Below are 57,671 nucleotides of genomic sequence, written 5' to 3'. Positions count from 1 at the left end.
CGGTGACCAACTGCAGTAATTTCATCATAGGTTTTCACAATTTTCAACGAGATTAGTTGATCAAGAAGGTATTGAACTGCTTCCCCGTGGTCTGCAAATTTACGATCATCTTCATGGACGTTTCCATCACCAAACTTAATCTTTGCGTGACCAGCATCCATTCCAATTCGCTCAATTAATCCTTCAGCAACCACATCCTCACTTGGCATATCAAACAGCTTAAACTTAACCGTTGAGCTTCCGGCATTGACTGCAATTGTTTTTGACATTTTATTATCTCCTTATCTGTTCAAACTACTCTTAACCCACTGATTAATTTCCATCATAAAGTTACGGAAAGCACGTTGCTCCTTTAGTGAAGGAAATGATCCTAACAATACCTGTTCAGCTTGACTCGCACTACCACCATGGTTTTGCAAAATCAAAATTGATTTTCGCCCCTCCTGACTGTTAAACATATCAGCAGGAAGATTAACAAAGCCTTGCAAAAAAGCAACCGAATGGATCCAATTAACAAAAGTTTGTGATTCTTTAGTTTGAAATAAATCACTTGGTACTACAAAGAAGGCAAAGCCTCCTGGTAGCAAATAATTCATTGTCTGTTCAATCAACAAATGATGGACATATGAATGACCCTTCTCTGCTCTCGTTTGGTAATTTTTAGCGTTCTCATCCAGCGGATAGTATCCAACTGGTAAGTCAGCAACTGCCAAATCAACTTGGGGAATATCTAAATTAGAGATTGCATCTTGATGAAAAAGCTGAATTGGTAACCTTTGTAATTGTGATCCAACACTAGCTACAGCTAACATCGATTCATCATTATCAATTCCATAAGCTTGGACTGGCTGATTAATACTTTCAGCCAAGCGATTGATAACGGTGTCGATTAGGTTTCCTGTCCCCACTACCGGATCCAAAATCGAGTAAGAGTGATCAAGCTTAACCACTCGTTCAATTAAGTACGCAATCAACATACCAATCGTGTCTGGAGTCATCTGATAGTTAGGCTGAATTGTATCCTTTTGAATAACCTTTAGCAAGCTTAACTGGAGAAGACGACGAATTGTTTCAGGCTTTTGATCATATAAATTAAGTGCAGAATATATCTTTTCTAACTCAATCACTGTCTGTGACTTTGGTAGATCATCTTCTACTCGGACCTTACCACCGTCAACAATATTTTCCGCATTCTCTAAAAAAGCATCCAGGTACGAACAATTTAAATCAGCTTGTATTAATTCTGTAGCACGATCAAATTGTTTGAACAGTTGCTCTGGTGTCTTTAACATTCCGACCCAACGCTCCTTTCTCTGGATCAATTCACAATGTTAAGTTTACCTACTACTAATCAGAAATTCAAGCTCACTCAAATAATAACTTTGATCTTCTCACCAGACTTTAAAGTTACGAGCCATTCACTTTGTGAAATTTGTTTTGTCCGTCCACAATTAAATTTGCTCCCTTGAGAGTCAGACAATCTAGCCATGCTTTCTGCCATTAGTCGATCCATTAACCGCTGATTGATGATTGCTTGGCGCTGATAATAATGATTATAGTAAGTCATCGTCCCACAAATCATCACTAGAACGATTATTACCATTAGCATTGCACTACCGCTTCTCTTTAAAGCTAACTTTGGCATGTTGTACTTCCCCGTTTTTTAGTTTGCATGTTACTGCGACCGAATTGGCACCATCCGTTTCAAAATGTAAACTATTAGGTTGATAATTGACTAAAATGGGTAAATAGCCACCTTGCTCAGCCTTGAAGTACACGGCCTTTTTACCTCCTTGTACTATATAGTGATCATTACGGAATGGGCTGGTGAGAATCAAAGATTGATCAGTCACTTCTAACAACTGAAAGCTATAGTCTGGGTCTTCTAGTCTTTCTAAAAACAGATACCAATCTGTTTTATCTTTCAATGAGTTACTATGCAACTTTCCTAAAAAAGGAATAGTCATCTGAACTAGCCCAAAAATCATCACCAAAACCAATAAGCTAATGATGCATTCTATGATTGTAAAGCCACGTTTTCTTAACATTTACAGATCTCCAAAATTACTCGACCGTGTTTAACTACACGAAGATCACCACGCCTTCTTTTTATTTGGTAACCTGCTTGATGAATACATTTCCCTGTTGATAACGTTTCCTTACAAAGTCTGGCAGCTACTAATCGTTCTTCCATCATCGACTTTTGGGTAACTATTGACCGAGTCGTAGTGATAAGAAAAGTTACCCCGATAATCAAAATACCAAACGCTAACAAATTTTCACCCAACAGAAAACCGTTTCTTTTCAATTCGATAACCTCCTCCCGCCATTTGAATTCGTATTAAAACCTCTTGATGATTTAATAAATCAATAAACTCCCACGTTCCTGGCTGAATATAACCACTGCTCTTCATTACCCGTGAAGGTGCGTTTTGGACACGTAATTGCTCAGGAACTTTAATCGTGCGTTCATGATTAGTAGAAATGAAAATAACCTCGCGCGTTTTTGGATCATAAAAAATATCTGTTGGTTGATGACTAGTCATTGAAGTAGTCTGACTAAATTGCCATTCTTGTCGCAACTCACGCCAAAATTGCTCATGTTGCCACTTCTGAAATCCATTCATCAATGGTGGTGTTGTGGTTAACAATATCATTCCGATAATTCCTAATACAATCACCATTTCAACAAGAGTAAATCCGGCTCGTTTCACTCTTTAACCACCTGGCCATTCCTAAATTTTAAATGGTTCTGTTGGGCAGCTTTTACCTGTGTAACTGTAAGGTAATGTTTTCCGTAGAGTTGCTGCAAACTAGTTGGTAACTGACCCGTTTCGTTTGCATATAGATCAGCCTGAGTTTGAATTACGTTCATCATCGCTCGTTGATGAACTTTGGAAGCGTTTTGACGTTGCTTCGTCAGATTAGGAATCATAATTAATATTAGTAAGCTAATAATAAACAATACAATTGACATCTCTAAAAGGGTAAAACCTGAGCGTTGTTTTTTCATTGGACCACCTGAATATTTTGATAGATTGGTAACATGACTTGCAAATAAAGAATCAAAATCACCAGTGCAATTAGTAGATATAAGATCGGTTGTAATAACGTTAACCGTTGCTCACAGCGATAAATCAGTTTTTTAAATAATTGATCAGCTAAAGCATTGACCCGTCGTCCAAGTTGCTGGCTTGACAACTCCTGTTGAATTAAGACCGCAAGTTGATCGGGTATAAATACGTTTTGACGAATAAGTATTATCGCAGATTCGCCTTGGCTAATCAGTTGTTCTAGTTGAAGACTTAAATGATATAGTAACGAATTACGATTAAACAGTTGACAAGTTTGAATTATCCCTTGAATAGAAATACCTTCTTCTAAAAAAAGCGCCAAATTTCTGCAAATATAAAAAGCATAGTAATTACGAAATAATGATCCAATTATTGGTAGACAGCATTGTTGTTTTACTTGCTCCAGTCGATTACTCCGGTGATAATGCCAAAATCGTAGTCCAAGCATTACTCCGCTACCACTAATTATGCTTACTAACGGTGGTATACAGATATTCCACAGTTGATGGCTATTTTCGTTTTGCAGTTGATTCAACTGTGGAAAAACAAACAGATATAACCCAACAACCATTACAGTTAACATCATAAGTAATACTAACGGGTATTCTAATAAGTGTCTTAATTTTTTAGCTTGTTCATTTCGCATTTTAAGGAAACGATAGTAATGTTCAATGGTTTTAGTCATTTTGCCATGACGCTCCGCCAATAAAAAAAGGTAATACGTATCAGTTGAGACTAATTTAACAATCGCTTGTGCGAACAATTCGCCACTAGCTAGTTGCTTCTGGATCGGTTGCAAAGTTTGTTGCCACTGTGGATATAAAACCATTGAAAACTCAATCGCATCACGTAAGGAAAATCCTGTCTTTAATAATTCCATTAGTACTGCAAACCATTGTTGCAATTGGTAAGGACTAAGCTTATCCTTGCCAAAACGCTTGAGCAGTTGTTGATGTGATCTTCCCTTCTTTAACTGCCGTCTGTAATATTTTCTTCCATTGTTCACCAATATCACTTCCTTGATTTTTTTGTAATTCGATTAAAGTTTTTAAATCGAACAACACCCCTTTCTCCTGGTGATTACTTAATGGAATCAATCGCTGGTAACATGCACCGCGTAATGCTTGATCGATATAATATTGCTCAATTCCTAATTGTTTTAATCTGGGAATTACTCCACCAGCACTTTTGGCGTGAATTGTGGCTAATACAAGGTGTCCACTAAGTGACGCTTCAATCACCGTTTGGGCAGTGATTGGATCACGAATTTCACCAATTATTAAAACCTGCGGTCGATGTCGTAAGGCCAGACGAAGTAATTCTTGATATCCCATACCCGCGATGTTATTCACTTGCAATTGGATAAACGTATCTTCAACAACTTCTACTGGATCTTCAATCGTTAAAACAACGGATTGCTGATACTGGTCTTTTGCTAATCGATACATTGTGGTCGTTTTTCCGGATCCCATTGGACCGGCAAATAGTACCAAGCCAGCTCTTGACGCCATTTGCTTTAGTTCATTCCATTGCGCTTCTTTTAACATTTGATATTTCAATTGTTTTAATGGATAAATAAAGCGCAACACTAATGATTCAGTTCCGCGAAAATCACCAACCGTTGATAGTCGAATATTAATTAACTCTTTTCCAAATTTCCACTGCCATGCACCACTTTGTGGGCGTCGGTGTTCGCTAACCGTCATATTTGCCTGATACTTCAAGTAGGCAATTATCTTTCGTCCATCCTCACAGGATAGTTGATTAATTTTGATAATTCCTTGATTGCTTTGCCCAAGAATTTGCATGTTAGCGCCAACTAACAACAAGTAAACATCTGTACAAGTTCTTTGATAAACAACCTTAAATAATTGTTGGACATATTTTTCTGGATTCATGTTCCCCCTCCTCAATATATAAAGACGGTAAAATGCGCTAAAAATATTTAAAAAGCCTGGCAATTTTAAAAATTTGCCAGGCTTTAACGATTATAATGTAATAATTCTTGTAAAAAATCCTCCTTGGTAAATGTACCAGGAGGATAATCGATCAATTATTATTGAATTAGTTTTCTTCGTCTTCGGCAATGAAACCTGCTTCATAAATATCCGCAACATCATCGTTGTTTTGAAGTTCTTCAATTAAATGACGATATTGGCCAACCTTATCACTTGGCACTTCCGTCTTATTTTCAGGAATCATCGTTACTTCAGCTGTATCCAAATCATAGCCCTTTTCTTGGAGAGCATCACGAACACTCGTCATTGCACTTGGATCTGTAAAAATTTGGAACTTTTCATCAGTTGCCTTCATGTCATCAGCACCTGCATCTAACGCATCCATTAACATGTCGTCTTCACTCTTGTCCAAGCCATCACGCAGAATTTCAATTAAACCTTGACGGTTAAACATATATGAAACTGATCCACTTGCACCTAAAGACCCGCCAGAGTGAGTAAACGCGGACCGCACGGCAGCGGCAGTCCGATTCTTGTTATCAGTAAGGCAAAAGACCATCACAGCAACACCACCAGGACCATATCCTTCATAAGTGGTCTCCTCAAAGTTAGCGCCACCAGCGCCAGTCGCCTTGTCGATGGCCCGTTGAATGTTTTGCTTAGGCATGTTTGCAGCCCGCGCTTTATCCATCACCAGACGTAATTGAGGGTTGTTGTCGGGATCAGGGTCACCTGCTTTAGCGGCTTGGTATAAGTCACGAGAAATTTTTTGAAAGATTTTACCACGCTTAGCATCTTGGGCGTTCTTCCGTCCTTGAATGTTATGCCATTTTGAATGTCCTGACATGAACTAACTCCTCTTTTCTATTTATAATACGTAAACATTAAAATTTTACCAAAAGCATTTTGATAATTCAAGCTCTTCCCCGTTTGAAAAATAAACCGATTATAAAAAGTAATACTGCAATAATGATATCGATACATACCATTTGCCAGCCAATTTTCAAAATCGAGCGACTGACTTGCATAATGGACGATGAAAACGAAGCGTAACTACTTGCATAATTAGCTGGTTTAATTAAAGAAAGTACCCCGACACTAACAATACCACTAATTAACGTCATCCAACGAAAGTCGGCCACAATTGACTTTGTAACCATGCCACGAACTGCAAGCAAGACTAGGATAATAATGCTAGTTACTAATCCGATAATGGTGATAGTTCGTGCTACATGAATGTCATTTTCTAACTTAGCCACATCTTTAGTATTTAATCGGTTATTTAAAATCGACGCTAACTGATTACTAATCGAAGAAGTCGGTACACTGTTAACCAAAGATGATGAAATTCCATACTTTGATAAAGTATTGCCAGCCCGATTTTGGATTGAATTAACCACATCACTGGTATTCAATTGAATTGGTTCATCTTGATATACTTGATGGATTGCCTGTTTCAGTAACTTATTTGTCTGATCAGTTGTTACAATCCTCCCTTGAATTCCATAACTTGAAAGATTAGCATTAATATCATTTTGCACTTCGTTAGCCAGACTAGAGTTTACCAGCTCCTTAGTCATAAAGCGCTCATTTAAAACTGTCGTCTGGGCAAGCGAGCAAAATAATAAAATGATCAACGCAATGGTGCCCACCAACCTAGTTACCCAATGATGACTTTGCACTGGCATTCCTGATTGTTTAGCATCACGCAACTGTTTCCTAGACGGCACATTTATCACCTTACTTAGTGGATTGTCGGTGTACAAATCCATGTTGCAGAATTACGTTACTGTTTTCATCCTGTTCTGCATCAGCTTCAGCAGTTTCTTTGTCTTCTGACATCAGCTTCGTTAGCAAACGCATTGAAACAGCGCCAATATCATAAAGCGGTAACGTCACACTACTCATCATCGGTCGAGTTACTGTTGCTAACTTAGTATCGTTTCCAGTAATAATCTCAAAATCATTTGGAACAACTACGCCATGGTCACTTAAGCCATTTAGCAATCCTGCTGCAATGCTATCATCACTGGAGAATGCCGCTGTCGCACCGGACTTGATAATTTTTTCTGCCAAAGCATACCCTTCATCATAAGAATCATGGGCTTCAAAAATTAACTGATCATCATATTTCTGACCAGCGCTACTCAATGCATTGCGGTAGCCTGGAATTCGCTGTTGATTGTTAATGGTACTATTCTTGCTTCCAATAACAAGTGCTACCCTTTGATTATTTTTAAGTAATTTGGCTACTGCTTCCGCTGTTGCCTTTTGATAATCAATCCTTACTGCGGGTAATTCTTCATCATTGGTAACTGAACCAGCAACTACGACTGGAACTGTTGAATTTTTAAATTCCTGTCGTAATTCTTCACTAATATCATGACCCATGAAGATAATACCATCCACTTGTTTAGCAAACATGCTTCGTACAACTTGCAATGCTCTCTTATCATCAGCATCCGAATTAGTCAAAATCATATTATACTTATACATCGTTGCAATATCATCGATGCCAAGTGCTAATTCAGCAAAATAATCATTGGTAATGTCTGGAATTACTACCCCAACTGTCGTCGTCTTTTTACTTGCTAAGCCACGCGCAACAGCGTTTGGTCGATAGTTAAGTTTTTTAATCACTTCTAAGACTTTTTTCCTCGTGTCAGGTTTGACATTTGGATTACCGTTCACTACCCGAGAAACTGTTGCCATAGAAACATGTGCTTCATTGGCAACTGTATAAATGGTAATTGTTTGTTTTTCCATAATATAAGCCCTTTCTTCTTTGATATGACTTGTTTTCATACCTTTTCATTAATGCAATATACCAAAAATTTACCCAAACTTCAAACTTTCTCCATTACTAAAAAAGGTGGCAAATCGCCACCCTTTTTGAAACTTTTATTTATTAGTTGTTTGATCAATGATGATATCATCATTATCATCATTTTTGGAATTTTCCAACGCTTCTCGAATATCAGCGGTTTGTTCATCAAAATCATCACTAACAAAATGACTAGTAAATTTTTCCTTTTGGTCATTCACTACATCTTTAAAGTCATTAACCTTGTTGGCTGCACTATCACCATAGTCATGTAGCATAGCATCTGCGATATCAAGGGCATTTAACGTATAATCGGTGACCACATCCATTGCGGTGTAGACACTATCAGATACCTTTGTTTTAATTTGTTGTTGCTGTTTTTCATCCAAGGATGCCCAGGCAGCTAGACCTGCAATACTACCAAATGCAATCCCGGTTAAAAATTTTTTACCCATTGTAAAGTCCTCCTGGAATTAATTAGTGATTGCCCCGTTTGTGACGGTTACGAAAACGATGAAATAATCCTAATGCTGCAGCTTGACTGAGACTGGAAACTACTTTGGCAACCGTCCGACGTTGATCTCGACGAGCATTAATTTTGTCAATAAGATTATGCGAAGCATCATTTACATCTGACACGCTTTGCCCAACATCTGCAATTGCCTGGACAGCAGGAGTCAACATTTCAGATTTATCATTCACGTCCGTTAATAATTCATTAGTATTTGTTAAAACATCATCTAATTCATGAGTCAGATCATTAACATTATTTGTTAGGGATATTAAAGTTCTTACCACTTTAGTTAAAAACCACCCAATCCAAACAACTAAAATTAAAAATGCAAGTGCTGCAATTAAAGCAGCAATTTGTCCAACTGTCATTTTGTTCCTCCTTACTTTTCCTGTTCAAAGAATATCACGAATACAAAATTCCAGCAAACCGTTGATTTTTTCCCATTTTCTGATATTATACTTACCAATACAAACACTTTTCTAAAAGTGACAAAAATAGTTTGATGAGGATGACTTAATGTAATGAATTCACAACTAACTACCTATTCAAAGCACTTTCAAAAAACAATCACTGATATTAACTGGTTTCACGTTGGCGACAACATTATTCATAAATTCAGTACATTGGTGTTTGCAACAGTGATCTTTGCAATCATTTTATGGTTAGGCAAGTGGATTATTAATTCAGTCTTTCGCCAAACCCGACGAATTGAAATTCTTGGTGGGTTTAAACGAGCAGCAACTTTTCGGGTTCTTTCACTGAATATTTTTCGCTACACGACTTATTTCTGTTATTTGTATGCTGTTCTTTCAATTATTGGCGTTCCAGTCGGTACCCTGATTGCTGGTGCAGGGATTTTCAGTATTGCTCTTGGTTTAGGAGCTCAAGGATTTGTCAGTGACGTTGTTAATGGGTTCTTCATCCTATTAGAGGAACAACTTGATGTTGGCGACCTTGTTGAAATTAATCAAATTAAGGGAACCGTTACTGCCATTGGACTACGAACAACCAAAATTCTCAGCCCTGACGGAACCTTAAATTTTATCCCTAACCGTTCAATTAATATCATTAAAAACTATTCACGTCACACTCACCTGGTTAACATAGATTTAAAAATTCCGGTGAATGTTGATTTAGAAAAGGTTAAAGAAATCATAACAAAGGAGAATCAAGAAATAATGCAGACCGAGCAAGCCGAGCTAGTGGCAACGCCAGAAATTATTGGACCTGTCGATGTCAATGGTAAAGTAGTTTTTCGCGTTGCCGTAAATATGTCAACTAATAATCAAGCAAAAGTAACCGCAGAATTATTGAGTGCCTACCTGAAAGCACTTGCTCGGGGAGGCATTCATCTTACTGAATAGGAGATGAATACCATGACCGTGAAAATGATTGTTACGGATATGGATGGAACTTTTTTAAATGACCGTCATTCTTATAACCATAATTTATTTGCTTATGCGTTCGCACTAATGCGTGCTCGTGGAATTAAATTTGTGCTTGCCAGCGGGTCTGGTTACCCAAGACTACGCAGGGACTTTTATGAATTTAAAGATCACCTAGGATTTATCTCACAAAATGGCTCCGTCACACATATTGGTAACCAGCTGGTTGATTACATTCCGCTAACTCCTCATGATCTTAATAGTCTTTTATTTGTTCTCCACCGTACTTCGTTAACCGACTACATTGACCAATTGGTAGTCTCCGGAGTCCATAGTTCATATGTTGATGCCTCGATGAGTAATGATGATTATAACCGAATGAAAATTTACTACGAAAAGATTACCAGAGTTCCTTCGTTACTGAACGTTTTCCAAACATTTCCTGATGAAATCTTTACCAAAATTACCATTTGTTTTTCTCATGATCTCGCTTTAGATGATATTCACGCGAAACTTGATAATCATCTTCCCGCTAATCTCCTCATGGAAAACTCTGGATATAATTGCGAACTAATTGGTAACGCCCTGGCAACTAAGCGAAATGCCATTCAAACCCTTCAAACAATCTACGGTATCGATGACGCTAATGACATTGTCACTTTCGGTGATAATGAAAACGATCTTGGAATGCTAGCAATGACTCGTAATAGTTTTGCCATGAAAAATGCCGCTAACTATATAAAAATGCAAGCACACCATACAACTGCAGTTTCAAATAATGATGATGGTGTCTTAGCAACGATTATGAATATTCTAGATATGAAACTTCCATTACAAGTTGCTCAATAGTTTAAAGTAACATAAAAAATCCCCGCTCGTTGGAAACCAATTCAACAAACGGGGATTTTTTATGACGAAATATTCAGTTGCGATGAAAGATAAATTTAAGCTTTGGTATCGGTTTTAGATTACGGTCATAATATTGAACATTAAATTGATCAGTTGTTGCTTCCACGATTGCAAAAGTTCCACCAATGTTAGCATATTGACCACGTGGCAAACTAATACTACCTGGATTGATAAATAATCGTTGATCACGTTGCGTGACTGCCAATTGGTGGGTATGTCCATAAGCAACAACATCAGCATTCGTTTCTTGTGCCAATAAAAGTAACGGTGTCAGCGTTCTATTAACCTGGTAAAGATGCCCATGTGTAACCGTAATGACTTGACCCTTAATGTGGCGTGTAACTACCTCGGGATAATCTAGCCCCCAATCAGTATTTCCAATCACAGTCGAATATCGTTTCATTAGCTGACGCGAAGCATCGATATTAGAATCACCGCAATGAAACATTTCATCAACTTGACCAGCAAAATGATCAGCAATCGTTTCTAGAATCTTTTTATCACCATGATTATCGCTCACTAACAGGATCTTCATCTTTGTCGCCACCAATCACCAAAATGCTCCATAAATGCGCTTAACGCCCGACCGCGGTGGCTAATTGAATTTTTCTGTTCATCAGTCAATGTGGCCATGGCACAGCCTAATTCATCAACATAGAAAAGCGGATCATACCCAAAGCCATTCTTGCCCTGTGGGTTTCGCAAAATCCGCCCATCAACGTGTCCATTAGCAACTAACTTCGCCCCATTCGGCTTCAAACCAACGATCGTTGTGTGAAAATGAGCAGTTCGATATAAATCATCCACGCCTGCTAATTCTCGTAAAAGTTTTTGGTTATTAGCCTGATCATCGTGATCACCAGCATAGCGTGCTGAATGCACACCTGGTGCCCCGTTTAACGCATCAACCATTAGTCCAGAATCGTCAGCCATCACTGGTAAGTTCAATTTTTCCACTGCAGTTTTTGCCTTAATGAAAGCATTTTCTTCAAATGTTGCACCATTTTCATTAATCATAAAAGATGGGAAGTCTGCTAGAGTCTTTATCTGAATGCCTTGTGGCGCCAACATTTCGGCATATTCCCGTGCTTTCCCATGATTTTTAGTTGCAATCACAATTGTCTTCATTATTAATCCCCTGGAATATCAACATGCTCACACGTGAACTGGTCACCCGGTAACCACTTTTGTGCTCCAGCTTGTAGTTCTTTAAAGTCTCCAGTACTATAAAGTTTCATGTCACCAGGATGATCACGACCACTTAATTGATCAGCATCTGTTAACATTTGCTTAGCCGTCTTGACAGTTTCAAACGCTGGATCAACCAATTTAACATCAGGTAACAGCTTGCTAATTTCGTTCGACAAGAATGGGAAATGAGTACAGCCAAGTACTAACACATCGACTGGCTTTTCCTTAAAAATGGCTAGTTGTTCATTTACCACTTGTTGAGCTTTTGGCGTTCCAACTTCATTATGTTCAACAACACTAACCATTGGCTGGGCCGCCCTAGGAATGACCGTAACCTTTGGATCTAATTCGTGGATAGTCTTTGGATAAGCTCCTGCCTTAATCGTTCCCTCAGTGGCTGTTACTCCAATTCGATCATGCTTAGGTTGAGCTAAAGCTGCCTCTGCACCAGGCTTAATTACACCGATCACTGGAATCGGCAATTCCTTTTGTAAAGTTGGTAATGACGCAGCCGTTGCCGTGTTGCAAGCAATAATCATCATCTTAATATCATGGGTCATCAGATATTTACCAATATTGAGTGCTAATTGACATACGTTTTCTTGCGTTCGTACTCCATATGGAAAATGCCCCTGATCACCAACAAAAACAATTGATTCATTGGGAAGCTGTTCTCGTACAATGCGGATTACTGACAAACCACCTAGACCAGAATCCATTACACCAATTGGACGATTATCCATTTTATTACCTCCTAAATTAGACAGATATTGTTAAGTGACATATTTTACTCTATTATATCGTTATTTCAAAAGAATTACTAATTCTCCACCTTTTTGTTGATGAATTGGTTATAATGATAAATGATTTGAAATGGAAGGATTACGTTTAGAATGACTCAAAAACGTTATGATCAATTAATTAATAGTCAACGTGGTTTTATCAGCGCAACGCTTCGCGATGTGATTTTACCATCAATTTTAGGAAAGGAAACTGACGGCATTCTATATTGGATTGGGAAAGATTTAGCTCGTGAGTTTCCAGTAGCCTCAATTGATGATCTAGTCTTGTTAACAAAGCAACTCGGCTTAGGTAACTTACAGTTAACTAAAGAAGCCTCGCTGCAACGGACGTTCAAACTTAGCGGTCCACTAGTGGAAGAACGATTGGCGATTGATAAAGAACAGACCTCCTTTACTCTTGAAGCAGGGTTCATCGCTCAAGAACTGGAATTTCAGCTTGGCACCATTACCGAAGCTGAAGTCGAAAGCGTCAAGCATAAGGAAGTACGGATTTTTGCACAAAACGACCCGCAAAAACTTGATGAAACTGAAGATACCGAAATCGCTAGTTTTATCAAGTTAAAGAGACCAGTCACAGATGAAAATAACCAATAAGAAAAGAACGGACATCAGAGTTCATCACCACTCTGGTGTCCGTTCTTTAATAGTAACTCAACTATCCAACACAAAACCAATTACATGTATTGTTCCAATACCTTTTGTAATTGTTCCTTGGAATGGTAGCCAATTACCTTATCCACAACCTCACCATCTTTTTTGATCAACAAGGTTGGAATACTCATAATTTGAAACTTCTTAGCTGTATCTGGATTTTCATCAACATCTAACTTAAAGAAACTGGCTTGGTCAGCCATCGTTTCAGCTAGGTTTTCAACAACAGGTGATTGCATTCGGCACGGTCCACACCAAGTTGCCCAAAAATCAACTAAAACAAGTCCCTTTGCAGTATCTTGTTCAAAACTTTGATCCGTTGTCACCTTGACTGCCATTTTAAGATTCCTCCTTAAATTGAATTGTATCTCTATTTTACCAGAAGAAGTCAGAAAAACAATCGAAATTGCTTACTTATTCAAAGTAAACAATTGTTGCACCATCGCCACCATTGGAAGGAGACGCATATTCAAACGATTTAACTCGTGAATTACTGCGTAAGTATTCTTGGGTTCCCTTACGAATAGCACCGGTCCCTTTTCCATGAATAATTGTGACACTAGGCAAGTTATTAAGTAACGCATGATCAATAAAACTCGATAAGTTAGCCATTGCTGGTTCATATCGTTGCCCACGCAGATCGAGACGAGCAGACGTTCTCCGCGTTTGTACTGTCCGAATCCGCTTGGGTTTAACCACCTGCTTCTTTTCCGTTTGCTCAAGCGTTTTCTTGGAAACCTTTTCTAAGTCATGATCATCAATTGACATTTTAAGGATCCCTAATTGAACTTCCCACTGATGTTTACCTCGTTTTGCAACTAGTGTCCCAATCTGTCCGTATGACTTTACCTTAACTGCATCGCCAATCTTCAAATTATGCTTTTGTTTTGATCGACGAAGTACCTTGTTATGGTCCAAACGCGGGTCACGATGAAGTGCGTTTAACTGCCCCTGAGCATCAATTAATTCATTTTCCTTAATTTGGGATCCCCGTTGGACTTCCATTTGGCGCAAGTGGTGAATAATCCGGTCTGCTTTCCGTTTAGCATCTGCCACCTGATGATTAGCCTGCATCCGCGCCTTATTATAAAGATCATCGCGCTGTTCATTAAACCGAGTTAACTTTTGATCTAATTCCGTCGCTTTGACACGATTGCTAGTAACTAACCTTTCCAAATGCTCCCGGTGTTCACGGGCCTGTTTTCGTTGCTCAACCAGTTCACCAATCATTGCATTTAACTCTTGACTATCATCTTTTACTAATGACTGTGCATCATTAATTACATTTTGAGCAATTCCCAGGCGTTTTGCAATCTCAATCCCGTTTGACTGTCCTGGCACCCCAAGCATCAAACGATAGGTCGGTTGAAAAGTATGAGTATCAAATTCCATACTTGCATTAATGGTTTTTGGCCGTTCAAACCCATAAACTTTTAATTCTGGATAGTGAGTAGTAATTACAACTTCACTGCCAACCTGTTGAATTTGGTCTAAAATTGCCATTGCAAGAGCAGCCCCTTCTTTCGGATCGGTCCCGGCTCCCAATTCATCAAGGAGTACTAACGACTTTGGCGTAATTTGTTCTAAAATTCTTTTGACATTCTCCATATGGCCGGAGAAGGTTGACAAGTTTTGCTCTAAGGATTGTTCATCACCAATGTCAGCAAACACATCATCAAAAATAGTAATTTGACTACCTTCGTTAGCGGGAATAAAGAATCCAGATTGACCCATCAATTGAATTAAACCAAGTGTTTTTAGGGTAATAGTTTTCCCACCAGTATTTGGTCCAGTAATGACAATCGTGCGGTAATCTTTGCCTAATCGAATGTCATTAGCCACCACGCGATGAGGATCAATTAAAGGATGGCGAGCCTGGCGAAGATTGATGACCCCATCATCAGTTAGCAGTGGTAAACTGGCCTGCATGTGTTTAGCTAATTGCGCTTTAGCATTTACAAAATCAAGATGACCTAAAAGACGTTCATTATTGGCAATTTCTTTTCGGTAAGGAGCGATTAACGCTGATAATTCAGCAAGCACCCGTCGAACTTCCTGACGTTCTTCAATTTGTGCTTGTCGCAGGCGGTTATTAATTTCCACCACGTTTTGCGGTTCAATATACAAAGTCTGACCACTTGCGCTTTGATCATGGACCACACCACCAAACCGACTTCGGTAATGAGCTTCGACCGGAATCACATAACGATCATTACGCATTGTAATAATTGTATCGCTCAAATACTTAGCCTCGCGACCCCGGGTATACTTTTCAAGCGTTTGCCGAATCTCTGTTTCTGTTTCTGTAATCAGTTGGCGGAGTCCATGTAATTTGCTAGATGCTTCGTCCTTAATGCGCCCATCCTCATCGACTGATTTTAATAAGCGTTGTGTAATGTCCGGAATCGTCACTAATTGGTCAACAATTTGGTAAAGCCGTCGCAATTCAATTTGCTCTTCATGTAAGCGGTCAAAGAAATTATTAATAGCCATTGTTGCTTGTAAAACTTTGGCAATTTGCGCTAACTCGGTCCCATTTAGGCTCGCTTGAACCCGCAATCGTTTAAGTTGCGGGTTAATATTTGCTAATGCCGGAACTGGAATGTCACCAACGATTCGGTTAATGTCTGCGCCATCCGTTGTTTCTTCAATCATCCTTTGCACAATTGCCAAATCCGTTTGCGGACGCAATTGTTGGAGTTCAACTTTACCAGCAGCACTTGATATAAACGGTTCTGCTAATTTTTTGAGCCGTCCATATTCTAGGATTTTTAATATTTTTTCATTCATCGTTTATTTCTCCCTACATAAACCAGTGTAATGCATTTTCTGCCAAAATTGGGGTCCGCATAATCATCCATTGCGCTAGTCCAGAATTAGCTAGTTGATCCTGCCACCAGGACGCCGGCCACATTTGAAAAATCATTAATACCATAAAAATAATTAGGTAACCAAGTATAACATCGATCAAACCGCCAGCCCAGCCGTTAACAGTTCCTAATACTGGTACTTTCTTGATAAAATTAATCCGTTTCAATAACCAACGGCTTAAAAAAGTAATTCCATAGAAAATAATTATAAATGCAATTCCATTATAAAAGAATTGGTTACTATCAACTGCCACCATTTGAGAAAATACTGTTCTATTAGTAGTTACCGACCCTTGGTTACCAATTGATGGTAAAATACTACTAAGGATCATCCCAAGTGACTTCGCACCGAGGCGTGCGATAACCCATCCAATGAAATAAGTGATCGTTGAAATCACTAACGCAATCAGTCCACGTTTGTGACCATTCAACCAACAACCAAGTAATATTAATAAAATGATCATATTAATAATCATGTTTTCACATCCATTTCAATTTAAAGGAGTTATTTAGTATGACCGAAGTCTTGAAATTCACCCCAGTTCAATTAACTAAACTTGCTAATTATTACTCCCATAACGTCGCTAATTCTAATCTACCAAAAGGTACTAGATTCTTAGCTAAAATCCCAGGCGTGACAATTACGGGATACAATTCTGGTAAAGTTATGTTTCAAGGTCGACTTGCTACTCAAGAGGCTGCTCGTTGGCAAGACCAAACCATTACCACCACTCACCACCCAGCAACTAACCAAAGCCAATCCCCTAATGATCTTCCTGCTAACTTTAGTCAACTGGCAGTCCTTGGGTCTGATGAAGTCGGGACTGGCAGTTATTTTGGCCCATTAACCACTGCCGCTGTTTTTGTTGATCAAGCTCACTTAAATTCTCTTCGCCAATTAGGCGTTGAAGACTCCAAGAAGCTTTCAGATCCAGCTATTATTAAAATGGCTAAACACATCATTAAACAATGCCCTTACCACGTTGTTAATATCAAGCCCCAAGATTATAATCATCTTATCCAACAGTATAACCAAGCTCAACTCAAAGCCATTTGTCACAATTACGTTCTCGGCAAAGTCTTAAATCAAATTACCCCAGTGCATCCTGATGCCATCCTAGTAGATCAGTTTGTTAAATCAACAACCTACTTTCGTTACCTCAAAGGGCAATCGCCAATCATTAAAAACAACCTTTACTTTAAAGAAAAAGGTGAAACTTACCATTTAGCGGTAGCTGCTGCTTCCATTGTTGCCCGATATATCTCTTTACAAACCATGGATGAGCTCTCAGCACGTGCCGGTATGACATTGCCTATTGGTGCCGGACTAAAGGTAGACCAAGTGGCAGCCAAACTTTTACAGCAAGGAAAAGACTTAAGAGAATTTGCCAAACTTCACTTTGCTAATACCAAAAAAGCTCAACGATTAGCCCACACCTAACCAACTATCATAACATCATTAAAATAATACCATATACAAACGAACCCCAAAGTCAGATTAATCTAGACTCTGGAGTTCGTTTTCCTTTTAGAATTCATTAGTAGTAATGAATAAATTAAGCTGCTTTCAGTTAAATATTGAAGTTACCGTCGTCATCAATAAAAGTATTAATAACTTCTTGTACCATTTCCCATTCCTCATCACTTTCAATGGGTAACAGTTGAACATCATCATCTGCAGTTTCCGCTGGTTGCATTTCAAACGCTTGGATGTTTACTTCTTCCGCATTTTCTTGATCAACCGGATACAAACAAATATACCATTTATTAGAATGATCAGCTTGAAAACGTAACGCTTCCTTGTAAAGTTCTTCGTTACCTTTTTCGTCGACCAAAGTGAAAATTTCACCATGGTCTTCTGGTTGAATTTTTGCCATTTTACTTCCTCACAGTTTCTGAACTAGCTTGCCATGACGATCTAAATAATTTTGTAAAATCAGACTAGCCGCCAGTTCATCAATTACTTTTTTTTGTTTCCTTCGTGAAACATCTGCTTCTTCAACTAACATTCGGTGCGCTTGAACCGTTGTTAAACGTTCGTCTTGAAAATCAATTGGTAAATCTGGGAAACGCTCTTTAAGCAAGTCCCCATAATGACGTGATGCTTCAACTCGTGGTCCTTCAGTATTATTCATGTTTTTGGGTAACCCTAACACAAAGCCAGCGACTTGCCGATCCTTTACTAATTCCGCAACTCGCTCAATCCCGAAGACTTCATTTTCCTCATCAATTGGTATTATTTCAACAGCCTGAGCCGTCCAGCCCAATGGATCACTTTCTGCTACCCCCACTGTTTTTGAACCAACGTCAAGACCTAATAATCGCATTAGTTTTGTCCCTCATTATTTGTTAAATATGAACGAACTAATTCTTCAATAATTTCATCACGTTCATGTTCACGAATTAAATTTCGGGCATTATTTAACCGTGGAATATAAGCAGGATCGCCAGATAAAAGATATCCAACAATTTGGTTAATTGGGTTGTAACCTTTCTCTTCAAGGGCATTATAAACAGTTTTCAATGTTTCCTTAACATTCTTTTCGTGTTGTTCATCAAAGTTAAAGAACATTGTTTCATCATTTGCCATTCGGGTAACCTCCCCTTTTTGTTCTTAATGTTCAAATTATACCATATCTAAATCACGAAGGATGGTCACAAGCTAAATTCTAACTTTGCCACTTAATAATTACTGATTCAAGTATTCGGTTGCTTTTTGCAAAGCATTGTTAATTCCTGCCGGGTTTTTTCCACCTGCTTGAGCTAAAGTTGGACGACCACCACCGCCACCGTTGATTGCTGGTGCAATGGCCTTAATCAAGTCACCGGCCTTTACTTCCTGCGCTTTATCATCACTAACTGCAACCAGCAGGTTAGCTTTTTCGCCATTAGATGTTCCAAGAACCAGGAAGTCTGATTGACCTTTAGACCGCCACTGGTCCGCTAATTGACGTAATTCGTTCATTCCTGCAACATTTAATTCTGCTGCAATCAGTTGACCATGCTTGGTATCTTGAATGTTATCAAATACTTGGGAAGCCTGTTGACTAGCAATCTTCGCCTGTAAACTAGCATTATTCTTTTCTAAGTCTTTCAGCTGCGTTTGTAATTCTTGCACACGATGAGGAACTTCTTTTTGCTGACTAACTTTTAACTTTCCGGCAACGTCATTCAAGAGATCGACTTGTCTTTGCATTAATTTAAAAGCATCATTACCAGTTACCGCTTCAATTCGACGAATTCCTGCACCGACGCCAGCTTCAGAAACAATCTTAAACAGACCTAGCTCATTGGTATTTTGAACATGGTCACCACCACAAAATTCAGTATTGTAATCACCAATTTTCACAACCCGAACTTTATCACCGTACTTGTCAGAGAATAACGCAATTGCCCCCATCTCCTTAGCAGAGTCAATGTCGGTCTCGACAGTCGTTACTGGGATCTCCTTCCAAATTTGTTCATTCACCATCTTTTCAACTGCCTTTAAATCTTCAGCAGTCACTTGGCCAAAGTGGTTAAAGTCAAAGCGCAAGTAGTGTTCTTCTACTAATGATCCTGCCTGCTGCGTGTGACCACCTAAAACATTTCGTAATGCTTGGTCAAGTAAGTGGGTAGCTGTGTGGTTCTTTTCAATCTTGAGATGACGAATTCGATCCACAATTAAACGATACTTTGCCCCCAACTTAACCGGAGATGTCAATTTAACCCGATGGAGATTTTGTTGGTGAGGCGCATGTTGAACGTCAACTACTCGCCCAACCCGATGACCATAATTATCAATAATGTCACCAGTATCTGCTACTTGACCTCCCATTTCAGCATAAAATGGCGTAATGTCAAAGATTACTTCAATGTCTTTAGCACTTGGATCAGCTGATTCAACATGCTGACCATCTGCAGTTAGCCCAATCACCTTCGCGTTATCAACGTTTAATTGATGATAGCCAACATACTTGCTAGGTTCAGTAAAGTCTGTCCATACATCCGTCTGAACACCCATTCCGTTATCCATGTCACGAGCATTTCGCGCTCGGTTTTGTTGCTCGGTCATCGCCGTTTCAAAACCCTTTTGATCAACATTTAGGCCTTCATCACTAGCGTATTCCTTGGTTAGTTCAATTGGAAAACCGTAGGTATCGTACAACTTAAACGCAGTTTGTCCGTCAATCTCATTCGTACCATTTTGCTTTGCTTTAGTGATCACATTATTTAACAGATTAAGGCCACCATTTAAGGTCGTACTAAACCGTTCTTCTTCAGATTCAACCACCGAAGCAATATAATCAGCATTTTCCAATACATCAGGATAATAATCCTTCATTATTCTACCAACAGTTGGTACCATCTTGGCCAAAAATGATTCATTAATGCCTAACTTTTTACCAGCGACAACCGCTCGCCGCAATAATCGACGAATGACATAGCCACGTCCCATATTGGACGGTAAAGCACCATCGCCAATGGCAAAAGTAATGGTTCGTATATGGTCAGCAATAATTTTAAACTGAACATCATCTGCCGCATTTTCACCATACTGTTTACCCTGACTAAACTTTTCGGTTTGCTTTATTAATGGCATGAACAAGTCAGTTTCAAAATTGGTTGGTGCGTTTTCGAAGATCGAAACAACCCGTTCTAGCCCCATCCCCGTATCAATATTCTTATGTGGTAACGGTTCATAAGTATCTTCTGGTGTGTGATTGAACTGACTAAAGACAATGTTCCAAATTTCCAAGTAGCGCTCATTTTCCCCACCAGGATAATTTTCTGGATCATCTTCGTCGACATTGTTCATTTCCTGACCACGATCATAAAAGATTTCCGTATCAGGACCAGATGGTCCTTGACCAATGTCCCAAAAGTTATCTTTATTTTGAATCAGGTGACTTTCCGGAACTCCTGCTGCTCGCCAATAATTAAATGCATCATGATCTTTTGGGTAATAGGTTACATATAATTTTTCTGGATCAAATCCAAACCAGTCATCACTAGTGAGGAGTTCCCAAGCCCACGGAATAACTTCTTTCTTGAAGTAATCACCAACTGAGAAGTTCCCTAACATTTCAAACATTGTATGGTGACGAGCCGTTTTACCAACATTTTCAATGTCGTTTGTCCGAATACTCTTCTGTGAACTTGTCATTCGTGGGTTATCAGGAACCACTTTCCCATCAAAATATTTTTTCATCGTGGCCACTCCGGAATTAATCCAAAGTAAGGTTGGATCATCGACAGGCACCAATGAACGACTAGGCATTTCCTTATGACCATGTTGAATAAAGAAATCCAAGTACATGCGTCGAACTTGAGCACTATTTAGTTTCTTCAGTTTTTTCATGTCTCTTCCCTCCAAAAAAAGAAAATCCATCTCTGCCCACAGAGACGCCGATAGCGCGGTACCACTCTGTTTGCAACGATGGATCGTTAACCTCTTTAATTCCCATACAGGATTATTTAACTTAGCTTAACTGGGGAGCAATAAAAAGTAATCAGGATTCTTTGCACCAACCAGAATCTCTCTCAACATCCTACTATTTACCATGTCCCAGACGAAATTTATTATAACTTTGTCATCTTTTAAAATCAACGGCCAAATTCTTGCTTTTTTCTTTCAGCGCGGTGCTGGCGTTGCCGTGCTCGTTTTGCCTTACGCATTTTATGCCGTTGTTCCTGTTTTGCTTGTTGACGTGCTTCCTCTTTGATCTTATTACGAATCCGTTTCTTATAACCTGGTTTAACCTTCTTCTTGGTCTTTTTAACAAATCCCTTCATGGCCGGGTCTAGTGCTTGCTTACGTCGTCTGTGGCCTTGTCGACGATTACGATCATACGTCGTCTTTAACCGCCCGTGACTTAAAACCTTTGGAATAAATTTAATGCCACGTTCTTCAAGTTTAGCAATCAAACCATCTTCGTAAGGCTCATACAAGGTAATCGCTGTGCCTTGAAGATTTCCCCGACCAGTTCGACCAACCCGGTGAATAAAGTACTCGAGGTCCGTTGGAATATCGTCATTGATCACCAAAGAAACCCCTTCAATATCAATTCCTCGAGCAGCCAAATCGGTTGCGACCACATACTGAAATTCTAGATTTCGGACCTGACGCATCATCTTTTTTCGTTCACGTGGTTCTAACCCACCGTGAATTAACGCTACTCGTAACCCTTGCTGAGTTAAATAATGATAAATCTCATTAGCACGTTCACGAGTGTTTGCAAATACTAAAGCAAGGAACGGTTCACCCATGGTCAATAATTCAAAAATTAGCGCATTCTTATCGCGTCCTTTTGTTGACAACAACCAATTCTCAACATTGGGATTAATGACGGTTTCCGTTGGGATTTCTTCTATTATGGGATTTTCCAAATATTTCTTTAAAAATGGTTGTAACCCAACAGGAATTGTCGCCGAAAATACCATCATCTGCAGTTGTTGTGGAAAATGACTGGCAATTTGATCAATCTGTTCCAAAAATCCCATATCTAAAGTCATGTCAGCTTCATCAATGACAAACTGCGATGCTAAATGGATATCTAAAGCTCCCGAGTTAATTAAATCTAGAATTCTCCCGGGTGTCCCAATTACTAATTGAGGTTGCTTTCGTTTTAACTGTTCAACCTGTTGTTCTTTGTCAGTTCCCCCCACATAGTTATGAATCGTCAATGGTTTAGGAGCAAACTTATTAAGCTGTTTGGCTGCATTATAAGTCTGCGTTGCTAATTCACGACTTGGAGCAGTGATCACTGCTTGAACCCTTTGATCCGCTGAATCCACCATTGAAAAGATCGGTAGTAAAAATGCGTGAGTTTTACCAGAACCTGTTTGTGACTGTCCAACCACGTTTTTACCGTTGAGCACTTCTGGGATAACTCGTTCCTGTACCGGGGTTGGTCGAACAAAGTTAATTGCTTTTAAAGCGGGAGTCAGCCACGATTTTAATTTAAAATCAGCAAATGTAGTCTTCATAATTCCCTCACTATTTATTCTGACTTGTTAATTTCTCTAATTCTTCCACAATTTCGTTAATTTCCGTAAGGTCTTTTGCCTTAGCGCCACTGGCTAATTCGTGACCACCACCATGATGTTGTTTAGCCAGTTCGTTAATAGACGGTCCTTTGGAACGAAGTCGAACTCTAAAATGCCCGTCTTCTTGCTCCACAAAAATTGCCCAGGCCTTAACTTCATCAATTCGACCAGGCAATGAAACAACTGCTGATGTCCCCGCCTCTGTTAGACCATAGCGTTTAAGAACTTCAGAGCTTAAAACAACATAACCTGCTCCATTTTTTGAAATCGTTAAATTCTCATAAACATAAGCAGACAGACGCGCCAACGGAACCGTGATTTGATTTTCTCGCTGGCTAATTGCCGCCGCGTCAGCACCGTGTGCAATCAAAGCACCAGCAACTAACATTGTTCGGGCCGTTGTTGCTGGATAGAGGAAGCGACCAGTATCACCGATAATTCCAGCATACAAGGCATTTGCTGCCTTCTTCGTCAGCTTAAGATCATCCGCATACCGTTGATAAAAATCATAAATCATTTCCGAACAGCTAGAGGCTTCTGGACGAACCCACATTAAATCACCAAACGGCTCATCATTAGGATGATGATCTATTTTGATCAATTGATCGCCATTATTAAAACGCCGATCATCAATCCGTGGGGCATTTGCCGTATCAACTACAATGACCAGCGCATCGTTAAATTCATTCGACTGCAGATCATCCATTTGGCCAATCCAACTCAGGCTCGGAAAATTCTTACCCACAACATAAACTTCTTTATAAGGAAATGAAGCCTTAATGATTTCAGCGAGACCGACTTGAGAACCAAAAGCATCCGGGTCAGGACGTTGATGACGATGAATAATTATCTTTGGGTATTTTTTAATTGCTTGATAAATTTGGTCCAAAACTTCCATGTTTTTTCTCCTTACTGATAAAATCTGACATTAAATAAAAAAGCTGGGATTGCTCCCAACTTTTCTTACTATTTAGCTGAATCTTGATCAGCTTCAGCAGAATCTTCGGCATCATCTGCCGCATTGTCCTTAGGAGCAGCTTCTTTTTCCGGAGCCTTCATTTGTGCCTTTTCTGCTGGCTTATCTTCAACATTCTTAGCTGCCGGTTTTGCAGACAATACCCGTTGAACCGCAACCAGATCAAATGTCAAATAAATACCTTCACAGTCAAGCGTCACCGTTTGTTCTTTTTCGTTAACCTCACTAACCACACCATGAAGACGGCTAATGGTTACAACATGATCACCTGGACGCAACTTACTCATCATCGCTTGATGTTCTTTTCGTTGCTTTTGCTGAGGACGGATCATGAAGAAATACATGAAAACCACCATCAACACGATCAAAATGATGCTTGACATTCCTTGACTACCCAATATTATTCATCCCTTCTAAAAATAATTCATCTTTAAGAATACCAAAAATTCTAGTTAATTACCACTATCTTCTCACTGGTTTGTCATTAGTTAACGCCAGCTGAAAAAGTTTTTCAATAGTTTGTGGCTGTTCATTTTGAATGGCTCGGCGCAGTTCGCCCGTCAATTGATTAATCCACCACCAATTATTCAATCCAAGGTAGTGATCACCAAGCGGATTATGTTGAAGATGAAGATAATGCAAGTAAGCATAGGTCACGCGTTGCCCCACTCCCGTCGTCATTTTTTTTGAAGAAGAGCGAAATTGCTCATAACTAATTTTATCGAGGCCGGTCGCAGAATAGACTTCCCCACGATGAGCATCTTCAATAGGAGCAGCAGAAATTACAATATCAATTCCTAAACTTAACGCTTCCTGAATTTGCCAATAATCAACCGCAATTAGCATGCGCAGGCTCTGTGGTGGTAATAATGAACAAACTTCTTTTACAATCCGCCGCCATTCATCACGGTCATTCGGTAAATTCGCAATTAAATAACCATTTTTATGATCCAGCAGTTTGATACAGTCTTGTCGAAGGCTCTTTAGCCCAGCTCCAACAACTATTCCCCATTCACTATTTGCCTGCTTTTGCCATTGCAGATTAAGGTCTAGAGCCATTTTTAAATCATCAACTGGCGCATAATACGATGGCGTTTGATACATTGGCAGTTGAACATCTGCTTGGCCATTCGTCTGAATTGTCATGGCTTGTTCAGCTGTTAATCGCAAATGAGCACGAGTGTATGGTTCCTCATAACGAATTCCCAGTTCACCAGCGTTTTTCTTTACCTTTTTCATTTCGTCAAAATCAGCAATCGTTGATAGCAGCGGTCGCTCCCACTGGAGAAAATTATGAAAAGAGCCCAGCATCTTAATCACATTTTCACCCGGGTGCACCATCAATGGTAACGCCGATACCGCTAATCCTTGGCAACCAACTTTCATCAATTCTGCCATCGTTAATGGACTAACCATCCCCCGTTTAGCAAAGGGAATCACTGCCGGTGTTTGAATCACGCCGTGCGCGGTAGTCAGCTTCCCACGACGAAGGCTCTTCATCACCAAAGATTGTGGTTCAATTTTAAATTGATTTTCCATGTTTTTCCTCAATTAGTGAACTTCGTAGTTCAGTCCTAGATGCTCATATGCCGCAGGAGTAACCATTCGACCACGTGATGTTCGGGAAAGAAAACCGATTTGTAACAAGTATGGTTCATACATTTCCTCAATTGTATCAACTTCTTCACCAATATTAGCTGCAATTGTTTTCACTCCCACTGGTCCGCCATGATATAAATTAATCATCGTTAACAACATTTTCCGGTCAACCTCATCCAACCCTTTGTTGTCAACTTGCAATAATTGTAAAGCTTTAACCACAATTTCATGATCAATCGCTGGTTTCTGAGCTACCTGAGCAAAATCTCGTACTCGTTTCAATAAACGATTGGCAATTCGTGGAGTGCCACGCGAACGGAGTGCTAACTCATGAGCCCCCTCCTGCTCAATAGCTATCTGAAAAATTCCTGCACTGCGTAGAATAATTTGTTCCAATTCAGCTGAGTCATAATAAGCCATGTGGGCAACGATTCCAAAACGATCACGAAGTGGTCCTGATAGAGCACCAGCACGAGTGGTCGCCCCAATTAAAGTAAACGGGGGTAACGGGAAATGAACCGGATGAGCAGTTGGCCCTTCGCCAACAACAATATCAATGTAAAAATCTTCCATTGCCGAGTACAGCATTTCTTCAACAACCTTCGGCAACCGATGAATTTCATCAATAAAAAGCACATCTCCTGGTTGTAACTCATTTAATAGGGCAACCAAATCACCAGGTTTCTCAATTGCCGGACCACTAGTGGTTTTAATTTGAACACCCATTTCGTGCGCAATCACCATTGCTAACGTCGTCTTTCCTAGGCCAGGTGGTCCATATAACAAAACATGATCCAAGGCTTCAGATCGCGATTTAGCAGCTTCAATGTACACACGTAATTCTTTTTTGGTCTTCCGTTGACCAATATAATCGTCAAGTGTTTGTGGCCGCAAACTTTTTTCAATCGTGCTTTCATTTTGATCTACCGCATGATTCGACATAATATTTTCTTCATCGCTCACTAGTCCAGCCCCCTTCCATTAACTTAATAAAGTTAAGCCTTTTCGCAAGTATTGGTCCGTGGACAGCCCACTTTCTTTCTTTAATGTTGTCGCAGCTTTCTTAACATCCTTTGTTGAATAACCCAATGCCTTTAATGCCGCAACTGCGTCTGCTAGTTCTGCATTATCTTGTAAATTCGTTGATGAATCAACCATTTTTGGCTGTAAATCCAAAGTTGGTAGCAAAGAATCCACCTTATCTTGAAGTTCAACAATAATTCGTGACGCAGTTTTCTTACCAATTCCTGGAAACTTTGTAATGTAAGAAACATTATTATTAGCGATTGCTTCGACTAAGCCTTCATGATCAGGATTAGCTAAGATCGCTAAAGCGCTCTTTGGCCCGATTCCGGAAACCGCTAATAATTTAGTAAATAATTGTTTTTCGTCAGCGCTATGAAAACCAAAAAGGCTAATAGCATCATCACGAACGGCTTGATATACGTAAATTTTCGTAGCCTGCTCATTTAAGGGATAACTATATGGGTTCGCAACTTGAACCCGAAAACCGACCCCATTAACCTCTATCACTAGGTATTCAGGGTGCACTTCAGTAATCTCTCCAAGTAGATATTCGTACATTCTTGTCCTCGTTTCTAATATTCATGATCGTCAAATTCATTGGCAAACGGTTGGTGACTTTCCTGGATTCGTTTAAAAAGTTTTTCCAAATCAGTGTCCGTAAAATGAATCAACACCGGTCGTCCATGTGGACAGTTAAATGGATTTTCACAGTGGGGCAAAGTATTAAGCAACGCTTTTGCTTGAAGATCATTAAGATAATGATTGGCCTTGATTGCTCGTTTACAGCTCATCATAATTGCAGTTTTTGCACGAAATTCAGCAACCGTTAAACTACCATTTTGAATTACCCAATCAATCATTTCACGAGCAGTTGACTCTTCTTGACCATCAATAAACCAGGTTGGATGACTAGAAAGAATAAAACTATTTTGACCAAACTGTTCCAAGTGAATCCCAACTTGCTGCAGTGTTGACAAATGTTCATTAAGCTTTAAAGCATCTGACACCGAGTAGTTGAGCACTAACGGTTGTAAAAAATTTTGCTGGTCATTCGAAACTTCACCAATTGCTTGCCGATAATGTTCATAATTAACCCGCTCTTGAGCAGCATGCTGATCAACAATATACAGACCATCCGAGGCCTGAGCTAATAAAAATGTCCCCTGAAGCTGACCAATATATTGAAGATCTGGAAACCGTTGTTGCTCACTACTTCCTTGATCATCAATCGGTAAACTAACTTCTGCCGTTTGCTGTTGCCGATTTGTCTGCTCGCCACTATCAATTAAGTCATCCATAAACGGTGTTGCCACCTCATTTTGATACTTACGATCAAACTCTTTTAATTCTGGTTGATTTAATTCTTGTCGACTATGGATCACAATTGGGGCTTTAACCACACTATCTGTACTATCTGCTTGGGCAGGATTGGTTAACTTTGTCGACTGGGACTGCTTAGCATCTGAATTCCTGAGCTGGTTGTTTTGTACATAAGAATTAGCCTGTTCTTGAACCGTTGATGGGGAATCATCCATGAGTAGCTCTCCAGCTCGTTCACCAACATCAGGAATTAAATTCTGTTGAGCAATCCGCTGTCTGATAGTTTCGCTAATTAAAGTTGCTAATTGTGGTTCCTTACTTAACCGGACTTCTCGTTTGGCTGGGTGAACATTCACATCCACTAATAATGGGTCAAGATCAATATTCATCATTACCACTGGATATCGACCAACCATTAATTTAGATCCATAGCCGTCGATAATTGCCTTGGATATTTGATAGTTACGAACATAACGATGATTGATTGTGATCGTCATATACTGACGACTTGCACGGGTTAGTTCAGGGAGGGAAATTAACCCATCAACCACAAAATCCTGATCCTTACCATGAATTGGTAACATTTTGCGTCCCACTTTAACTCCATAAATTGCCGCAACCACTTGCTGCACATTTCCATTGCCAGCAGAGCGAAACATTTCACGACCATCGTGAGTAAATGAAATTGCCACGTTTGGATTAGCTAACGCTAGCCGATTGATGATGTCGACCATCCGGCTTAGTTCTGTATGTGGTGATTTAAGGTACTTTAATCTGGCAGGAGTATTAAAAAACAGCTCACTGACTTTAACGTCCGTTCCCCGCCGTGCTGATGCCGGTTGAAATGATTCAATCTTACCGCCATGAAGGTGGATCATCGTTCCAGCTACTCCACCTGTGGCAGTCGTCATCACAACATCCGCAACTGAAGCAATACTCGGTAACGCTTCACCACGAAACCCCATAGTTTGGACCCGAAACAAATCTTGCCGAGTACTAATCTTACTAGTAGCGTGCCGTTGAAAAGCCTCTTTGACATCTTCAGTCGCAATTCCCTCACCATCATCAATTACTCGTAATTCACCTAGACCCGCCTTGGTCACAACAATATCAATCCGTTTACTGTGGGCGTCCAAAGAGTTTTCCACAAGCTCTTTAATAATAGAGGCTGGTCGCTCAATCACTTCGCCTGCCGCAATTTGATCAGCAAGGACACTATTTAGTTCATGAATTTTTCCCAATTCACATCACCTTTACTTTAACTTTTGTTGCCATTGGTAAACTTTATTCATTACTTCCATTGGGGTCATACCCATTAAATTCAAGTTTTGAATTTGTTTTAAAAGTTCTTCATTTCTCCTCAATTTAGTTTTCTGTGGTGCTGGGGAGAAAAGTTCTAATTGACCATTTGGATCCTCAGAATACTGATGGCTAGTGGTATCCTCGCTCACTGTATTAATCGACTTCGGAGTTGGCTCGTTGTCCCCTTCAACATGGTCATTTTCGTGTTCAGTTTCTAACGATGTAAGGATTTGATTGGCCCGACTAAGCAATGATTCAGGCATACCAGCCAATTTAGCGACATGGATACCATATGATTTGTCAGCAGGACCCGCCGTTACTTTATGCAGGAAAATTAATTCACCATTTTCTTCAGTTGCCCCCACATGCACATTTTTAAGTTTATCCAACTGCTGGTCTAAACCGGTCAATTCATGATAGTGCGTTGAAAACAGCGTCTTCGCATGAACATTATTGTGTACATATTCAATAATGGCCTGGGCCAAAGCCATGCCATCGTAGGTTGCAGTTCCCCGACCAATTTCATCAAACAGGATTAAACTATTACTTGTTGCATGAATCAAGGCATTGTTGGCTTCCATCATTTCAACCATAAAAGTGCTCTCTCCGGATACTAGATCATCCGCAGCGCCAATTCGTGTAAAGATTTGGTCAAAAATCGGGATGTTAGCTTTTTCCGCTGGAATAAAACAGCCCATTTGAGCCATTACCGCAGATAAGGCTAACTGACGCATGTACGTACTCTTTCCCGACATATTAGGACCCGTAATCAAAAGAATATCGGTGTCTTGCCCCATTTGAACATCATTCGGAACATATTCTTGATGACCCATGAATTTTTCAACAACTGGGTGGCGACCGTTCTTAATCATCAATTGATGATCATGATTTAAAGTTGGCCGTACAAAATGATATTTTTCTGAAACTACTGCAAAACTTTGGAGAACATCTAATGTTGAAAGTGCAGCTGCTAATGATTGGAGACGATCAATGGCCTTTTTTACTTTTTCACGAACTTCTACAAATAGATCATACTCTAATGCAGTTGATTTTTCTTGTGCACCCAAAATCAATGCTTCCTTATCTTTTAATTCTGGTGTCGAAAATCGTTCAGCATTAGTTAAAGTTTGCTTCCGTTCATACCGATCCTTTGGTAATTTATTTAAGTTAACCTTGGTAACTTCAATATAATAGCCAAAAACATGATTATAACCAATCTTTAAATTATTAATCCCTGTTGCTTGACGCTCTTTTTGCTGTAACTCTGCAATCCACCGCTTACCATTATTCATGGCGTCACGGTACTGATCCAGCTGCTGATTATATTGGTCCTTAATTACACCACCATCAGTCACAGAAATTGGTGGGTCATCATTAATAGCTTGGTCAATTAGTCCTGCAATATCTTCAAGCGGATCTAACTGATTTACTAATTTATCAAATACTGGCGAGTCAATGGTCTCCAAAACATACTTAATTTTGGGAACCTGTTGTAATGAGGTCTTTAACTGAATCAAATCACGTCCATTAACGCTTCCATAGGCGACCCGCCCCGCCAAACGCTCCAAGTCATAAACCTTAATCAGTTCTTCTTGAAGATTTTGCCGCTCAAAATAATTGTCTAACAAAACTTGAACCTTGTCTTGACGTTCTTCAATTTTTTGCTGATCAATTAAGGGGCGGTCAAGCCACCGTTTTAGTAGTCGACTCCCCATTGCAGTTTTGGTTTCATCTAACAACCAAACCAACGTCCCCTGACGTTTACCACTTCGTAGATTCGTCATCAATTCCAAATTAGTTTTGGAATAATGATCAATTTTCATAAATGAACTTGGTTGATAAGACTGGGCTATCTGCAGATGAGCCAATGAACGCTTTTGCGTAGTCAAAAGGTAGGAAACCAAAATTGAGACCACATGCTGTTGCGGTTGAGTAGTCAGGTCTTGGGTTAAATAACTAACTTCAGATTTTTGGGATAATTTTGGCTGACTAGAAATTAAAATATTGCGTTTGTTCAATTCATTAATTATAGTTTGCGAAAGTGGTTCTAAATGAACAACCTCACGTGTTTGGAGATTAATCAGTTCATTGATTAACTCAGTTTCCTGATGAAAAGTGGTGGTTTTCAGTTCGCCAGTGGATAGATCTGCGTATGCTAAGCAATAATTATTTTCTTCCTGATAAATTGCGGTTAAATAATTATTGTTCTGTGCTTGATCCCCCTTGAGATCCATTTGGGTACCAGGAGTTACTAGCCGAGTTACCGCACGCTTCACCATTCCCTTAGCCTTTTTGGGATCCTCCATTTGCTCACAGATTGCAACTTTATAGCCCTTATCAATTAAAATATCAATATAATTTTCGACTGCGCGGTGGGGAACTCCGCACATTGGAATTGGATTCTTGGCACTATGGCTCCGACTAGTTAAAGTTAATTCAAGCAGTTGTGCTCCTTTAACGGCATCATCGTTGAATAATTCATAAAAATCGCCTAACCGATAGAACAAAAAGGCATCCGGATATTGATCCTTAACCTTTTGGTACTGTTCCATCATTGGTGTTAACTTTTTGGCCAACCTATTCACTCCTCGTTTCATAATTCAACTATCATTATTCATTCTAAACGAAAAAGGCCGGGTTTAACATCCCAGCCTCATCTTTATTTAGCGTAATCAACAGCGCGAACTTCCCGAATCACCGTTACTTTAATGTGACCAGGATACTCTAGCTGATCCTCAATTTCATGTTTGATATCGTGCGAAAGTGCCGCTGCTTGATTATCAGAGACTTTCTTCGGCTTAACAATAACACGAACTTCCCGACCAGCCTGAATGGCATAACTATGATCAACACCCTTGTGGTGATTGGCAATTGATTCAAGCTGCTTTAAGCGCTGAATGTATTCTTCCAGTGATTCGCTTCGAGCTCCTGGACGAGCACCCGAAATTGCGTCCGCTGCCTGAACTAAAACAGCAATTGTTGATGTTGCTGGGACATCGCCATGGTGGGAAGCAATCGTATTAATAACCACAGGATTTTCCTTATACTTACGCGTCAGTTCTACCCCTAGCTCAACGTGTGAACCGTCAACTTCATGGTCAATTGCTTTTCCAATATCATGCAATAATCCAGCTCGCTTTGCTAAAGTAGTATCTTCACCTAATTCTGCTGCCATAATTTCAGTCAACTTAGCAACCTCAATTGAGTGTTGAAGAACATTCTGACCATAACTTGTTCGATATTTCATCCGTCCAACTGTCTTGATTAGATCCGGATGCATACTATGAATCCCCAAGTCAAAAATGGTCTCTTCACCCACTTCTCGCAATTGGGCATCCATATCATTACGTGCCTTTTCAACTGCTTCTTCAATCCGTGCAGGATGAATTCGTCCATCTTGGATTAATCGTTCTAGAGCCATTTTAGCAATTTCTCGACGGACTGGATCAAAACCACTTAGCACAACAGCTTCAGGTGTATCATCAATAATTAAATCAATCCCAGTTAATGTTTCAAGGGTTCGAATATTCCGGCCTTCTCGACCAATAATTCTACCCTTCATATCATCATTTGGTAAATTAACTACAGAAACTGTTGCTTCTGAAACCATGTCAGCACTACTCCGTTGAATAGCACTTACAATTAAATCTTTGGCCTTTTTTTCAGCCGTTAATTGTGCATCTTCTTCGCTTTCTCGGATCATTCGGTCTCGTTCTACAGCTAGCTCTTCCTTTAACTTTTCCAGTAAGAGTTTTTTAGCCTGATCCTCACTTAATCCTGCAACTTCTTGTAACTTCTGCGCTTGTTGCTTGATTAAACTTGCCACTTGTTCATGATCTTTTTGAATTTGTTCACGTTTAACATCTAATTTAGACTCTCGAGAACTAATTACATTTTCACGATCTTCTAAGGCGCTATCTTTTCTGTCTAATGTGTTTTCCCGTTGGATCAAGCGTTCTTCTTGTTTTTGAACCTCTTGACGACGTTCCTGTAGATCTTGTTCTACGCTTTCACGATAACGGTGACTTTCATCTTTTGCTTCGAGAACTGCTTCCTTTTTTGCAGTAGCCGCTTCTTTCTTTGCAGACGAAATGATTTCCTTAGCATTATTTTTAGCTTGTTCAATTTGTCGTTCAACGATGAACTTTCGAATGAAGTAGCCAAAAACACAAGCAACAATAGCGATGATAGCTGTCAATAATCCCATTACGACACCTCCAAATCAACTATTGAGTTGTGATTAAATTAATCAAATTATAATTGTCGTGTAAAAAACACGTACAGATTTAATTTTAATCGTTGTCGAAAGGGGTGTCAATAAATCGTTCTACAACAAACAAAAATAGAGTAAGAAAACAATAATTTAATTTCTTACTCATATGAAAAAGCAATTATTTTTCTGAAGCTTCTTCGATTGTTTCTTGAGTGTTCGTTTGATCTTGACCAGCTGACTCAACTTTCGCTTTCTCATCTTCACTTATTGGCATGTTATACGCCTCACGCACTTTAATCATTAATTCCTGCATGTGTTCTGGATGATCACTAAGCCACTTCTTAGCATTTTCACGTCCTTGACCAATCCGTTCCGTACCATACGAATACCAAGCACCGCTCTTCTTAACAAGATTTTTCTCTGCAGCCATATCAAGTAATTCACCGGTCTTTGAAATCCCGGTACCATACATAATATCTACTTCTGCACGTTTGAAAGGCGGCGCAACCTTATTCTTAACAACCTTAATCTTTGTCCGATTACCAATTACTTCTTTGCCATCCTTTAACTGTTCGCCTCGTCGAATTTCTAATCGAATCGTTGAATAGAATTTCAAAGCTCGACCACCAGGCGTCGTTTCGGGATTACCAAACATTACTCCTACCTTTTCACGAATTTGATTAATGAAAATAGCAATAGTTTTAGTCTTGTTGATTTCTCCAGAAAGCTTCCGTAATGCTTGTGACATTAACCGAGCCTGCAAACCAACGTGGGTGTCTCCCATTTCGCCTTCAATTTCAGCCCGTGGTACTAATGCTGCGACTGAATCAACCACGACAATGTCGACTGCTCCGCTTGCAATCAGCGCATCAGCAATCTCCAAACCTTGCTCACCAGTATCCGGCTGTGACAGCAAAAGATTATCAATATCAACACCTAATGCCTCTGCATACTGTGGATCTAATGCATTTTCTGCATCAATATAGGCCGCTGTGCCCCCACGCTTTTGTACTTCAGCCACTGCATGCAAGGCCACCGTAGTTTTACCAGAACTTTCTGGCCCATACATTTCAATAATTCGACCGCGTGGGTAACCACCAATTCCTAAGGCGTCATCAATTGCTAGCGAACCGCTAGATACGGAAGCAATCTTTGTATCAGCAGCATCGCCCATTCGCATGATTGAACCCTTACCAAAATTTTTTTCAATTTTTTTGAGAGCATTATCCAATGCCGTTTTTCTTTGATCTGCCATTATTTTCCTCCTTAACAGGATCCTGATTTAATAATATCAGCTTTTTGTTAAAACACAAGCAATTTTACGAACCAATGTTCGAATTAGTTGTTGGTCCTTAATAAGTGTTCAATTGCAAGTAATCCAAGCTGAACACTTTGGTGTCGAATTGCTTGACGGCCCATTTGCTGGGACAAATGAAGCTGTTTTGTAATAATTTGATGACCATCATCAATACCAAGCCAAACTTCTCCAACTGGATGCCCTTCTAATTCATCTGGACCAGCAACTCCTGTTAAACCAATTCCTAGATCAGCTCCTGTTAACTGACGGGAATGTTGTGCCATTGCTCCAGCGACTGCGCCGCTAACAACACTATTTTGTTGAATTACTTGTTCCGGAATTGATAATAGTTTAGTTTTCATTTCAGTTGCATAAGTAACAAAACCACCGTCAAAAACTTGTGAAGCTCCCGGGACCGAACAAATTGTCGACTGAAATAGGCCCGCCGTTAGACTTTCGGCTGCTGTGAGCGTCAACCCTTTTTTCTTCAGGTGTTTAACTACTTGCCCAGCCAGTGTAACGCCTTCACCAGTTCCAAAGTAGTAATCGCTTAATTGTTCAATAATTTGGGTCTCCGCATAATCTAGTAACTGCTGACTTTCTTTAATAGAATGATCAAAAACCGTTAAGCGGACTTGTGTTTCATCTGGTTGAACATACGAAGTCGCAATTACCGCGGTATCGTGCTCTAAGATTTTATGAATATCATCCATGAGCGTTGATTCAGGATACCCAACAAAGTGTAAAAGCCGATTCATAATCGTTCGTCCATTACTCAGTCGCTTTAATTGCGGCATAAGTGATTGTTTAACCATCGCCTGAAACTCACGTGGCGGACCAGGCAACACAACATAAGTATGTCCCGACCGTTCAATCATACTCCCGAGAGCGAGACCCACAGGATTTGCCAATTCTTGACCTCCGTCTAGGTAATAGGCCTGCCTAACATTATCATGAGTAAAGTCTATCCCACGGTGTTTAAAGTCAGCTTGTACTGTTTGCCAATATTTTTTATCCAATCCTAATTTAGTCCCAACTGCTTTTGCAACGCTTTCCATCGTCACGTCATCTGCCGTCGGTCCTAAGCCACCACAAATAAAAATCAAATCTGCACGTTGTTTTGCTTGATTAATTGCGGTCACAATTCGAGATTGTTGATCATCAATTGTCGTTTGCCAAAAACAATTAATATCTAATTCTCGTAGTTGGTTTGCTAAGAAACGTGCATTCGTATTGGTAATTTCACCTAAAGTTAATTCCGTCCCCACCGAAATAATCTCTGCATTCATTATTAACCTCCTATTTATAGATAACGAAAAAAGACCGTGAAATTATTAAATTTCAACAGTCTTTTTTATTACTTGAATCCATCGGCAAACACGCCACGACCTTGAATGAAATAATCTGCTCCTGAATAAACAGTAAAGAATAAGCAAATATACAACATAATTTCACCAAATGGTATTTGCCAGATTGCAAAAATCGCATTATGCAACAACAAGAAAATGATCGCAATAAATTGTGTCGTGGTTTTAATTTTTCCAGGCATTTTTGCCGCCAAGACCTGACCATTTTGTTCAACAATCAATAATCGTAAACCAGTAACTGATAATTCACGCCAGATGATAATGCACGTAACCCAGGCCGGTACTGCATGGTTAGCAGTCAATACAATAAATGCAGTCATCACTAACAGCTTATCGGCTAATGGGTCCGTAAATTTACCAAAATTCGTTACTAGATGATCGCGACGAGCAATCCGCCCATCCAGGTTATCCGTAATCGTTGCCGCAATAAACAAAACTGTTGCAATTACTTGTGTAACCGGCACTGTTGCCCCAAGAAAGGTCACACTTCCCAACGTAAATGGCACCACCATCAGAATTAAGAAAAATGGGATAATAATTAACCTGATAATGGTTAATTTATTCGGTAAGTTCAAAACAATTCCTCCTCATTATTGTCGACTGGATTGTTGGGATGTGGTTGTTTGTCGCGTTACAGTCCCATTACTTCTTTGAGTTGTAGTTTGTCCTGTTCGACTGGTCTGTGTAGCTGTCCTGGTTTGACTATTACTCATTCGTGAATCATTGACAACACTAGAACTACTTGAATGATTGGTTTGGCTGCCTAACAGAATTGTAACAACCCGCGTGGCTGGATACCGATTATGATTGGTAATATCAAGGGTTTGGTTACCAAATTTAATTTTGGTTACTCGAGCATTGCCGATCCGAATCGTAATACTTCGCGCATTCTTAGCTAAGGCTACGGTTTGTTTATTGTTTGTCCCCATTGTTCGGCTTAACCGTGTAGTCCCGTCAACAATCACACTATTGGTAGAGGTACCGGTTGTTGTAATTTGTAAATTAGTTGCCTTAGAAAGCGCCTTGGTTGAACGATACGCCACTGCATTAGCAGTTCGCGAACTTTCTGTTAGCTTAATTTCTTGATCCTTTTTAGATGACTTTTTAAAACTAGATGTGGTCTTCTTTTTACTGGACTCACCAGAGACTGATACAGAACTACTATCAATTTTCGATGAGTCACGGTGATTACGAGCAATCGCTGTCACCCAAATAGCCGCCAAAATTACCAATACAATAACACTGATAATAATGGTTGGTAGATATTTGCGTAATCCATCGATCCGCGCTACTGCGTTCCGACGATTGCCACTACGCCGCGGTTCCACAGCTTCATTCAGATGTTCAGAATAATCCGCCGTTTTAGTTTTAGGTAAATAATCATCATATTCCTTTAATAAGTCATTACCGTTTAAACCAACCGTATTGGCGTACTGCTTAATAAATGCCCGTACGTAAAAATCACCAGGTAATTCGTCAAAATTTTCATCTTCAATCGCAATTAAATAACGTTTTTGAATTTTAGTAGCTTGTTGAAGATCATCCAGAGTAAAACCATTTGCAACTCGGGCATCCTTCAGTTTTTTTCCAATATTGAGCTTTTGTTCTTGTTCTTCACTCATTGTAAAGTCCCTCACCCTTCTTTATTAAACCAGAACCTAGTATAGCATACTTCAACCACTTTAAATTCTAAGAATCTTTTACATCTTTAATGGATAGATTGCAAAATTTGTCCAACATTGTGGTTCAATAAACTCCCGACAACTACGGTAAAGGTCGGGTAATTCAATCGATTTCAGCAATTCAATCTCATCAAAAATATTTAGGTTGCCAAACAGGGAAGATGAATAACGGTTCGCAATTAATTCTGGAGAATTTAAGCTCATAATTAATCTCCCGAGCGCCCCCCGTTTGGTATCCATAAATTCTTCCTTCATTTGATCCAAATTATTAATTGCTGATTGCAATATTGACTGAATTTCGTCAAAGAAACGGTGTGGGTCATCGGTATCAGTACTAATTGTTGCAAAGTGAAAACCACGTTCCATTTCAAAACTAAACCCAAAAGAATCGTCAACCACTTGCTGTTGATATAATCGCAAGTAATTTGCAGTCGTATCATCAAAGAGCATTTCTAACATCAATTCACATGCTAATTTATAGCGCAATCGAACTAGATGATCACTAAATTCTTGTAAACCGCGAATGGCAACCATTGCCTTAGCTCGTTGAACGGGCATTCGGATAAAGCTACTTGTTATTACATCCCGACCACGAGGATCGCTAATAATAGGAGCTCGTTGGATTGGCTGGCTAATTTCTTGATGTTCGTGCTGACTTTTTAAGATTGTTGACATCGTTTCTTCGATATCAAGTTTACCTACGACTACTAAACGAAGGTTTGATGGCTGATAAAAAGTCTGATAACAACGCATCAACAAATCAGGCGTAATTTTGGCAATGCTTTGTTCCGTCCCCGCGATATCAATACTCATCGGGTCTTTTGGAAAGAGATTAGCAAGTGCTCCAGTATACAATCGCGAATCAGGGCTATCATTATACATCCGAATTTCCTGACCAATAATTCCTTGCTCTTTAGCAACTCCAGTAGCGGAAAAGTATGGCGACTGAACAAAATCTAATAAAGTCGCTAAATTCTTTTGAACATTTTGTGTGGTAGAAAATTGGTAACTCGTTTGTGTATAGCTGGTAAAAGCATTTGAATCGGCACCTAATTCACCAAATAAATCAAACGCATCATGATCTGCCTTCTCAAATAATTTGTGTTCCAAAAAATGGGCAATGCCATCAGGAACCCGTTCCATTTTATGACGATCTAATGCAATAAAACGATTGTCAACCGAACCATAGTCTGTTGTTAAAATTCCATATGTCTTTTTAAAACCTAATCGCGGAATCAATGTCACATCCAGACCATTTGTGAGCCGTTCATGGTAAACAATTTGGCTAAACTGATCATAAATCTTTTTTCTCACAACTCTATCCCCGATCCAAATAATAAATTGCTTGTAAGTTTAGTTGTTGAGCGGCTTCACTAACCTGCTGCCGACTTACCGATTGAATCTGTTCAACCGGATTAGTCGGCAATGTCATCCCAGCAAGTGAACTGACTAGAGCCTGCCCAATCAAGTGATTTGGGCTGTCTTGAGCAGTCAGATACCCATTCACAATATTTTTACGCACCTGTTCTAAGTCATGGTTATTAATCTGGCCATCTTGGATCGTCTGTAATTGTTGAGTAATTAGTGACTGTGTTCTTTGGTGGTCTTTACCGTCAATTCCCGACTGAACAAATAAATAACCAGCAAATGGTCGGTAACCGCTTGAAGCGTAATAGGCAAGACTCGCTTTTTCCCGAACATTTTTAAAGAGTAATGAATATGGTCCAGCACCAAACAAACCGTTCATTACTATCGCTGGATAGTATGCACGATCCAAATAATAAATTGGGACCGAATAGGCTAAATTTAGTTTGGCTTGTTGAATGTCATCATGTTCATGGCAAGTTCGAACGTTAGCAGACGACTGTTGCTGATAAAAAATCTTTTGTTCTAATGAAGGTCGAGCCTTAAATGGCCAGTTCTGAAGCTGTTGAGTAATTTCATCCGGACTAACGTTTCCTTCGATAATAATATCTACCTGGTCGTGAGTTATCATTTGGCGGTATGCGACCATCAATTGCTCACTGGTTACATTAGTAATGAGTTCTGCCGACCCAGTACTGGGAATTCTCATCGCCGAACCATTAACAAAGTAAAGTTCTAAAAGTCGTTTAGCTGCTAAATACTGTTTATCATCTTCCCACGAAGTTAATGTTGCTGCTAAATTATTTCTTTGCAGTTGCCAACTTTCTGGTGAAAGTTGACCTTGACTCACTAATGGATTAAAGATCAACTCACGCATAAACTTCAGCGCCTCACTAATCTTCATTGCGGGGGTGATCGTTTGATTCACACATGATAAACTAATTCGGACATTATGGGTTGTCCCCATTCTAGTAACATAGCCGTCCAATTCTGCCCCATACATTTTTGCTAATTGCCGCGCCATTGCAGTTTGGTTAGGGTATGACTGGGACGCATTGACCAATAAATTCACTAAAACATTTCGTACTGCACTGTTTGTCAACGTTTGCTTCGTCGCAAAATTTACCATTATTTTCGTAGTAGTATATTTGGTTGTCGGAATAATGGTCAAATAAACACCATTTACTAATTTAATTCGCATTTTTCGTTCCTTTGGTTTCAATCAATGTAACCAATATCATACGCACTTTTACGCTAAAACACAAGAAACTAGCCTTGTATAACAAAAAGGCTGGATTACTCCAGCCTTTTGATTAATTGATTGGTCCTAAATAATTACTATCTTTACCAAACCACTTTTCATTAATTTTGCGTAACTCACCATTCTTTTGCAGTCTGCCCAGTCCTTCGTTAACTTTACGACGGAGTGTTCGATCACCCTTCCGCATTCCCACAGCAAACTTATCAGCGGGCATTTTTGAACTACTATAAGTCACATATGCCTTCTGGTTTGGCTGGTGTTGAATATAGTAGTCCGCGTAAACTTCATCCATTAATATTCCCTGAATTCGGTTGGCATTGAGATCAATAAATGCATTCGGAAATGTATCATATAAAACCGGTTTGTGCCCTTTAATCCGATCCTTAAGTAATTTCGGATATTCATCTAACATCGTCATGCCTGTTGATCCATTTTGCACTCCAAGCGTCTTGCCAGTCATTCCTTGAAAGCCATTAATATGATCACGCTTTTTCGTCACTAAAATTTGTTTATTGAGTAAGTAAACTCGACTAAAAGCAACCTTTTTTTGACGTTGTGGGGTTACAGAATAACCATTCCATAGTAAATCAATCGTTCCATTCTTTAATTCTGTTTCTTTCATTGACCAGTCGATTGTTTGGAAGTCAACCTTTAGTCCATATTGTTTAAATACCGCTCGTGCAAGATCAACATCATAACCAACTAATTTACCGTTTTTCTTCCGGAAACCCATTGGAACAAAACTATCGTCCACCCCGATAATGACTTTATGGCGTCGCTCAATTCGTGACCAAGTATCTTGTTGATTAGCCCGTGTGGTAACACTTTCGCAACCACTGAGAAAAATGAGTGAAAGAAGCAAACACAGGATTAATTGCCATCCTTGACGTTTCTTCATATTTATCCCCCCTCACTCTAATTTTGCTGGTCCAGTGCCTGGACAGTTAACATCTTATCAGCAATTTTTTGCGCAAATTCCATATCGTGAGTAACTACTAATTGAGTCACCCCTTGTGCCTTTAACGATAAAATTAGGTTTGCCACCTCATCCCGCAAATTCGGGTCTAGCGCACTAGTTGGCTCATCATAACAGAGAATTTTTGGTTGCATTGCTAATGCGCGTGCAATTGCCACTCGTTGTTTTTGACCACCAGATAATTGGTATGGATATAATTGCTCCTTGTTTTTTAAACCTAATTGGTTCAGTAATTCCAGTACTTTCGCCTTAGCAGTTTTACGATCTTGTTTTAAAACAAGTGTCGGTGCCAACGTCAAGTTTTCTAATACTGATAAGTGTGGAAATAGGTTGAAATCCTGAAAAACAACTCCCATAACATTATCGGCACTCGTTAAATCCTCAGGATTAAACTCTTTACCATCAATCGTGAACTGACCGTCATCAGCGGTTTCCAAGCCAGTAATACATCTTAATAAGGTAGTTTTCCCTGCTCCAGAAGGTCCAACAATTGTTAAAATATTGCCATCTTCAACGGTAAAACTAACATTATCAAGAATTTTACGTCCGCCAAAGCTCTTTTTTAAGTTTATAACTTTTAACATTTTTAAAACCTCCTTTAATTACTTGTAGTAAGAATAACGTTGTTCCACTTTGTGTAAAACATAAGTACAAATTCCCACCATTAGTAGGTAAATAATACCAACTAAAACTAATGGAACTAAGGTAACATCACGGGAGGTAGCAACATTTCCGGCCCGGAGCAAGTCCCCTAAACCGATGACATAAACTAAGGAGGAGTCCTTAACTAAGTTCACAACTTCGTTTCCAATTGATGGAATCACAATTTTAACCACCTGTGGAATTACAATTTTGCGAACTGTTTGCCAGTAACTCAGTCCCAATACACGCGCGCCTTCGTACTGGCCCTCGTCAATCGACTGAAGACCACCACGGAAGATTTCAGCAAAATAAGCAGCATAATTTAAAATAAACGCTATTAGTGCAGCATCAAACCGTTGAAAAACAATTCCAATAATTGGCAATCCATAAAATACAAAAATCAATTGTAGTAGCAATGGTGTTCCCCGCATTAGCCAAACGTAAAATTCTAGAACCCATTTTAAGGGTTTAATTTTTGAGACGAGACCTAAGCTGCAAATAATCCCTAACGGTAATGAACCAATTAAAGTAAGAAAAAATAGCTCAAGGGTCATTCCAGCACCTTGGAATAATGACGGTAAAATTTCAAAAACATATTTTAATGACATAAGCAACCTCCTACTCTCTGTTAAAGCAAAAAAGCGTCCCCCTGGACAAAGTCCAAGGGGACGCTAAACCGTGTTTCCACCCCAATTTATAACTAGCTTACACTAGTTACCTCAATGAGTTCATTTAAACCGAAAAGCCCTCTTACTACTAGACAGTAGTAAGAGGGCTTTTCAGCGGTTCCACCTCATTAATGTTAAATCTTCACAGATTTAACCTCATTAAGTTCAAATAAACTCTGCGCTATAACGGGCTACCCCGTGCTACCTTTCGTTCAGTAGCCAACTCACAGTTGTGATTCGAGTGCTAGTTAATGTTTCCTCTCATCCATCGAAACTTTCTGTAAATAACTAATCACTCTACTAGTCTGTTCTTGGTCTTTAATTTGTTATAAGTATAATAACCATGTTAAATTCAATTGTCAACATTAATATTAAAAAGTTCTCATAATCAAGAACGCTGCGTTGACAGTACATGTTGATACAGTTCATGAATTGGCCAATACAACACCACAAAATAAACTAAATTTAGAGCTAATGTTGGTGCCAGTGTATAAAGCAGAAAACTACCAAATTTAACATGAATGACACCAATTAATAAAAATGCCCAATAATTTAACAATTGAAAGACACAAACATTAATAAAGAAAATCATCAAGGTATTGAAAAAATTTTCATTAAAGAAGTTCGCCAGTAATTTAGTTAACCATACCATTAAAGGGTATAAAACAATAAACAATCCCAAAACTCCGGAATAAAATAGATCGCTTAACACCCCGATTAAAACCGCAAAACCGTATAGCGGAATTTTAATGTTCTCTTCAAAAAAATATGCCAAAACGAGCCATAATAAGACCAGTTGGCTCACCATTGAGTATGGGAAGCTAAAAAATTGATTAGCAAAGACTTTGCTCAGCGACCCATCCAAAAAGAATGCAAGCAACAAACCAATTGGGAATAAGAATCTTAATCGAGATAAACGATACATTTTATTCCCTCCTATGAGTCTAATTCAGCAACTGTTACTATATTAACATCATTAAAATTACCAGCCGGCTTAATATAAATTTTTTGCGCCAGCCCATAGTCATCTTTACCAACTTTGGAAACCCGACCGACATAAAGTCCCTTTGGAGTGATACCACCCATACCACTAGTGACCACCTTGGTTCCTTTTTTGATTTTAGCCTTTGAAGTTACTTGACCCATGATCAAACTATTCGTTTCTGAGTCATAATCAGTAATAATTCCGTTTACCGTTTTGCCACCCTCACCGTTAATTTGAATTGCAAACCGGTTTGCAGATTCACTTGTGTTACTTAACAATTCAACTTTACTATTGGTTTGATTAACTTCCGTGATTCGACCAATTAACCCGCCAGATGACATTACCGGCATGTTCTTCTTAATTCCATTGGTTTGGCCTTTATTGATAACTAATTGTTTCTGCCAGGATGACGGCGTCCGCGACATTACCGCAGCACTAATGGTAGAATAGTCGGTCATTGACTTGCTAACTTTTAATTCCTTCTTTAATTCACGATTTTCTTTAGATAAAGTCTGATCACGAACTTTGGCTTGTGCAAGATCAGATACCTGTTCTTTCAACTTTTGGTTTTCAGAATAGGTATTTAAAAGTTCGGTGAATGACTGAACACCATGTTCAGCGGCATTAACCGGGTACGCAATTACCCCATCAACAATCCCGATAATATCATTTCCAAATTGTTGAATTAGTGGTGGTGTTTGACGACGGTTCCGAATAGCCACTGATCCACCCATTAATCCGAATGCAAGCACCAGCACTACAACAATAAAGACAAGGCGCCGGTTGGAAAAAAACTTTCGCATTCCTAAAATCCTCCTCCCAATTAAGAAAAGTGAAGCGGAGCTTGACAAAACACATCGTTTTGCGACTCACTCCGCCCACCTGGATAGTTATTCCTTAATTGGTTTATTTGAATTACTTTTTCTTCTTCATCACATCAATGCTCTTTAGGGATTCACCAGTCCCAATAGCAACACAATCCAATGGATCGTTAGCAATAAAGACTGGAACTTTAGTTGCATCCGCAATGACATCTGGTAAATGCTTCAACAGTGAACCACCACCAGTTAAAACAATCCCATGATCAATAACATCGGCAGCAATTTCAGGTGAGGTCTCTTCCAAAGTCGACTTAATTGCATCGATTATTTCAGCTACAACATCCTGAAGGGCACCAGAAAGTTCTTCAGCTGTTACTTCCATCGTTTTTGGTAATCCAGTTACGAGATCTCGACCACGAACCTCTGAACTTTCCATATCTTTTGCAGCCTCCGGAGAAGCCGAACCAATGTCCCACTTCAACTTTTCGGCTGTTCGTTCACCAATCAATAGGTTCTTATTCTGACGAATAAATTGAATGATGGCATCATTCATTTTATCACCAGCCATCCGAATCGAACGACTGGAAACAATCCCACCAAGTGAGATAGTAGCAACATCAGTAGTTCCACCACCAATGTCTACAACCATACTCCCAGTCGGATCCATTACTGGTAAACCAGCACCAATTGCAGCTGCAAATGGCTCTTCAATTACATATGCATCCCTTGCACCAGCAACACGCGTTGCATCAATCACTGCCCGTTTTTCAACTTCAGTAATTCCGCTAGGTACACAAACCATGACATATGGTTTCCCTGAGTTTCCGCCCAGTGCTTTTTCCATATAGTATTTCATCATTGCAACAGTAGTGTCATAATCAGCAATGACTCCATCCTTCATTGGGCGAATTGCAACAATGCTAGCAGGAGTCCTTCCAATCATATCACGGGCGGCTTCACCAACCGAAATCACTTCGCCAGACTTCTTGTTCCGCGCCACAACGGATGGTTCACGTAAAACGATTCCCTTTCCTTCAATGTAAACAATTGTATTGGCAGTTCCTAAATCAATACCAATATTTTTGGTTCCAATTCCTAATGGCAATCTATGTCGTCCCTTCATTTTTGGTTTCCAATATCTTTTTATTATAGAACAGCAGTATTATACCATAGCCGTTCCGCAGATTAACAGTCACAATATACTACACTCAGCTTAAAAAAACCATTCTTTTATAAACATTTTAAGATAATTAAAGGTCTTCGATATTTTCCCGCCAACTATAATAATTGCCATGGCCAATCACCAAAAAATCAATTAGTTGAATTCCAATTAGGTTCCCTGCACGCTCCAACCGTTGGCACATCATTAGATCGTTATCTGACGGCTCAGTACCTCCGCTAGGATGGTTATGTACAATAATTACTCCTGATGCACAATTTTTTAATGCGTAACGATAAATCTGATCAGGATACAAACTACACTGACTTCGTCCACCGATAAATAACTGACGTCGTGCAATGATCTCATTATGCACATCCGTACAGAGGACCGTTACACTTTCTTGACTATCACCAGCGCATTCTTCCACAAAATTTCTACCAACCAGGGTACTTGAGTAGGCGTGCCCATAAATATTACGAGGACTTTTAACAATTACTTCTCCCAATTGAATAGCAAACAAAAATTTAATCATTTCTGGATAATTACTCTTGAAATATTGTAATTCATTTTTGCCTAACTGACGAAAGTCAGTCGGAGTCGGAATTTTTTCTAGTATCTCTGCTGCTAACTTTGGCTGATCAGTAAAATATCCCCGTACTAATTGTTGATAACTGTTAATCGGATCTTCTAAAAACATCAAATCTCTCCCTTCACTTTTTATATACGGAGGAGATTAATGAAATTATTTTTCATCTAACATTAAATGACGAACATCTGAGATGAAATAAAGCGAGCCGGTGATTAAAACTACATCATCCGTAGAAATTTCTGTCGTGATGTAAGCTAATGCTTGTTGCCAATCTCTCACCACTTGAATGGGATAGTAACTTGGAATCGTTTGAACAATTGAACTTAGGTCAGCACTCGGCCGATTAGCAGACGGGCCTGCAAAAGAAGTCACCGTGATATGGACATTACTTAGGCTTGCCAGCTCACCAAGCATCAAATCATATTGTTTATCTGCTAAGATTGCTACTAATACGTAAACTTGATGGCTTCTCAAATCATTTCTAATTGTTTCTACCAACGCCTGCATTCCAGGTAAATTATGTGCTCCGTCTAAAATCACCAAAGGTTCTTCGTTCACCAATTCCATTCGGCCCGGCCACTTAGTGTTATGAAGTGCCACCCTGATTTCTCGTAGATCTAAATTTAACCCCTGCTCTTGCATAAAGAGCTGCACAATTGTTAACGCTACTCCGCAATTAACCCTTTGATAATCACCAGCCAAAGATAAGCGATACCGCTCACGATGTAATTGTAGCCCGGTGTACATAATTTCAGGATAGATTCCGTGCAGAACTTCCAGTTCGCTTTGAAAATTTCGACCCAGTTGATAAAGAAGGCTATGGTGTTCCGCTGCTGTTCTCTGAATTACCTGTTGCGCCTCAGTCGGTAAATTGCCCACTACTACTGGTACTCCGTCTTTAATAATTCCAGCCTTATGTTGAGCAATTTCTGCTAACGTTGATCCTAAATACTTCATATGATCATAACCAACCGTTACGATTGCGATCACAGCAGGATTTTCAATTACATTAGTCGAATCATAAGTTCCCCCAATACCGACCTCCAAAATAACAACATCTAAGTTATGATCAGCAAAATAACAAAACATGATTGCTGTATCAATTTCAAATTCTGTCGGTCCGCCCTCGGGCAATTCCTGATCTAGTTCATTAACAACCGGTTCAACTCGTTGAGTATAGTGTACTAAGTCCTGGTCGCTAATGGGGTGCCCATTAATAGCAATTCGTTCATTAAAACGGGTAATAAATGGTGATGTAAAAGAGCCCACTGTTAACCCCTGATCCATCAGCATTTGTCTGGTCATTGCTACCACTGACCCTTTCCCATTGGTCCCAGTAATGTGAATATAGTGTTGTCCGCGTTCAGGATTGCCGAGACGGTTTAAAAATAAGCGCATTCGATCAAGAGTTGGTTTTTTCTTAAACCGCGGTCGTTCATGAATGAAAGTTAACGCTTCCTGGTAAGTTTCAACTGCCATTTTTTTGCTCCTTTTGGTCCAAAAAAGAGGCTGGAAAGAACTCTGCTTCCTTCAGCCTCAATTCAATTACGCATTTTCTAACGATGTAAGCCGCTCTTGAGCAGCATTTAGTTTTTGCTGCCATTCATCGGCTTTCTTGCGTTCTTCATTAACAACCTTTTCTGGTGCATTTTGCACAAATTTATCGTTGCCCAGTTTCTTGGCTGATCGCTCAACCTCCTTCTGTAACTTGGCAATTTCATCCTGAATCTTGGCCTTTTCTTCATCAAGATCTACCAACTCTGCCATTGGAATGTACACAGTGGCACCCGCTAAAATACCACTCATAGCCAATTTTGGCGCCGTTACTGCTGTCGAAATTGTTAATTTTGCAGGATGGCAGAAACGTTGAATATAGTCTTCGTTATCTTTAAAAATATTCCCTAATTCGTTAGTATCGACCTTAATTAACATATTAACCGGCTTTGATAATGGTGCTCCAGCATCATTTCGAATTGTCCGCACGGCTTTAATTAAATCAATTAGGTCCCCCATCTGTTCCACTGCACTAGCGTCTGCTAGATTATCGTGGGTCACTGGATAGGAACTAACCATAATGGATTCGCCATCATGTGGCATTGACAACCACAATTGTTCAGTAACAAATGGCATGATTGGGTGAATTAATTTCAAAGTTTGATCTAAAACATAGCCTAAAATGTTCTTGGTATCATTCTTTTCTTCATCAGTACCGTTCGTTAACTTTTCCTTGGACATTTCAATGTACCAATCACAGAAATCATTCCAAATAAAATTATAGAGAGCCCGGCCGGCTTCACCAAATTCAAACTTTTCAAATTGGTCATTAACCTGTTTAATCGTGGCGTTTAACTTCGCTAAAATCCAGCGATCTGCTAAATCCCATTTATCCTGAGCTGGTAGTTGCGGGGCATGATCCATCCCATCGAGGTTCATAATAACATAACGACTGGCATTCCAAATCTTATTAATGAAATTCCACGCTGCATCCATTTTCTTATATGAGAAACGAATGTCTTGACCAGGTGTCGAACCGGTTACCAAGAACCAACGCAAAGCGTCAACTCCATATTTAGCAATCACATCCATTGGGTCAATTCCGTTCCCCAACGATTTACTCATCTTTCGCCCTTGTTCATCACGAATAAGGCCATGTAACAAAACGTTGCGGAATGGTGCTTTTCCTGTAAACTCCAGCGACTGAAAAATCATCCGCGATACCCAGAAGAAAATAATGTCATATCCCGTCACTAATGTGCTAGTAGGGAAGTAACGCTTGTAATCAGGTGCATCAGTATCTGGCCAACCCATAGTTGAAAATGGCCACAATGCACTGGAGAACCAGGTGTCTAAAACATCATGATCCTGCTCCCAATTTTCCCCATCTTTTGGCGCTTCCATCCCAACATACATTTCACCAGTTTGCTTGTTATACCATGCTGGAATTCGATGCCCCCACCATAACTGACGGGAGATAACCCAATCGTGAATATTTTCCATCCATTGAGTAAAGGTATTTTCAAAACGACCCGGGATGAAATTAACTCGATCAGCCGTCTTCTGATTCTTTAATGCCGCTTCAGCAAGTGGCTTCATTTTGACGAACCACTGCGTTGATAATCGAGCTTCGACTTGTACTCCGGTCCGTTCTGAATGGCCTACAGAGTGAATAATTGGATCAATTTTAAGCATATAACCTTGGTCTTCAAGATCCTTTACCATGGCTTTCCGCGCTTCAAACCGGTCCATACCTTGGTACTTACCAGCATTTTCGTTCATGGAAGCATCTTCATTCATCGTGTTTAATTCTGGTAAATTGTGACGCTTACCAACTTTAAAGTCGTTGGGATCGTGGGCTGGGGTAATCTTAACCATCCCGGTACCAAAATCAGGAGTTACATAATCATCTGCAATAATCTCAATTTCTCGATCTACTAACGGAACTCGCACATGCTTACCGACGAGTCCTTTATAACGTTCATCATGTGGGTTCACCGCCACTGCCTCGTCACCAAACATTGTTTCTGGTCGCGTCGTAGCAATTTCGATATAGTCTTGCCCATTAAAAGTTGTTCCATCAGTAAATGGGTATTTAACATGGTAAAAGGCACCCTTGTCATCCTTATGGATAACTTCAATGTCTGATAAGGCCGTCCGCGCTTGTGGATCCCAGTTAATAATGTAGGTTCCCCGGTAGATCAAACCCTTGTTGTAAAGGTCAACGAAGACCTTACGAACTGCTTTATTTAATCCTTCATCAAGGGTAAAACGTTCCCGGTCATAGTCCACGGAAATACCCATCTTTGCCCATTGTTGATGAATGATATCAGCATATTCATCTTTCCAGTCCCAAACTTGTTGGACGAACTTTTCCCGGCCGAGATCGTAACGAGAAATCCCTTGCTTACGCAGGCGGGCTTCAACTTTTGCTTGGGTTGCAATTCCAGCGTGGTCCATTCCTGGTAACCACAAAACGTCATATCCCTGCATGCGTTTTTGGCGAATAATCATATCTTGAAGTGTCGTATCCCAAGCATGGCCTAAATGCAGCTTTCCTGTCACGTTCGGCGGTGGAATCACAATTGAATATGGGTGAGCCTTTTGATCACCGCTTGGTTTAAAAAATCCATGATCCTGCCACCAAGCATACCGGCCCTTTTCCACAGCAGTGGGATCATATTTGGTTGACATTGTTTTCGATTGATCTGCCATAATTAAAACTTCCTTTCATGATGGTAACAAAAAAACCCGTCCTAACAATAGGACGAGCTAACTCGCGGTACCACCTAATTTAAGATATTAAATATATCTTCACTCATCATTAGATAACGGGAATGACCCGAGCTAACCTACTTATTCGTTCAATTAGCTTGCTCGCGAGCTACTTCAAAAGATTCAGCTGACCTTCTCACCACTTAGTCATCTCTGTTAATTGAATCTTAAAACCTCTCGGTCACTGCTTTAGTGTTGTTATCATACGCTATTTTAATTCCTAGCGTCAACCCTCTATAGCAACTTTTTAAGTTCAGCTAAAGCGGCATCATAATCTGGTTCATCAGTCAATTCACTAACAATTTGGCGGTAAACGATTTTACCGTCTGCATTAATTACCCAAACAGACCGTGCCAATACTCCTTCATCAGGAATCAATAGGTTCATAGCATAACCAAATGACTGTTCATAATCGGAAACCAATTGCATATTCTGAACACCTTCGGCAGCACACCATTTTTGTTGATCTTCAATCCGGTTGGTAGAAATAGTTAAGAAATTGACCCCAGCAAAGTCATCCATCGTTTGATTGAACTTTTTTGTTTGTAAACTACATACCGGAGTATTAATGTCTGGCACCACACTGAGTAAAGTTGGCTTGCCAAATAGAAACCTCGTCTTTAACTTTTCATTATTCTGGTCAAATAATTTAAAGTGTGGCAGTTCTTCACCCACCATTGGTGGATTACCAACTAATTGACGTTTTTCACCTTTAATTGTGATTTCCATGTTTTGACTCTCCTTTGCTAAACCTTTCAACCTATCTCAAGTATAACAAACTCCTAATCAAGATACGAAAAAATCAGGTATAATTGATTGAAAATTTATGAAAGGAAAATTGTTATTATGTTAATTATTGCAAACTGTTTAATCCTCCTGGTTGGGATTGAACATCTTGGGATTATGTGGGTAGAAATGTTTGGTCAGCCACAACAGCAAGCCAAAGCATTTGATTTGTCCACCAACCTAACCAGTACCCCAGAGGTTCGGATCCTTTTCGCTAACCAGGGAATTTACAATGGCATGCTTGGATTATCACTGCTCTTGACGTATTGGCTATTTACTGGGATCGAACAGGCAACTGCTCAATACCTATTACTGACTTTTGTTGTTGTAGTTGCTCTGTATGGTGGCCTGACCGCGACAAAAAAGATTTGGCTAATTCAATTGCTTCCCGCTGCTTTGGCCATCATCACTCTCATTTTAGCCAGTTAACATTAAAGACGCAGGAACGTTGAAAGAGCGTTCCTGCGCCTTTAATTATTTTACAAGAGTTCAGCAAAAACGTCCTCATTTTGGTTTAAGAATTCATCTCCTGCATGAATCTTAGTCAACTTAATTCCATCAAGAGAACGTTGCATTAATCCGTCAATATCAAGCACTTTTTCGTACTTCTCAGCTCGATCAATCCGTGGCTTCGTCTTCGGCGAAGGCGGTGTGAAAACTGTACAACAATCTTCATATGGCAAGATAGACAAATCATACGTATCAATATCTTCCGCGATTTTAATAATTTCCGTTTTATCGTATGACAAGACCGGACGCAAAACTGGTAAATTAGTTACTGCCTCAATTGTCCGCATACTTTCCATTGTTTGGGAAGCAACTTGACCAAGGGATTCACCATTAAAAATTGCCAATCCCTTCCGCCGCTTAGCGATTTCAACCGCTAATCGCAACATAAACCGACGTTGGATCGTCATTAGGTAACCTTCTGGAACCTTTTCCTTCACGGTCTCCTGAATTTCCGTAAATGGCACCTCAATAAAGTTAATACTTCCACAGTAATGAGCTAACTTACCAGTTAATTCTTTAGCCTTCGCCAGCGCTTGTTCACTAGTATACGGTGGACTATAGAAGTGAACCATTTCCAACGAAACTCCACGTTTAAGCGCAAGGTATGCTGCTACAGGTGAATCAATTCCGCCAGAAAGCATCATCATTCCTTTACCAGCAGTACCAACCGGCAATCCACCTGCGCCCTTGATGACTTCACTGCTCAAATAAATCCCGTCTAAGCGAATGTCAACCCAAACGGTAATGTCTGGATGATGGACATCTACGGTTAATAAATCCCCAAAGTTATCAAGAATATAGCCTCCCAACTCACGATTCATCTGGAAAGTATCCATCTCAAAATGGTGGTCACTTCGTCTGGTTTCAACTTTGAAAGTCGCTGGTTTATTAACTTGATCTGTTAACATCATTTGTGCAGCCTTGCAAACTGCTTGATAATCTTTAGCAACTTTAATCACTGGTGAAAATGTTTGAATCCCAAAAACTTTTTTTAAATGATTCATTACTTGACTACTATCAGCACCATTTAAAATGACGTGAAGTCGATCTGGATTCGGATGGACCTTAACTTCTGGAAACTTATGGAGCGCATCTCGAACGTTAGTCCCTAATCGATCAATAAAGTGACGTTTATTCCGGCCCTTTGTTGAAAGTTCGCCGTAGCGAACCATAATTTCATCGTATTGCATAGCCGCCTCCTAATCTAAAATCTTTTTAAAACCTGCATATATTTCATCAAACACCTGGTTGAACTGTTCTGCTTCTGCGAATGTATTTTGATCTCCCAGACTGACCCGAACAGCACATTCCGCAATTTTTTGCGGGACTCTCATAGCTGATAAAGTACTTGTTTCCGTGTCTTTTTTCGATGAACATGCACTCGTTGTTGAAAGGTAGATTCCACGATTTTCAAAAGCATGAACGACCGTTTCCCCTCGAACACCAACAATTGCAAAACAAAGAATATGGGGAGCAAATCCTTCCTTCTTAGAAAAGATTTTGACGTGATCAAATTCTGTGAGATGTTTCATAATCCGTTGCTTAATTTGTTTTTCTCTTTGGACAGTTTTAGTTTCATGTTCTTTCATCAGTCGAATAGCTTTAGCCATCGCTGCATCACCAGGGGTATTCTCCGTTCCACCACGAAGCCCCTGCTCTTGTCCACCACCATCAATTAGTGGCATTAACTGTCTACCATTCCGTTTATAAACGAACCCTGTCCCTCGCGGAGCATGAAATTTATGTCCTGAAAAAGTTGCAAAGTCAACGCGATCACTAAAGACAACCTCATCAAGGCCCTTCCCGATTGCTTGAACTGCATCAACCATAAAGTGAATCCGCGGATAGTGTTTAAGAATCTCACCAATCTCTTGAATTGGTTGAATTGTCCCAATTTCATTATTGACCGCCATAATTGAAACCATAATTGTATCAGTACGGATCGCCTTTTGAACATCTACCGGATTAACTCGACCTTCTTCATCAACCGGTAAATAAGTTACATCAAAACCCATTTCTTCTAACTGATGCATTGAATTCCGCACGGCGGCATGTTCAACCGAACTAGTAATAATGTGCTTGCCGAATTGACGCTTAGCTAATGCTGTTCCCTTAATGACCCAATTATCGCCTTCACTTCCACCGCTTGTAAAAATAATTTCACTTGGTTGGACACCAAATAAATCAGCAATTTGTCGCCGTGATTGCTGTAACAAATTCCATGATAATTCACCAAGCTCATGTAAACTAGAAGGGTTCCCCCAAATTTTCTGACTAACCGTCGTATAGGTTGCCAAAGCTTCTGAACTAATTTGGGTCGTTGCACTGTTATCAAAATAGATCAAGCTTATTTCCCCTTTTCAATCACAAAATTTCTAATCATCGTTTGATTATAACAGACATTACTTACTAATGATAACTAAAAAGCGATTTCTTCACGTGTTAATGGATATTCACAGGAAGCAACCGCTTTTCATTCACAATTTAGTCTTTCATTTGTTCATAGTAATCTTTTTCTAATCGCTTAAATGATCCAGCTTCTGTTTCTTCTAGCGCCGTACCAATCGTTTCTAATGCTGCTGAATATTCATGACGATCGAACAACGATTGCGCTTTTTGAATACTAGCATCAATCGTTTCATTTGTCGTACTCAACCGATTAGCATATTGGATCATCCGTTCCGTTAACGCTGCACTATCACGTAAATTATCAGTTTTATCATGTAATGTTTCTAAATCTTCTTGAACAATTAATAATTGCTTAGTAATGTCTTCCATATTAATTTGTGGCTGATTCATTGCCGTTGATAACTTACTGATTTCATCACTAACAACAAAGAAATAGTCAAGATAATCCTGTGGAATCCCAGGCAGATTCAAGTTTTCAACCCGACGCTTAGTTGTTCGGATATCCGTTACAAACCGTTGCAATGCTTTTTGAGCACGCTGTTCATCTTCCTGGAGACCAGCAACACCGTCATTAATCGTTTTTTGTTGTTGCTCAATTTCCGACAAGCTTTTTTCAATATCTTGTTGCCGTTGCCATACTTCACTAAAGATCGCCAGATGCTTTTGAAGCATTTTTTGATCGTCCTGACATTGCTTATCAATATCCTTTAGTTGCTCATCTAGTTGGCGGGTATCTGAGATTTCATCATTATTCAATGTGTAGCTATTGCTCAACCGTTGTAGTTCAGTCATCAGTGTTTGATTTTGCTTCTGCGCATGTGCTAAATGAGCCGTCAATTTAGGTTGAGTCTTTTCTACAAATGGCTTAGCATCCAGCTCTTTCTGCATCAACTCATATAGACGATCAATTTCTTGAGTTAATTTTTGATTAGCGTTTTTAACTGGCGCAACATTTAGATTGGTTAGCTTTTTTAACGCCATTTGACGTTCTTTTTCCAATTTTTCAACCTGTTGATCAATATCATCCTCAGTAAAATGATAACCTTGATCCACTAATTGTTGGTATCCGCTTTGTAACTCTTTTAATTGATCAGGAAAAACTGCATACAAGGGACGATAAAGACTTGGAATTTCTTCCATTAAATGTTTGAATGCTGCTGTTCGTTCTTCTAAATCATTAAGCAACTCTTGCGCAGCTTCATGATCCCCCTTGCGAGCAATGTCAGCAAAGTGCTCGTACTTTTTCTCTAAATTAACTAACCGATTCTGTAGTTCATTTTTACTTTCACCATAGTCAAAAGACTTTTCATCCAACGTCCGACCAAATTGATTATATTGTTGACGTAATTCTTTTATGGCATTTTCCTGTGCTTTAACAGCTTGGTCAAGCTGCTGAATCTGGCGTTGCAAATTTTCCTGAACGTTAGTTAATGTGGTGACTAATGAACGCAACTGATTAACTTGCTGATTGGTACTAAATACGCTTGTCCCATGTAAATTAGTTTGAATCGTTTTGACTAGTTTTTGAGCTTCCTGATATGTACCGACAAAATTTTCATCATATTCTTGACGTAATTCTGTAAATTTTTTCAGAGACTCTCCCATTAACCCTTCTAAACGATTCTTTGCTAACTCCTTCGCTAATCTATCAGCATCAAAATTTTGTAATTGGTGATCAAGTTCTTTGACCACTGTATTAATTCGCCGTTGATAAAAAAAGATAATTGCTAACACAATCAACGCAATAATTAAAATACCAACTAAAATTTGCAACATAATTATTAAACCCACCTAAAATCGTAACCAAATTATTTAAAGTTTTCAAAACATTATATCGTTTCAAATTATATCATATAATGAGCATTCTTTTTACAGCTTTTGTTGGTAATCTGGGACCCGTCCATATTTTATCAGCCGTCTTTGCCAAGTTTCCATTGACGACTTCAACTTCAATATAGTATGATATTCGTTGTGTAAAATAATGCAGCAGTAAGGAGCAAGCTCGTCAACATAGTGATGCCAAAATGGTGTTTCTAGTAACCCGGCTGCGAGGGTGAACGATCCAATCACTATGCACGAATGTGACCTTACAATCGGATTATTTTACTCCAACTATAAATATTGGAGGAATTTTTTATGTCACGTTATACAGGTCCAAGTTGGCGTTTATCTCGTCGTCTTGGTGTTTCACTTTCAGGTACTGGTAAGGAATTAGCACGTCGTCCATACGCTCCTGGTGACCATGGTAATGATCGTCGGGGTAGCCTTTCTGAATATGGTACGCAGCTTCGTGAAAAGCAAAAGTTACGTTTCATGTACGGTTTGACTGAACGTCAATTCCGGAACCTTTTCAAACGCGCTGGTAAGATCAATGAAGGTACTCACGGTACTAACTTCATGGTCCTCTTGGAACGTCGTTTGGATAACATGGTTTACCGTTTAGGGTTAGCTACTACTCGTCGTCAAGCACGTCAATTAGTTAACCACGGTCATATTACCGTTGATGGCAAGCGAGTTGACATTCCTTCATATGAAGTATCCGTTGACCAAGTAATCGGCGTTCGTGAAAAGTCCAAAGATTTAGACATTATCAAGAACGCGGTTGAAGCTGTGGTTGCACGTCCTTCATATGTTGAGTTCGATGCTGATAAGCTTGAAGGAAAGCTTGTTCGTCTTCCAGCACGTGAAGATATGAACGCTGATATTGATGAAGCTCTAATCGTTGAATTCTACAACAAGCTTTAATCGTCATATATCCATATCAAAAAGATCGGGATTTCTTCTCGATCTTTTTTGTTACAATAGTTTTAATTAAAAGGAGTAACAATCACATGAATGCAGATCAATCAGATATGAAACAGCGAATTCAAAATGGTATTTATGGTTCTCCTAAAATCAAGCCAGATGAACAACGTCATTATCTAGGCACCTTTCGTGAACGGGTTTGGTTAACAATTAGTGTTGTTGAAGCCAAACAACATGACTGGTCGACAGCACTCCAAAAGGAATTATCACTTCATCCGGATAGTTTAGTGATCATTAACGGTAATTTGGATGACTCATTGACCCGTAATTATCTAACCGTTGCCAGTTCTGCAAATGTCCAATTTACAGTCAAAACTGGTACTGACATTAAGACTGATGATAATGCATTGGCAGTCATTGTTACAGATCATCGGGCAGTTTATCAAACACCCGTAGATGTCGCCCAAAAATATGATAATCTCAAGATTGAACA

The 57,671-nt window shown here is 39.5% G+C and carries 58 protein-coding genes and 2 other annotated features (2 of these 60 only partly in view); of the genes, 7 read left to right on the top strand and 51 right to left on the bottom strand.

Going from position 1 to position 57,671, the window contains the following annotated elements; genetic code table 11:
* From Q0C76_RS03950 to Q0C76_RS03890, 13 genes are all read right to left on the bottom strand, one after another.
* A protein-coding gene (locus Q0C76_RS03950) for an acetate/propionate family kinase (protein ID WP_295729973.1) crosses the window boundary here: on the bottom strand, positions 1–269 show its 5' end (the start). It extends 922 nt beyond the left edge of the window; only the first 269 of its 1,191 coding nucleotides appear in the window; it begins with the start codon at positions 267–269; its stop codon lies off the left edge, out of view.
* A 12-nt stretch (positions 270–281) separates the two neighbouring features.
* The gene (locus Q0C76_RS03945) at positions 282–1,292 is read right to left on the bottom strand and encodes a class I SAM-dependent methyltransferase (protein WP_295729970.1); all 1,011 of its coding nucleotides are present in this window, start codon (positions 1,290–1,292) and stop codon (positions 282–284) included.
* A gap of 77 nt (positions 1,293–1,369) precedes the next feature.
* The gene (locus Q0C76_RS03940; protein WP_295729967.1) at positions 1,370–1,645 is read right to left on the bottom strand and encodes a hypothetical protein; all 276 of its coding nucleotides are present in this window, start codon (positions 1,643–1,645) and stop codon (positions 1,370–1,372) included.
* Positions 1,614–2,048, bottom strand: coding sequence for a prepilin-type N-terminal cleavage/methylation domain-containing protein (locus Q0C76_RS03935; RefSeq protein WP_295729965.1), 435 nt, complete (start codon positions 2,046–2,048; stop codon positions 1,614–1,616). The genes Q0C76_RS03940 and Q0C76_RS03935 overlap by 32 nt, the downstream gene beginning before the upstream one ends.
* A gap of 231 nt (positions 2,049–2,279) precedes the next feature.
* A complete protein-coding gene (locus Q0C76_RS03930; RefSeq protein ID WP_295729962.1) occupies positions 2,280–2,714 on the bottom strand; it encodes a type II secretion system protein in 435 nt (144 codons plus the stop codon).
* Positions 2,711–3,013: a competence type IV pilus major pilin ComGC gene (comGC, locus tag Q0C76_RS03925; protein WP_295729959.1), complete on the bottom strand. Its 303-nt coding sequence runs from the start codon at positions 3,011–3,013 to the stop codon at positions 2,711–2,713. Before comGC ends, Q0C76_RS03930 begins: the two co-directional genes overlap by 4 nt.
* Entirely contained in the window at positions 3,010–4,080 is a 1,071-nt protein-coding gene (locus tag Q0C76_RS03920) for a type II secretion system F family protein (RefSeq protein ID WP_295729956.1), read from the bottom strand. The genes comGC and Q0C76_RS03920 overlap by 4 nt, the downstream gene beginning before the upstream one ends.
* Positions 3,995–4,972, bottom strand: a complete 978-nt coding sequence (gene comGA / locus Q0C76_RS03915) for a competence type IV pilus ATPase ComGA (protein ID WP_295729953.1) — start codon at positions 4,970–4,972, stop codon at positions 3,995–3,997. The genes Q0C76_RS03920 and comGA overlap by 86 nt, the downstream gene beginning before the upstream one ends.
* A 166-nt stretch (positions 4,973–5,138) precedes the next feature.
* The gene (locus tag Q0C76_RS03910) at positions 5,139–5,879 is read right to left on the bottom strand and encodes a YebC/PmpR family DNA-binding transcriptional regulator (protein WP_295729950.1); all 741 of its coding nucleotides are present in this window, start codon (positions 5,877–5,879) and stop codon (positions 5,139–5,141) included.
* A 67-nt stretch (positions 5,880–5,946) separates the two neighbouring features.
* Positions 5,947–6,762: a hypothetical protein gene (locus Q0C76_RS03905; protein ID WP_295729949.1), complete on the bottom strand. Its 816-nt coding sequence runs from the start codon at positions 6,760–6,762 to the stop codon at positions 5,947–5,949.
* Between the two features lie 10 nt (positions 6,763–6,772).
* Positions 6,773–7,798: a catabolite control protein A gene (gene ccpA, locus Q0C76_RS03900; protein WP_295729947.1), complete on the bottom strand. Its 1,026-nt coding sequence runs from the start codon at positions 7,796–7,798 to the stop codon at positions 6,773–6,775.
* 135 nt (positions 7,799–7,933) lie between these two features.
* A complete protein-coding gene (locus tag Q0C76_RS03895; RefSeq protein WP_295729945.1) occupies positions 7,934–8,311 on the bottom strand; it encodes a hypothetical protein in 378 nt (125 codons plus the stop codon).
* Positions 8,312–8,333: 22 nt separating this feature from the next.
* Complete coding sequence (locus Q0C76_RS03890; RefSeq protein ID WP_295729941.1) at positions 8,334–8,738, bottom strand: DUF948 domain-containing protein; 405 nt, start codon at positions 8,736–8,738, stop codon at positions 8,334–8,336.
* A gap of 153 nt (positions 8,739–8,891) precedes the next feature.
* Here Q0C76_RS03890 and Q0C76_RS03885 point away from each other — a divergent pair, with 153 nt between their 5' ends.
* Both Q0C76_RS03885 and Q0C76_RS03880 read left to right on the top strand, forming a co-directional pair.
* The gene (locus tag Q0C76_RS03885; RefSeq protein WP_295729938.1) at positions 8,892–9,734 is read left to right on the top strand and encodes a mechanosensitive ion channel family protein; all 843 of its coding nucleotides are present in this window, start codon (positions 8,892–8,894) and stop codon (positions 9,732–9,734) included.
* Positions 9,735–9,746: 12 nt separating this feature from the next.
* Positions 9,747–10,604 carry an HAD-IIB family hydrolase gene (locus Q0C76_RS03880; protein WP_295729936.1) on the top strand — a complete coding sequence of 286 codons (858 nt, stop codon included), beginning with the start codon at positions 9,747–9,749 and terminating at the stop codon, positions 10,602–10,604.
* Between the two features lie 73 nt (positions 10,605–10,677).
* Here Q0C76_RS03880 and Q0C76_RS03875 read toward each other — a convergent pair whose 3' ends face one another.
* The 3 genes from Q0C76_RS03875 to murI are packed head-to-tail and all read right to left on the bottom strand — an operon-like array spanning position 10,678 to position 12,598.
* Positions 10,678–11,211, bottom strand: a complete 534-nt coding sequence (locus tag Q0C76_RS03875) for a YfcE family phosphodiesterase (RefSeq protein WP_367268465.1) — start codon at positions 11,209–11,211, stop codon at positions 10,678–10,680.
* Positions 11,196–11,792, bottom strand: coding sequence for an XTP/dITP diphosphatase (locus Q0C76_RS03870; protein WP_295729933.1), 597 nt, complete (start codon positions 11,790–11,792; stop codon positions 11,196–11,198). The genes Q0C76_RS03875 and Q0C76_RS03870 overlap by 16 nt, the downstream gene beginning before the upstream one ends.
* Before the next feature lie 2 nt (positions 11,793–11,794).
* A complete protein-coding gene (murI, locus tag Q0C76_RS03865) occupies positions 11,795–12,598 on the bottom strand; it encodes a glutamate racemase (protein WP_295729930.1) in 804 nt (267 codons plus the stop codon).
* Between the two features lie 150 nt (positions 12,599–12,748).
* Here murI and Q0C76_RS03860 point away from each other — a divergent pair, with 150 nt between their 5' ends.
* Complete coding sequence (locus Q0C76_RS03860) at positions 12,749–13,252, top strand: YslB family protein (protein WP_295729928.1); 504 nt, start codon at positions 12,749–12,751, stop codon at positions 13,250–13,252.
* Positions 13,253–13,332: 80 nt separating this feature from the next.
* On the opposite strand, the gene trxA is transcribed toward Q0C76_RS03860, so the two are convergent.
* From trxA to Q0C76_RS03845, 3 genes are all read right to left on the bottom strand, one after another.
* Positions 13,333–13,647 (bottom strand): thioredoxin, encoded by a 315-nt coding sequence (trxA, locus tag Q0C76_RS03855; RefSeq protein ID WP_295729925.1) that lies wholly within the window; start codon positions 13,645–13,647, stop codon positions 13,333–13,335.
* Between the two features lie 76 nt (positions 13,648–13,723).
* Positions 13,724–16,099: an endonuclease MutS2 gene (locus tag Q0C76_RS03850; protein WP_295729922.1), complete on the bottom strand. Its 2,376-nt coding sequence runs from the start codon at positions 16,097–16,099 to the stop codon at positions 13,724–13,726.
* 13 nt (positions 16,100–16,112) lie between these two features.
* Positions 16,113–16,655: a CvpA family protein gene (locus tag Q0C76_RS03845; protein ID WP_295729917.1), complete on the bottom strand. Its 543-nt coding sequence runs from the start codon at positions 16,653–16,655 to the stop codon at positions 16,113–16,115.
* A 38-nt stretch (positions 16,656–16,693) separates the two neighbouring features.
* Here Q0C76_RS03845 and rnhC point away from each other — a divergent pair, with 38 nt between their 5' ends.
* The gene (gene rnhC / locus Q0C76_RS03840) at positions 16,694–17,620 is read left to right on the top strand and encodes a ribonuclease HIII (RefSeq protein WP_295729914.1); all 927 of its coding nucleotides are present in this window, start codon (positions 16,694–16,696) and stop codon (positions 17,618–17,620) included.
* A 130-nt stretch (positions 17,621–17,750) separates the two neighbouring features.
* Here the strand turns inward: rnhC and Q0C76_RS03835 are convergent, their stop codons facing one another.
* The 29 genes from Q0C76_RS03835 to tpx all read right to left on the bottom strand — a co-directional run bounded on the left by Q0C76_RS03835 (position 17,751) and on the right by tpx (position 51,457).
* Positions 17,751–18,056, bottom strand: coding sequence for a DUF1292 domain-containing protein (locus tag Q0C76_RS03835; RefSeq protein WP_295729911.1), 306 nt, complete (start codon positions 18,054–18,056; stop codon positions 17,751–17,753).
* 9 nt (positions 18,057–18,065) lie between these two features.
* Positions 18,066–18,506: a Holliday junction resolvase RuvX gene (gene ruvX, locus Q0C76_RS03830; protein WP_295729908.1), complete on the bottom strand. Its 441-nt coding sequence runs from the start codon at positions 18,504–18,506 to the stop codon at positions 18,066–18,068.
* Positions 18,506–18,769, bottom strand: a complete 264-nt coding sequence (locus Q0C76_RS03825; protein WP_295729906.1) for an IreB family regulatory phosphoprotein — start codon at positions 18,767–18,769, stop codon at positions 18,506–18,508. The genes ruvX and Q0C76_RS03825 overlap by 1 nt, the downstream gene beginning before the upstream one ends.
* A gap of 99 nt (positions 18,770–18,868) precedes the next feature.
* Positions 18,869–21,520: an alanine--tRNA ligase gene (alaS, locus tag Q0C76_RS03820; RefSeq protein WP_295729903.1), complete on the bottom strand. Its 2,652-nt coding sequence runs from the start codon at positions 21,518–21,520 to the stop codon at positions 18,869–18,871.
* Between the two features lie 245 nt (positions 21,521–21,765).
* Positions 21,766–23,148 (bottom strand): DEAD/DEAH box helicase, encoded by a 1,383-nt coding sequence (locus Q0C76_RS03815; protein WP_295729900.1) that lies wholly within the window; start codon positions 23,146–23,148, stop codon positions 21,766–21,768.
* 10 nt (positions 23,149–23,158) lie between these two features.
* Positions 23,159–24,106 (bottom strand): bifunctional oligoribonuclease/PAP phosphatase NrnA, encoded by a 948-nt coding sequence (locus Q0C76_RS03810; RefSeq protein ID WP_295729898.1) that lies wholly within the window; start codon positions 24,104–24,106, stop codon positions 23,159–23,161.
* A gap of 68 nt (positions 24,107–24,174) precedes the next feature.
* Complete coding sequence (gene yajC, locus Q0C76_RS03805) at positions 24,175–24,567, bottom strand: preprotein translocase subunit YajC (RefSeq protein WP_295729896.1); 393 nt, start codon at positions 24,565–24,567, stop codon at positions 24,175–24,177.
* 79 nt (positions 24,568–24,646) lie between these two features.
* Entirely contained in the window at positions 24,647–25,723 is a 1,077-nt protein-coding gene (locus tag Q0C76_RS03800) for a tRNA-guanine transglycosylase (RefSeq protein WP_295729895.1), read from the bottom strand.
* Positions 25,724–25,735: 12 nt separating this feature from the next.
* Positions 25,736–26,746: a Holliday junction branch migration DNA helicase RuvB gene (gene ruvB / locus Q0C76_RS03795; protein ID WP_295729893.1), complete on the bottom strand. Its 1,011-nt coding sequence runs from the start codon at positions 26,744–26,746 to the stop codon at positions 25,736–25,738.
* A gap of 18 nt (positions 26,747–26,764) precedes the next feature.
* Positions 26,765–27,367, bottom strand: a complete 603-nt coding sequence (gene ruvA / locus Q0C76_RS03790; RefSeq protein WP_295729890.1) for a Holliday junction branch migration protein RuvA — start codon at positions 27,365–27,367, stop codon at positions 26,765–26,767.
* Between the two features lie 14 nt (positions 27,368–27,381).
* Positions 27,382–29,370: a DNA mismatch repair endonuclease MutL gene (gene mutL / locus Q0C76_RS03785; RefSeq protein WP_295729887.1), complete on the bottom strand. Its 1,989-nt coding sequence runs from the start codon at positions 29,368–29,370 to the stop codon at positions 27,382–27,384.
* 12 nt (positions 29,371–29,382) lie between these two features.
* Positions 29,383–32,007 carry a DNA mismatch repair protein MutS gene (gene mutS / locus Q0C76_RS03780; protein ID WP_295729885.1) on the bottom strand — a complete coding sequence of 875 codons (2,625 nt, stop codon included), beginning with the start codon at positions 32,005–32,007 and terminating at the stop codon, positions 29,383–29,385.
* 83 nt (positions 32,008–32,090) lie between these two features.
* Positions 32,091–33,638: a ribonuclease Y gene (gene rny / locus Q0C76_RS03775; protein WP_295729882.1), complete on the bottom strand. Its 1,548-nt coding sequence runs from the start codon at positions 33,636–33,638 to the stop codon at positions 32,091–32,093.
* A gap of 184 nt (positions 33,639–33,822) precedes the next feature.
* A complete protein-coding gene (gene recA, locus Q0C76_RS03770; RefSeq protein WP_295729880.1) occupies positions 33,823–34,899 on the bottom strand; it encodes a recombinase RecA in 1,077 nt (358 codons plus the stop codon).
* Between the two features lie 83 nt (positions 34,900–34,982).
* Complete coding sequence (locus tag Q0C76_RS03765; RefSeq protein WP_295729877.1) at positions 34,983–36,230, bottom strand: competence/damage-inducible protein A; 1,248 nt, start codon at positions 36,228–36,230, stop codon at positions 34,983–34,985.
* A 68-nt stretch (positions 36,231–36,298) separates the two neighbouring features.
* Entirely contained in the window at positions 36,299–36,883 is a 585-nt protein-coding gene (pgsA, locus tag Q0C76_RS03760; protein ID WP_295729874.1) for a CDP-diacylglycerol--glycerol-3-phosphate 3-phosphatidyltransferase, read from the bottom strand.
* A 15-nt stretch (positions 36,884–36,898) separates the two neighbouring features.
* Positions 36,899–37,930: a RodZ domain-containing protein gene (locus tag Q0C76_RS03755; RefSeq protein WP_295729871.1), complete on the bottom strand. Its 1,032-nt coding sequence runs from the start codon at positions 37,928–37,930 to the stop codon at positions 36,899–36,901.
* 78 nt (positions 37,931–38,008) lie between these two features.
* The gene (locus tag Q0C76_RS03750) at positions 38,009–39,304 is read right to left on the bottom strand and encodes an EF-P 5-aminopentanol modification-associated protein YfmH (RefSeq protein ID WP_295729868.1); all 1,296 of its coding nucleotides are present in this window, start codon (positions 39,302–39,304) and stop codon (positions 38,009–38,011) included.
* A gap of 4 nt (positions 39,305–39,308) precedes the next feature.
* Entirely contained in the window at positions 39,309–40,556 is a 1,248-nt protein-coding gene (locus Q0C76_RS03745) for an EF-P 5-aminopentanol modification-associated protein YfmF (protein ID WP_295729866.1), read from the bottom strand.
* 112 nt (positions 40,557–40,668) lie between these two features.
* Complete coding sequence (locus Q0C76_RS03740) at positions 40,669–41,514, bottom strand: amino acid ABC transporter substrate-binding protein (RefSeq protein WP_295729864.1); 846 nt, start codon at positions 41,512–41,514, stop codon at positions 40,669–40,671.
* 17 nt (positions 41,515–41,531) lie between these two features.
* On the bottom strand, positions 41,532–42,176 hold the full coding sequence (locus tag Q0C76_RS03735) for an amino acid ABC transporter ATP-binding protein (protein ID WP_295729863.1): 645 nt from the start codon (positions 42,174–42,176) through the stop codon (positions 41,532–41,534).
* A gap of 18 nt (positions 42,177–42,194) precedes the next feature.
* Positions 42,195–42,842 carry an amino acid ABC transporter permease gene (locus tag Q0C76_RS03730; protein ID WP_295729860.1) on the bottom strand — a complete coding sequence of 216 codons (648 nt, stop codon included), beginning with the start codon at positions 42,840–42,842 and terminating at the stop codon, positions 42,195–42,197.
* 159 nt (positions 42,843–43,001) lie between these two features.
* Positions 43,002–43,224 (bottom strand) — a binding site (T-box leader).
* Positions 43,225–43,290: 66 nt separating this feature from the next.
* Complete coding sequence (mreD, locus tag Q0C76_RS03725; protein WP_295729857.1) at positions 43,291–43,827, bottom strand: rod shape-determining protein MreD; 537 nt, start codon at positions 43,825–43,827, stop codon at positions 43,291–43,293.
* Positions 43,828–43,838: 11 nt separating this feature from the next.
* Positions 43,839–44,690 carry a rod shape-determining protein MreC gene (gene mreC / locus Q0C76_RS03720; RefSeq protein ID WP_295729855.1) on the bottom strand — a complete coding sequence of 284 codons (852 nt, stop codon included), beginning with the start codon at positions 44,688–44,690 and terminating at the stop codon, positions 43,839–43,841.
* A gap of 112 nt (positions 44,691–44,802) precedes the next feature.
* Positions 44,803–45,831 (bottom strand): rod shape-determining protein, encoded by a 1,029-nt coding sequence (locus Q0C76_RS03715; RefSeq protein ID WP_295729853.1) that lies wholly within the window; start codon positions 45,829–45,831, stop codon positions 44,803–44,805.
* A 127-nt stretch (positions 45,832–45,958) separates the two neighbouring features.
* Positions 45,959–46,567 carry a JAB domain-containing protein gene (locus Q0C76_RS03710; RefSeq protein WP_295729851.1) on the bottom strand — a complete coding sequence of 203 codons (609 nt, stop codon included), beginning with the start codon at positions 46,565–46,567 and terminating at the stop codon, positions 45,959–45,961.
* 45 nt (positions 46,568–46,612) lie between these two features.
* Complete coding sequence (locus Q0C76_RS03705; RefSeq protein WP_295729849.1) at positions 46,613–47,938, bottom strand: folylpolyglutamate synthase/dihydrofolate synthase family protein; 1,326 nt, start codon at positions 47,936–47,938, stop codon at positions 46,613–46,615.
* Positions 47,939–48,004: 66 nt separating this feature from the next.
* The gene (locus Q0C76_RS03700; RefSeq protein WP_295729847.1) at positions 48,005–50,668 is read right to left on the bottom strand and encodes a valine--tRNA ligase; all 2,664 of its coding nucleotides are present in this window, start codon (positions 50,666–50,668) and stop codon (positions 48,005–48,007) included.
* Positions 50,669–50,713: 45 nt separating this feature from the next.
* Positions 50,714–50,922 (bottom strand) — a binding site (T-box leader).
* Positions 50,923–50,962: 40 nt separating this feature from the next.
* Positions 50,963–51,457 (bottom strand): thiol peroxidase, encoded by a 495-nt coding sequence (gene tpx / locus Q0C76_RS03695; protein WP_295729845.1) that lies wholly within the window; start codon positions 51,455–51,457, stop codon positions 50,963–50,965.
* Between the two features lie 117 nt (positions 51,458–51,574).
* Here tpx and Q0C76_RS03690 point away from each other — a divergent pair, with 117 nt between their 5' ends.
* Positions 51,575–51,943, top strand: coding sequence for a DUF1304 domain-containing protein (locus Q0C76_RS03690; RefSeq protein ID WP_295729842.1), 369 nt, complete (start codon positions 51,575–51,577; stop codon positions 51,941–51,943).
* Positions 51,944–51,993: 50 nt separating this feature from the next.
* On the opposite strand, the gene thiI is transcribed toward Q0C76_RS03690, so the two are convergent.
* From thiI to ezrA, 3 genes are all read right to left on the bottom strand, one after another.
* Positions 51,994–53,214 (bottom strand): tRNA uracil 4-sulfurtransferase ThiI, encoded by a 1,221-nt coding sequence (gene thiI, locus Q0C76_RS03685; RefSeq protein ID WP_295729839.1) that lies wholly within the window; start codon positions 53,212–53,214, stop codon positions 51,994–51,996.
* A 9-nt stretch (positions 53,215–53,223) separates the two neighbouring features.
* Complete coding sequence (locus tag Q0C76_RS03680; RefSeq protein ID WP_295729836.1) at positions 53,224–54,369, bottom strand: cysteine desulfurase family protein; 1,146 nt, start codon at positions 54,367–54,369, stop codon at positions 53,224–53,226.
* A gap of 139 nt (positions 54,370–54,508) precedes the next feature.
* Positions 54,509–56,209, bottom strand: coding sequence for a septation ring formation regulator EzrA (ezrA, locus tag Q0C76_RS03675; RefSeq protein WP_295729834.1), 1,701 nt, complete (start codon positions 56,207–56,209; stop codon positions 54,509–54,511).
* 360 nt (positions 56,210–56,569) lie between these two features.
* Here ezrA and rpsD point away from each other — a divergent pair, with 360 nt between their 5' ends.
* Together rpsD and Q0C76_RS03665 are read left to right on the top strand one after the other, a co-directional pair.
* On the top strand, positions 56,570–57,178 hold the full coding sequence (rpsD, locus tag Q0C76_RS03670) for a 30S ribosomal protein S4 (protein WP_295729832.1): 609 nt from the start codon (positions 56,570–56,572) through the stop codon (positions 57,176–57,178).
* A gap of 86 nt (positions 57,179–57,264) precedes the next feature.
* A protein-coding gene (locus tag Q0C76_RS03665; RefSeq protein WP_295729830.1) for a YueI family protein crosses the window boundary here: on the top strand, positions 57,265–57,671 show its 5' portion. It continues 55 nt past the right edge of the window; 407 of the gene's 462 nt are visible here — the first part of the coding sequence; it begins with the start codon at positions 57,265–57,267; its stop codon lies off the right edge, out of view.

Source organism: uncultured Limosilactobacillus sp., assembly GCF_934202705.1.
Lineage (GTDB): Bacteria > Bacillota > Bacilli > Lactobacillales > Lactobacillaceae > Limosilactobacillus.
The sequence above is the reverse complement of the archived record's forward strand: the minus strand, read 5'-3'. Positions and strand labels throughout refer to the sequence as shown.

Coding starts and splice junctions, on each gene's coding strand:
- Q0C76_RS03945 (WP_295729970.1), bottom strand. CDS start 1,292: ATGTTAAAGACACCAGAGCAACTGTTCAAACAATTTGATCGTGCTACA.
- Q0C76_RS03940 (WP_295729967.1), bottom strand. CDS start 1,645: ATGCCAAAGTTAGCTTTAAAGAGAAGCGGTAGTGCAATGCTAATGGTA.
- Q0C76_RS03935 (WP_295729965.1), bottom strand. CDS start 2,048: ATGTTAAGAAAACGTGGCTTTACAATCATAGAATGCATCATTAGCTTA.
- comGC (WP_295729959.1), bottom strand. CDS start 3,013: ATGAAAAAACAACGCTCAGGTTTTACCCTTTTAGAGATGTCAATTGTA.
- comGA (WP_295729953.1), bottom strand. CDS start 4,972: ATGAATCCAGAAAAATATGTCCAACAATTATTTAAGGTTGTTTATCAA.
- Q0C76_RS03910 (WP_295729950.1), bottom strand. CDS start 5,879: ATGTCAGGACATTCAAAATGGCATAACATTCAAGGACGGAAGAACGCC.
- ccpA (WP_295729947.1), bottom strand. CDS start 7,798: ATGGAAAAACAAACAATTACCATTTATACAGTTGCCAATGAAGCACAT.
- Q0C76_RS03895 (WP_295729945.1), bottom strand. CDS start 8,311: ATGGGTAAAAAATTTTTAACCGGGATTGCATTTGGTAGTATTGCAGGT.
- Q0C76_RS03890 (WP_295729941.1), bottom strand. CDS start 8,738: ATGACAGTTGGACAAATTGCTGCTTTAATTGCAGCACTTGCATTTTTA.
- Q0C76_RS03885 (WP_295729938.1), top strand. CDS start 8,892: ATGAATTCACAACTAACTACCTATTCAAAGCACTTTCAAAAAACAATC.
- Q0C76_RS03880 (WP_295729936.1), top strand. CDS start 9,747: ATGACCGTGAAAATGATTGTTACGGATATGGATGGAACTTTTTTAAAT.
- Q0C76_RS03870 (WP_295729933.1), bottom strand. CDS start 11,792: ATGAAGACAATTGTGATTGCAACTAAAAATCATGGGAAAGCACGGGAA.
- murI (WP_295729930.1), bottom strand. CDS start 12,598: ATGGATAATCGTCCAATTGGTGTAATGGATTCTGGTCTAGGTGGTTTG.
- Q0C76_RS03860 (WP_295729928.1), top strand. CDS start 12,749: ATGACTCAAAAACGTTATGATCAATTAATTAATAGTCAACGTGGTTTT.
- trxA (WP_295729925.1), bottom strand. CDS start 13,647: ATGGCAGTCAAGGTGACAACGGATCAAAGTTTTGAACAAGATACTGCA.
- Q0C76_RS03850 (WP_295729922.1), bottom strand. CDS start 16,099: ATGAATGAAAAAATATTAAAAATCCTAGAATATGGACGGCTCAAAAAA.
- Q0C76_RS03845 (WP_295729917.1), bottom strand. CDS start 16,655: ATGATTATTAATATGATCATTTTATTAATATTACTTGGTTGTTGGTTG.
- rnhC (WP_295729914.1), top strand. CDS start 16,694: ATGACCGAAGTCTTGAAATTCACCCCAGTTCAATTAACTAAACTTGCT.
- Q0C76_RS03835 (WP_295729911.1), bottom strand. CDS start 18,056: ATGGCAAAAATTCAACCAGAAGACCATGGTGAAATTTTCACTTTGGTC.
- ruvX (WP_295729908.1), bottom strand. CDS start 18,506: ATGCGATTATTAGGTCTTGACGTTGGTTCAAAAACAGTGGGGGTAGCA.
- Q0C76_RS03825 (WP_295729906.1), bottom strand. CDS start 18,769: ATGGCAAATGATGAAACAATGTTCTTTAACTTTGATGAACAACACGAA.
- alaS (WP_295729903.1), bottom strand. CDS start 21,520: ATGAAAAAACTGAAGAAACTAAATAGTGCTCAAGTTCGACGCATGTAC.
- Q0C76_RS03815 (WP_295729900.1), bottom strand. CDS start 23,148: ATGAAGACTACATTTGCTGATTTTAAATTAAAATCGTGGCTGACTCCC.
- Q0C76_RS03810 (WP_295729898.1), bottom strand. CDS start 24,106: ATGGAAGTTTTGGACCAAATTTATCAAGCAATTAAAAAATACCCAAAG.
- yajC (WP_295729896.1), bottom strand. CDS start 24,567: ATGTCAAGCATCATTTTGATCGTGTTGATGGTGGTTTTCATGTATTTC.
- Q0C76_RS03800 (WP_295729895.1), bottom strand. CDS start 25,723: ATGGAAAATCAATTTAAAATTGAACCACAATCTTTGGTGATGAAGAGC.
- ruvA (WP_295729890.1), bottom strand. CDS start 27,367: ATGTACGAATATCTACTTGGAGAGATTACTGAAGTGCACCCTGAATAC.
- rny (WP_295729882.1), bottom strand. CDS start 33,638: ATGGGATTATTGACAGCTATCATCGCTATTGTTGCTTGTGTTTTTGGC.
- recA (WP_295729880.1), bottom strand. CDS start 34,899: ATGGCAGATCAAAGAAAAACGGCATTGGATAATGCTCTCAAAAAAATT.
- Q0C76_RS03765 (WP_295729877.1), bottom strand. CDS start 36,230: ATGAATGCAGAGATTATTTCGGTGGGGACGGAATTAACTTTAGGTGAA.
- Q0C76_RS03755 (WP_295729871.1), bottom strand. CDS start 37,930: ATGAGTGAAGAACAAGAACAAAAGCTCAATATTGGAAAAAAACTGAAG.
- Q0C76_RS03745 (WP_295729866.1), bottom strand. CDS start 40,556: ATGCGAATTAAATTAGTAAATGGTGTTTATTTGACCATTATTCCGACA.
- Q0C76_RS03740 (WP_295729864.1), bottom strand. CDS start 41,514: ATGAAGAAACGTCAAGGATGGCAATTAATCCTGTGTTTGCTTCTTTCA.
- Q0C76_RS03735 (WP_295729863.1), bottom strand. CDS start 42,176: ATGTTAAAAGTTATAAACTTAAAAAAGAGCTTTGGCGGACGTAAAATT.
- Q0C76_RS03730 (WP_295729860.1), bottom strand. CDS start 42,842: ATGTCATTAAAATATGTTTTTGAAATTTTACCGTCATTATTCCAAGGT.
- mreD (WP_295729857.1), bottom strand. CDS start 43,827: ATGTATCGTTTATCTCGATTAAGATTCTTATTCCCAATTGGTTTGTTG.
- mreC (WP_295729855.1), bottom strand. CDS start 44,690: ATGCGAAAGTTTTTTTCCAACCGGCGCCTTGTCTTTATTGTTGTAGTG.
- Q0C76_RS03715 (WP_295729853.1), bottom strand. CDS start 45,831: ATGAAGGGACGACATAGATTGCCATTAGGAATTGGAACCAAAAATATT.
- Q0C76_RS03710 (WP_295729851.1), bottom strand. CDS start 46,567: ATGTTTTTAGAAGATCCGATTAACAGTTATCAACAATTAGTACGGGGA.
- Q0C76_RS03705 (WP_295729849.1), bottom strand. CDS start 47,938: ATGGCAGTTGAAACTTACCAGGAAGCGTTAACTTTCATTCATGAACGA.
- Q0C76_RS03700 (WP_295729847.1), bottom strand. CDS start 50,668: ATGGCAGATCAATCGAAAACAATGTCAACCAAATATGATCCCACTGCT.
- tpx (WP_295729845.1), bottom strand. CDS start 51,457: ATGGAAATCACAATTAAAGGTGAAAAACGTCAATTAGTTGGTAATCCA.
- Q0C76_RS03690 (WP_295729842.1), top strand. CDS start 51,575: ATGTTAATTATTGCAAACTGTTTAATCCTCCTGGTTGGGATTGAACAT.
- thiI (WP_295729839.1), bottom strand. CDS start 53,214: ATGCAATACGATGAAATTATGGTTCGCTACGGCGAACTTTCAACAAAG.
- ezrA (WP_295729834.1), bottom strand. CDS start 56,209: ATGTTGCAAATTTTAGTTGGTATTTTAATTATTGCGTTGATTGTGTTA.
- rpsD (WP_295729832.1), top strand. CDS start 56,570: ATGTCACGTTATACAGGTCCAAGTTGGCGTTTATCTCGTCGTCTTGGT.